A 57671-nucleotide genomic window follows, 5' to 3' on the forward strand; every position below is an offset into this window, starting at 1 on the left:
TTTGCATGTACATCGTCTTGCCATGGAAGTGTTCGCGACAGGCGGCAGGAACCGCCATACGAAACCACCAAGTCTGCCCCCTTAGATCCAGCAACCGCTTGGACCCTTTGCTGCTCTTTCCCGCCATTCTGACCAATCATTCTGACCAACTTCACGCGCTGTTTAGCAAGGAAAAACAGTATTTTCAACGGCGTTATGTCCTAAATCGTCGATCCCGCTTAGCTCCACCAAATTCTCAGCAATGCATTTCGATCCCATTAGATAGAGTACGCCTCATTTGGCACAACTGTGAGCGCCATCGCTTCGATTTCTCTTGCTATTCAGTCGCAAAGAGCGGCAGTTTCTTCTTTTGAAGAGGAGATTCCAATGGCTAAGGGTCAAGTGAGAAGCAACAAGGAAATCCGCAAACCGAAGAAGGACAAGGCGCCACCGGCTGCGGCTCCTACTTTGGGAGCGAAGGCCGTTGAGGCCAGCAAGCAGAAGAAGCCGCAATAAATCTTCGCTTTCTCTGTCTGCGACGCGGGCCTTCGAGGATCTTGGGGACCCGCTACGCGACCGTGAGTGTAAAGCTGACGATCAATGGAAACCACCGTCTCGCTCCTGGTGCAGTTCCAAATAGAGTCAAATCCCCATTGGGATTGAAGACGAGGTGTGAATGCAGAAAGGGATAATGAAGGGGCGGATGGGTTTCGTCCTCATATTCCTCATTTGCGCAGCGATAGCCTTCATGATTAACCTGCTCAACACCGTAAGCTTGCTTCCCAGTGGCGAGCGGGCGCAGGGAGCGTATCCGGAAAGAACGCAGGCTGAGCAATCTGACTTGAATGAAAGGCTGCGCATAGCGAAAGAAGAGGCGCGCAGGGCTGCCGCCGGAGCCCTTCAGGCCATGGAAGGCAATGCACGCGAACCGACCGCAGAAAAAAAGCAGTAGTCCAATTTGAGGGACCAGCCGGCTCCTCTCGATTTATTCCGTAGTCACCTGGACTATGTCTGACGTCCGGGAGACTGTGACTAACGCGACATCTTACAGGCGCGGAAACTCACTCCTCTTCTCCATCATCCCCCGAAAGATGATTGCGCGTCGACTGCTTCACTTGCCCTACATGTGTAATCAGCCCGGAGATCACGATAGGATCCACGTCAGCCATCATATCCTTCAACCAGCCGTCATGCGCCTTGGCCATCGCATCGAAGGTCTTGCGGCCCTTGTCGGTGAGGTAAGCGACGATGACGCGGCGGTCGTCCGGGAGACGCTCGCGGATGACGAGGCCGTCGGCCTCTAAGCGCTCGACCAAGCCGGTAATGTTGCCGTTTGTCACCATGGTGCGCTTTGAGAGTTCGCCAAGGCGCAGGCCGTCGGTCTCGCGGTAGAGCTGCGAGAGGAGATCGAACTGCGGCAGCGTGGCGCCGAATTCGCGGCGCAGGCGACGGCGGATTTCCTGGGAGATGAGTTTGGTGGTGGACAGCAGGCGAAGCCACAGGCGCAGTTCCTGTTTCTTGCCATCCTGCGTATCGCTTATGATCGCTTCCAGATCGATAGCCGCCATTACCCGTCCCTTGTCTCAAAGTTTGCCGTGGCCTCTGAAGTTCGTGGCCCGCCCTTCAAGTTTCTTGCTTTAACCCATACCCTGGCGGCAAAACCTTTGCCTGCTTTTCCCACGACATGCTCTTATCGGTAGTCTAGAACACCATTCGTGATGCGCGGTCAACATTCTCAAAGCTTCAAGCAATAGTCTGGCGCCGGTCGACGCGGGATTGCCAACCTCAGATTTCTTCAGCTCGGCTGATTTCGTCATGCGTTTGGCCTCCAATATATGCGTGTACAGATTTCTGACTGCTGGAGGTTCTAGCGGATTTCATCGGGCACGGTCTGGCGCGGACGCTATGTCCCTCGCTACATTCACTTTGAGATCATATCGCTGCGCTTAAACCGCCTTTGAAAAACAATTGAAGCTTAAACAAAATTCTTGCATATCCATATTTTTGGTCATAGGTTTTCCCATTATCGCATCTGCTTCTTCAGCAGCGCTGACGAAGCAGGAACAGACGGTTCAAAATAAGGGGAACTTGAATGACCGATGCTTCGATGATTGCAGGACTTGCCAGCGGGTTGCTTTCCGGCAAGGTGAAGGTTGTGGATTTGACGGCGCCGCTTGGGCCGGACACGCCGGTTCTCTATCTGCCGCCGCAGTTCGGCAAGAACACGCCCAATGTGAAGGTCCACACCATTTCCGCCTATGACCAGGATGGCCCTTTCTGGGCTTGGAACTGGCTGGAGCTTGGCGAACATACCGGCACGCATTTCGATGCGCCCTGCCACTGGATTACCGGCAAAGACAATGCCGAAAACACGACAGATACCATTCCCCCGCAGAATTTCGTCGCACCGGTCAACGTCATCGATCGTTCGAAGGAAGCCGCTGAGAACCCGGATTATCTGCTGACGGTCGAAAGCATCCAGCAATGGGAAGCCGAACATGGCGAGATCGAAGCCGGCACCTGGGTTCTGCTGCGCACCGACTGGTATAAGCGCAATGGCTCTACGGAAACCTTCCTGAATGCCGATGAAAATGGCCCCCATTCCCCTGGTCCGACGGCAGAAGCCATCGAATATCTTCTCTCCAAGGGTATTATCGGCTGGGGCCAGGAAACCATCGGCACGGATGCAGGCTCGGCAGGTGGCATGAACCCGCCCTTCCCTGCCCATAATCTGATGCATAAGGCCAACAAGTATGGTCTTGCCAGCCTCTGCCATCTCGACCAGTTGCCGGCCAAGGGCGCAATCCTGATCGCAGCACCGCTGAAGCTGGTCAAGGGAACCGGCTCGCCGGTACGCGCGCTGGCGCTCGTGATCTAGGCCAAAGCCCGCAGCAGTCTCATCTGTCGGTCGGAGGTGAACTCAGTGACTCCGGCCCTTTCCACCCATCGCGATGCCGCCTCTTGCGTCTGTGGAGTTTCCCCATGGCTGATCCTGATTACATCATCGTCGGAAGCGGCATCAACGCGCTGGTCGCCGCAGCTCTCTTAGGCAAGAAGGGCAAACGTGTCCTGCTGCTCGAAAGAAACGACCGCATTGGCGGCTGCCTGCGCACAGAAGAAATCACACTTCCGGGCTACCGGCACGATGTCATGGCAACGACCATGGTCCTGTTCCTCACGTCGCCTGCCTTCGCGGCTCTGGGCAAGGATCTGGAGGCCCGAGGGCTGGAGTTCTGCCACACATCAACGCCAACCGGCGTGCTGCGGACAGATGGCACGCATGCCATTCTCTCGACGGATCGCGCACGCAACATCGCCCGTTTCGATGGCATCGCCGATGGGGATGGCAAAGCCTTCGACCGTGAAATGGCGCGTTTCGCGAGCAATGCCGGTTTCGTCTTCGGCCTGCTTGGCGGTAATCTCTGGTCCACAGCGACAGCCAAGCTGCTGGGCCGCGAAGTCTGGAAACGGGGACTGAAGGGCCTCACTGCATTTTTCGGCGAGGCTCTGTCGCCTGCGCGAGGCTATCTCGAAACCACCTACCGCTCCGAGGAACTGCGCGGGCTTTTTGCGCCCTGGGCACTGCATTGCGGCCTTGGGCCGGAAAGCGCCTATTCCGCCGAGATGACGCGCGTTATCGGCTTTGCCATTGAGGCGGCCGGTTGCCCGATCGTTAAAGGCGGGGCGGACAATCTGCTCGCAGCTTTCGAGCGGCTGATCACGGATCAGGGTGGCAGCATCATGCGTAGCGCCGATGTCGAGCGGGTCGATGTCGATGCGTCCGGCAAGGCCGTCGGCGTCACGCTTGCCGACGGGAAACAATTGCGAGCAGCCAAAGGCGTCATCGCCTCCGTCACGCCCCATCAGCTTTACCAGCGCCTTTTGAGCGCCTCGTCCACCAAGCTGCCACAACCAGTGCAGGAGGGCCTTGCCAGCTACCGATATGGCAAGGGCAATATGCAAATCCATTATGCGCTTCAAGCAGCGCCTCGCTGGCGCGCGGGCGAAGAGCTGAGCAAGGTGGCGCTCTTGCATCTAACCCCCGGTCTCGATGGAGTCTCTCGTTCCGCCAACGAGGCCGAACGTGGGCTTCTGCCGGCAGAGCCGACGGTCTGCGTCGGCCAGCCGACAGCGCTCGATCCCAGCCGTGCGCCGGATGGCGCTGCCGTTTTATGGCTGCAGGTGCCGGATACGCCACGCCACATCAAAGGCGATGCGGCGAATGAATTGGCATGCCCGGTTGACGGGCGCTGGACGGAGGCGCTGCGCGAGGCCTTTGCCGATCGCATCGAGGGAATCCTGCGCGCACAGATCGAGAATTTCGACGAGATCGTCCTGAAGCGCCGCGCTTACGCGCCGACAGACCTCGAGGCAATGAACATGAACCTCGTGGGCGGAGATCCTTACGGCGGCTTCTGCGGGCTCGACCAATTCTTTCTCTGGCGTCCGTTCAAAAGCTCGGTTAACCACAAGACCCATGTTGCGGGTCTTTACCATATCGGGGCGTCCACGCATCCTGGGCCGGGCCTTGCAGGCGGGTCCGGTTTCCTGCTCGCCTCGTCTTTGCGCTGATGAAGGGATGAAAGCACATGGATAATGGCTTTTCCGTCGAATTTCTCGGAAATCCCGACGACCAGACCAAACGCATTCCCAGCCTCGGCGAGATCGGGCTCAATAATTTTGCGCCCTATATCATGAACCGCATCATGGCGCGGTGGAATGCCAACCTTGCCGAAGACATGAAGGCACGCGACGTTACCACCGTGAAGATGCGCGCTCTTGCGGTGCTGAACGTCTCCTCGTCGCTGACCATCAACGAGCTTTCCGTCTTCGCCGTGACCGAGCAATCGACCATGAGCCGCACGCTGGATTCGCTGGAGGAGCAGGGCCTTGTCCGGCGCGTCCCGCGTGCCGACGACATGCGCGTGCGCGATGTGACCATCACCGATGAAGGCCGCGCCGTGTTCGAGGATGTCTGGCCGATCATGTACAACGACATGTGCCGGATGTTCAAAGACATCGACGATGAGGAATATCGCGCCTTCGTGACGACCTTGCACAAGATTCTGCGCAACATTCGTCGCCACGAAATCTGAAGCATCCTCCCAAGAACATCGTCCCCTCCCCGGCACTGGCAACCCTTCGACGAACTTCAAGCCTCCATCGGCGTTCATTCAACACCGCTAACATTGCTAAGGATGAAACGATGAAGGTCGACCACTTTACCCTGCCGTCCAGCGACTGGGTTCCCAATCACCCTACGCTCCCCGTTCTCGTCTACAGCCATATCCGAAGCGATCTCGATTCATCGGCTTTGGAGGACATGTTCCACGATCATGGCTGGACGGGCGTCTGGCGAAACGGCGTCTTTGCCTTTCATCATTATCACAGCGGCGCCCATGAGGTGCTCGGCGTCGGTCGTGGCAATGCCAGGCTCCAGATCGGTGGGCCGGATGGGAAGATACTCGATGTGAAACAAGGGGATTGCCTGCTTCTGCCAGCAGGAACCGGGCACAAGCGACTGGAAAGTTCGAGCGATTTTCAAGTCGTGGGTGCCTATCCGCCCGGTCAGGGGGCGGATATCCAGCGCGAAGCTGCAACGAGAGAAATGCTGGCGTTGATCCGCTCTCTTCCCGTCCCCGCAACCGACCCCGTGTTGAAAACGTCTGGCGGCTTGATCGAGCTTTGGCGCTCCGCGTGACGGGTTAAAGTGTGAAGGCCCCGTCACGGGAATGACGAGGCCTCCTTTTGCATCAGGAAATCAATGGCACGAGCGCGCTGACGCTCTGCTTCGCGTCGCCGTAGAACATTCGGGTGTTTTCCTTGAAGAACAGCGGGTTCTCGATGCCGGAATAACCGGTGCCCTGACCGCGCTTGGACACAAAGACCTGCTTTGCCTTCCACACCTCCAGCACCGGCATGCCGGCGATTGGAGAGTTCGGATCCTCCTGTGCCGCCGGGTTGACGATGTCGTTGGAGCCGATAACGATCACGACATCCGTGCTCGGGAAGTCATCGTTGATCTCGTCCATTTCCAGCACGATATCGTAAGGCACCTTCGCCTCCGCCAGAAGTACGTTCATATGGCCCGGCAGACGGCCTGCGACCGGATGAATGGCGAAACGCACCGTCTTGCCCGCCGCGCGCAGCTTGCGGGTCAGTTCAGAAACCGCGGCCTGTGCTTGCGCCACCGCCATGCCATAACCCGGCACGATCACGACGCTATCGGCTTCGTTGAGGGCTGCAGCCACGCCATCGGCATCGATCTCCACCTGCTCGCCATTGATCTCCATGGCCGGACCCTTGGAGCCACCAAAGCCACCAAGGATGACGGAAATGAAGGAGCGGTTCATGGCCTTGCACATGATGTAGGAGAGGATCGCGCCCGACGAGCCAACCAGCGCGCCGGTGACGATCAGGAGATCGTTGCCGAGGGTGAAGCCGATCGCGGCTGCCGCCCAACCGGAATAGCTGTTCAGCATCGAGACGACCACCGGCATATCAGCACCGCCAATGCCCATGATCAGGTGATAGCCGATGAAAAAGGCAAGCAACGTCATCAGCACCAGCGTCCAGGCACCCGCGCCATTGCAGTATAGGATCAGCAGCAGGATGGAGAGTGCCGCGGCCCCCGCGTTGAGGAGGTGCCCGCCCGGCAGCTTCTTTGCCTTGCCATCGACCTTGCCGGCCAGCTTGCCGAAGGCAACCACCGAGCCAGTGAAGGTAACCGCACCGATAAAGACGCCGAGGAACACCTCGACCTTCATGATCGCCAGTTCCACCGGCGTCTTGTGTGCCAGAAGGGCGGCAAAACCGGTGAGAGCCGAGCGCGAGGCCTCATCCAGAGAGGCGACATGCGCCTCTTCAATATGGGCGTTGAAGCCGATAAAGACGGCGGCGAGACCGACGAAAGAGTGAAGTGCGGCAACGAGCTGCGGCATCTCCGTCATCTGCACGCGGTTCGCGACGAAATAACCGAGAACGGATCCGCCGGCCAGCATCACCAGCACGATGAACCAGTTGCCGACATCCGGTCCAAAGACAGTCGCAATGATGGCGAGAGCCATACCGGTGATGCCGTACCACACGGCACGCTTGGCGCTTTCCTGACCGGAAAGACCGCCGAGTGAGAGAATGAAAAGAGCCGCTGCGGCAACATGGGCCGCTGAAACAATACCAAGTGTCATGATAATCCCCTCCCCCGGCTCAAGACTTCTGGAACATGGCGAGCATGCGCCGTGTCACGAGGAAGCCGCCCACAATGTTGATCGTCGCGATCAACACTGAGAGTGCTGCCAGAATGACGACCAGCCAGTTGCTGGAACCGATCTGCAGCAACGCGCCCAGTATGACGATGCCCGATACGGCATTCGTCACCGCCATCAACGGCGTGTGGAGGGAATGGCTGACATTCCAGATGACCTGGAAGCCGATGAAGCAAGCCAGGACGAAGACGATGAAATGGCTCATGAAGCTTGCGGGCGCATAAGTGCCGACGAGAAGCAGAACGGCCGTGCCGATGGCCAGAAGGCCGACCTGATTGACGGTCTGCTTCTTGAAGGCCTTGATTTCCTGGGTCCGTTTTTCCACAGGCGTCAGTTCCTTGGCTTTCTCCTTTGGCTTTTGGGCGGCAATCGCCTGGATTTTAGGCGGCGGTGGCGGATAGGTAATCTCGCCCTTGTAAGTGACTGTCGCACCACGGATGACATCGTCCTCCATGTTGTGAACCACCTGCCCATCTTTGGCGGGCGTCAGATCGGTCACCATGTGGCGGATGTTGGTGGCGTATAGCGTCGAGGCCTGCGCCGCCATCCGGCTCGGGAAATCCGTATAGCCGATGACAATGACGCCATTGTCGGAAACGATACGCTGGTCAGGAACGGTCAGGTCACAATTGCCGCCACGTTCCGCGGCAAGATCGACAATCACGGAGCCGGGCTTCATCGCGGCCACCATATCGGCGAGCCACAGCTTCGGCGCATCGCGACCGGGGATCAGTGCAGTGGTGATGACGATATCGATCTGCGGCGCGAGCTCGCGGAATTTCGCTAGCTGCTTTTCACGGAATTCGGGCGAGGATGGAGCGGCATAACCGCCGGTCGCCGCGCCGTCCTGCTGATCGGCGAAATCGAGATAGACGAATTCAGCGCCCATGGACTCGATCTGCTCAGCCACTTCCGGGCGCACATCGAAAGCATAGGTGATGGCACCGAGCGATGTGGCGGTGCCAATGGCCGCAAGACCTGCAACGCCTGCGCCGATGATCAGCACCTTGGCGGGTGGCACCTTGCCGGCGGCGGTCACCTGCCCGGTGAAGAAGCGACCGAAATTGTTGCCGGCCTCGATGACGGCGCGATAGCCGGCAATGTTGGCCATTGAAGAGAGGGCATCCATCTTCTGGGCGCGCGAAATGCGCGGCACCATGTCCATGGCAAGGACGGTAGCACCCTTTTCCTTTGCCTGCTGCAGCAGCGCCTGGTTCTGTGCCGGATAAAAGAAGGAAATCAGCGTATTGTCCACAGACAGCCGGTCGATCTCGGAAGCCTCCGGCGGGCGAACCTTGGCGATGATGTCGGAACCAGCGTAAAGCCCCTCCGCGGTATCGACGACCGTCACGCCAGCGGCCCGGTAAGCATCATCGGAGAAACCGGCAGATTTGCCGGCCCCGGTCTCGATCAGGCATTCGTAGCCCAGTTTCTGCAAGGCTTGAGCACTGTCCGGCGTCATCGCGACGCGCGCTTCGCTCTCATAGATTTCCTTAGGTGTACCTAGTCTCAAAAGTCCCTCCCTTAAACTCGAAACACTGCAATCACTTCGTCTCATATCGACCAATGGATGACGGTATTAACACAGTGGCAAGAGCCGCCAAGGCCGCTACCGCCGCAAAAATGTAAAAGTTCCATTCGGGAGCAAGATTCGTGCTGGCGATCCAGCCGCCAAGGAGTGGCCCTGTCAGAGCGCCGATCCGCGAAAAGCTGAGCGCAAAGCCCGTGCCAGCGGAGCGGATTGTCGGATCAAGCCGCTGCGCAAGAAAGCCGGTCAAGATGAGCGAAGCTGAGACCGTACCGAAACCAGCAATGGCGACGAAGACGTAGTTCAGCACAATCGAGCTCTTGAAGGTCAGCGCCGCAATGCCGATGGCACCAACCAGATAGGAGAGCGCGACGGTCCGCTTGATGCCAAATCTGTCTGCCCACGTGCCGAGCACGATACCGCCAATCGCAGAACTTAGGCTGAAAACGGCGAGGAAGAGGAGGCTGTCGCCCAAATCGTAACCGTTCTTGCGCATGATCTGCGGCAGCCACTGTGCCAATCCGTAGACTAGCAGAAGCCCGAGAAACAGACCGACCCAGAAGCAAATCGTCTCGAACGCCTTGTCGCGCGCGAAGATGGTTTTGAGAACGGCGGACCAGCCCGGCCCCTTCGCGTTTCTCTGAACCGTCTTCGGTAAAGCAACACCCATGCGTTTCGCCGTTTCAGCCGCTTGCTTGTGCTTGCCGCGCAGAACGAGGCTTTCAACGGATTCGGGCAACAGGAAATAGAAGACCGGCACAATCAACAGCGGCGCGGCACCGAAAAGCACGATCACGCGCCAGCCGTAGTCTGCCAGAAAGCCGCGACTGCAAAGTGCCGCTGCCAGGATGCCGAGCGAGTATCCCGAATACATCAGGCCGTAATTGAAGCTTTTGCGGTTTTTGGGCGAGTACTCCACCGTCAGCGCCGCAGCAACAGGAATGATACCGCCAAGACCAAGACCGGCGATGAAGCGGCTGACGCCGAACCAGAATGGGGTCGGAGCCATGGACGTCAGGATCATGCAGGCGGCAAACAGGCTGAGGCAGCCCATGAACAGCGGCTTGCGGCCATAGATTTCGCTGAGCGTTCCAATTACAATGCCACCGATCAACATGCCGATCACGGTATAGCTGCCCAAGGCACCCAGTTCGAGGGGCGTGAGCTTCCAGATAGGATCTACCGAAAGGGCAGGAAGGATGGCGCCGAGGACACCCACATCATAGCCTTCGGCAAAAATCGCGAACCAGCACAGCGCCACCACCAGCAGGCTTTTGCTTGAGGATATCTCTGCTGGCTTCATCGCCGCATAGGACGAAATTTCAATAGGTTGCGTCATGATAAAGTTCCCCTTTTGCGCAGAGCAGAAGCCCTGAACATTCGACACGGATAGGCATGGTGATGATGAGGACGGTCGCCGCGGTCACGGCGCCGTCTTTCTTATAGTTGTTGTACGGCTGACGCGGTCAGAGCGTCGCGACGGTCTTCAAGGCGCCGTCCAGCGCAATACCCTGTTCGTCCAGAAGAGCAGCCTGGCGAAGGCGACGCATCCAAGCTGCGCCATCCGCGCGATCTCTGAGCAAGGGCAGAGCGGACATGACACGGTCGAACTTGGAGAGACCACGGCTGTGGGTGTCGGAATAACCCTTCACCAGCCGACGATTGCCGAGAACCTCCACGGCCAGATCGTAATTGGCAGCCAGGACCTCTTCCGCCTTTTGCAGCCAGGCATCGCGATGCGTGACTTCGATATGATGCCGCAGGCTGCCCCGGCGGAAACGGCGCAAGGCGGAGGTAACGTAAAGGCAGAGGAACCAGAACAATGTGCCGGTCTTCACCCGCCGACCCTTGTCGATACGGCGATTGAGGAATGCGAAGAGTTTCGGACTATTCTCGATGCACCGGCCAAGCCCGCGCGGAAGCGTGCCGCACACCTCCTCCATGCGCGGATGCATGTATTCCGTCGTGTAGAGCAGTTGGTCACCCTTGACGCCGACTTCCTTGCGCACGCGCTCGAAGCGAGCCGAACGCGTTTTCAGGTCTGCAACGCGAATGACATCGTCATAGGCCATGGCGACGGCCAGATATTTTGCTGCCTGTGCGGTGAAGGCATAATCCTTCTCAGCGCCGCCATTGGCGGCATCTGCCTTGTGAAGGGAAGCGACCCGCGTCAGGTACTCATCCGCATAAGCCGGATCCTGGAATTCGGTCAGCTTCTTCACACCGGCATAGAGCATGGAGTGCGCATTTTGAGGAAACTCGGTCCGGATGCGGGCAATCAGCCTATCCAGCGCGGGATGACCGGCGGATGTGGGCAACTCTTCCAGCTTCTTGACGGGCGTTGCGGACAGCTTGTCGTTTTCCCCCTTGGTCGTCCGCTCGTAGGCGGCGTTGAAGGCCCGAAGGCTGGCCTCGATGCCTTTGCCGCCCGACTTGATGGTAGCTTCGAAGATTTCCTTGGAGAAAGGCAATGCCTTGGACGCGGCCAGCGCACCGAAGAGCGCCGAAGACACCACGCTGCCATTCTTGACAGCCAGCGTATCCATGTCGAAGGCAATGGTTTTCTTGGCGGCGAAATCCGTCGCATCGGCCACGACAGTGGGGTTGCCGATGCCATCGCCCGGCTTTTCCTTTTCACCGACCGCATAGGAACGATGGGTGGAGGCGATCAGCAGCGTCTTGTCCGGCGTGACGAGGCCGCGAATGACCGAGCGCCCGGCTTCCATCAGTTCCGCTGCAATGACGATATCGACGTCGCCGGGTGTCGGCATGAGGGACAGGATCGGCTTTTCGCCCTCCCGTGCCTTCAGCAATTCAAGATAATAGATCGTCGCGCCCGTGCGCTGAGCGACTCCTGGAACTGAAGTTGTCTGCGCAACCCAACCCTGGCCTTCGGCAAGCGAGATGATCCAGTCTGCCAGAACGCCGCCGCCCTGCCCGCCCATGGCAAGGATGGCGATGGAAAGCGGCTTGTCGGCGGAAAGAACGGACGAAAACTGCGATTGAAGACTATCCATGATGATCTCTCCTCCTCAAGCCGGAAACAGAACGCGCGACGCGTTTCTGCGCTTTTGCAGCCATTCGATCACCGCAGAGCGCAGGCGATAGAGAAACCTGTCTGTTTTCGTCGGATTGTGAATGACATCGGCCCGATAGAAGGAGGGGCAGAGAACCGCCGCTTCCGAGACTTCGCCGCAGTTGCCGCAACCCACACAGGAATTGTCGATCGCCGCGACCGGATCGTCCTTCAGCGGATCGTCCGTATGCTTGACCGAAAGCGACGGACAGCCGGACAGGCGAATGCAAGCGTGATCGCCGGTGCAGACATCCTCATCCACCCCGAAGCGTTCCTTCACCATGCGCTTGCCATTCTTCACCGCCTTGGCGAATTGCGGCTTTACGCGACGCTGCTTGTTCAGCATGCATTCCGATGAGGCGACAATGATCTTCGGGCCTTTTTCATCGGTCGTCAGCGCCTCTTTAAGCGTGTCACGCATTTTCGCCACATCATAGGTGCGGTCGATCTGCTTGACCCAGGTGGCACCGATGCCCTTCACCGCCTTGACGATCGAATTGTTAGTCTTTCGGTTGGGGTTGTCGGCTCGCGACGACAGGACATCCTGCCCGCCGGTGGCAGAGGCATAGAAATTGTCGACGATGATGGTGACACCGTCCTGCTTGTTAAAGACGGCATTGCCGACGGATGTGGCAAGGCCGTTATGCCAAAAGCCGCCATCGCCCATCACCGCAATCGAACGCTTGTCCGCATCCACGTTGAAGGCGGAGGCAGAAGCCGGGCCAAGCCCGTAACCCATCGTCGTGCCGCCAATATTGAAGGGCGGCAGGATGGAGAACAGGTGACAGCCAATATCGGCAGATACATGATGGGGCCCGAGCTCCTTTTCCACCAGCTTCATGGCGGCAAAGATCGGACGCTCGGGACAGCCGGTGCAGAAACCCGCCGGACGCGCCGGCACGACTTCAGCCAGTGCTTTCACCTTCGGGTCGCTCAACACGGCAGATGGATCGGGAACTGGCGGACGATTGCCGAGAAGCTGCGGGGCATTGACCTCAAGGAAACCGGTCAGGCCCTTGATCAGCACCGGCGTGGTATATTCGCCGCCCATGGGCAGCAGATCCTTGCCGGAAATCTTTGTCTGGATATCGCGGCGGCGCATCAACGTATGAAGGGCCTGTTCGATATATTCCGGCGCGCCCTCTTCTACCATCAGCACCGCCTTCTTGCCCGCGGCAAATGCGACGATCTCGTCGTCGATCAGCGGGTAGGAGACATTCATGACGTAGAGCGGAATGCGGCTATTGCCATAGACATCGGCAAGGCCAAGATGCTGTAGCGCTCGCATGGTGCTGTTATAGAGGCCGCCCTGGAGGATGAGACCAACCTCGCCTTCGGACGGGCCGAAGAACTCGTTCAACTTATTTGTTTTGACAAACTCGACGGCTGCCGGCCAGCGGCGTTCCAGCTTGTCCTTCTCATGTTGGAAGGATGCCGGCGGTAGAACGATGCGGTTGAGATCGCGCACCGGATTTTCCAGCGCCTGTTTCAGTGTGTAGGCCGGGCGCTTGTTGTCCTTGGCGACAAATTGCCCATGAACGTGGCAGCTGCGAATGCCGACCTGCAGCATGACGGGGGTGCTGGATGCTTCGGAAAGCTCGAAACCCTTTTCCACCGCATCGACGATGGAGGTCAGATTTGGACGCGGGGTCAAAAGCCACATCTGCGATTTCATCGCAAAGGCATGGCTGCGCTCCTGCATAATCGAAGAGCCCTCGCCGTAATCCTCACCGATGATGACCAGCGCCCCGCCGGTCACACCACCGGAAGACAGATTGGAGAGCGCATCCGAGGCGACATTGGTACCCGCGGTCGATTTCCATGTCACGGCGCCGCGCACCGGATACATGACGGAGGCGGACAGCATCGCGGCAGCGGCTGCTTCAGAGGCCGAGGATTCGAAGTGGACACCGAGCTCCTGCATCACATCCTTGGCATCGGCCAGGACATCCATGAGGTGGGAAATCGGCGAGCCCTGATAACCACCAACATAAGATACGCCGGATTGCAGCAGCGCTTTGGTAATGGCGAGAATACCCTCGCCGCTGAAGATTTCGCCTTCACCCAGCTTGAGGTCTTCAACCTCGCGCGCAAATGACCGTTCGGCCATGATGGTTCCCCTTATGACTATTGCGCCTTTTATATGCAAAATCATATTTCTACTTTTGAGTAGATGTCAACCGAGAAAGATTTAAACCTAAAATAATTGTGCAGAGTGAAATTAGGACCGTTAAACTGCATATTTTTGCATATCGGAGAGGACAGATCTGTATGCACATGCACATTTCTTGCGCAAGAAACCATTCGGGCGCAACTTTTCCATACCGGAGGACCGCCGAGGCACGTCAACACCCCAGCGTATGTTTAGGCTTAAAGTATTTGCGCCGATGGGGGAAAGGTGATGCATATCACATCGCAGTTCCCGCGGCTGTCTGTGCGTGGGAAACACCATCCATCAGGCGGCTCAGCCCCTTCGGTATAACCTCAAGACCATCCTCTGCTTTGTCGCAGTGTCTGAGAGGGCGTTTCGCCATACCGCTCTCTGTAAGCAAAGGCGGCACGACCGAGATGGCCGAGACCCGACGCGAAGACGGCATCGGCGACGCTGATATCGCCGGACGGCGTCAACAGGGTCTTACGCAAGAGCTCAAGGCGTACGTCCTGCACCGCCTCCATCAATGTCCGTCCCCTTGCTTTCCGGTAGCTATCCTGAAGCGTGCGCAGTGGAACGCCCGATGCCTCGGCGATATCGGCTGCCGTGATCGGCTGTTCGGCATTCGTCCTGATATAATCTTCCGCACGCTGCACCGGCACGGGACCGGCACCCTGGCTTGACCGCTGGAGGCGACCACTGCGGTTATGCGATAGCCCATGCAGGAGCAGATTGACCAGACCGTCCCGAAGCATGATCCGGTAGGCTTCCGGAAAATGGCCGATGCCTTTGGCAGCGCCTGACATCAGCATGCTGTGCTGAAATATCCCTTGGCCGATGCCATGGGTCAGATCAATCGCCGGTTCGAACTCGATACGATCGGATCGCTCATGCGCCAGGGTCTCGAAGTGGCTTTCCACGAGCTCGCGCTCCAAAAGTACGATCAGTTTCTCACACCCTTCCGCCCAGCGCATGCGGGTCGCGAGCGTTGGGGACAATAGCGTTGCCGTACGGCCTTCTGCGACATGGGTTTCCTTGCCGCCGCACCGAACGACCGCACGACCCTTTACGGGCAGTTGCAGTAGAAAGAAGCGAGATAGTTCGCCGGGGTCGATTTCCACCGCGGATCCGTAAGACACGACATTGATGGAGTGACCCGGCTCCTCAACCACATCATGAACCGCGTGAAAGCCGCTTTTCCAAGCTCCATCGACCAGCAGGAAATGCGGGCAGAAAATCCGTCCGATCGCCTCTCGCGCCTCGTCCACGTCGTGGGTGTCCACTACCGGGCGGGCATCTGGTTGCTGCTTGCCGATATCGATCATCAGTCACTCGCCGAAATGACAAAAGTGAAGTTTCAGACCGCCTGTTGCCGAAACTGGATAAATCCCTGCGCAATCTGGATTGCCGATTGGATCTCTTAGCCGGAACATCATCGAAAGTTTAAACATAAAACGAATGCGAAATCTATTCGCAAAGGGAACAAAAACATGAGCAGCGAGGAATTCCGCGTCGGCATGCGCAAGCTGACCGGCGGTGTCACCATCATCACTTCCATGGATGCAGAGGGCAACCGCTGCGGGCTAACGGCCACGGCCGTCTGTTCGCTTTCGACCGAGCCCCCGTCGCTTCTGGCTTGCGTCAACCGTTCAAGCTCGGTTGCGGCCGTGGTGGAGTCGAGCGGCGTCTTTGCCGTCAACGTTTTATCTCTCGATCAGCAGCCGGTGGCCGAAGTCTTCGCCGGACGGGCGGGCCTAGTACGTGAAGAACGCTTTACCGCAGGCGAATGGATCAAGGGCATCATGACCGGCGCGCCGGTTCTGTCTGAGACATGCGTCTCCTTCGAATGCGAGATCGCCGAGGTGAAGGAATTCGGCACGCATCTGATCCTGATCGGCAAGGTCGCCAAGACCCATTGCGCTCCAGAAGACGACAATCCGCTGATCTACGGAAACGGTGCGTTTCTAACTGCGGCAGCCCGGCCGCAAGCCGCGGCCTGACATCCACGACACATTTCTGCTGACATTTGCAAGGAGACGACGATGCGCGGACTTCAAGGGAAAACTGTAATCATTTCCGGCGGCGCGACACTGATTGGCGAGGGCATTGCCAAAGTGCTGGCTGGCTACGGCCTATCGGTGGTGATTGCCGATATCAACGAAGAAGCCGGAAAAGCTGCGGCTGAGCGAGCCGGGCACAAAGTCCAGTTTATCCGTACAGACATCACCAGCGATGCCGATATCGGCACACTCGTCGACAAAACGGTTGAGGCCACCGGTCGTCTGGATTTTCTTGTCAATGTCGCCTGTACCTATCTCGACAATGGCGTCGAGACGACTCGCGCCGACTGGCTGAAGGCTTTCGACATCAATGTCGTCGGCTCGATCGCGCTGATGCAGGCGGCGCACAAGCACCTTGCCAAGAACAACGGCGCCATCGTCAATTTCGGCTCGATCTCGTCACGCATCGCCCAGACCGGACGGTGGGTCTATCCGGTCTCCAAGGCCGCCATCCTGCAATTGACGCGCAACCAGGCGATGGATCTGGCGCCTGACGGCATTCGCGTCAACGCCGTCTCTCCCGGTTGGACCTGGAGCAATGTCATGGTCGAGCTGACCACGAACACCCGCGAAAAGGCAGACAGTGTCGCCAAGGACTTCCACCTGCTTGGACGCACGGGAAGCCCGGAAGAAGTCGCAGAGGCGGTCGCCTTCCTCCTCTCCGACAATGCAAGCTTCATTACCGGAACCGATATTCGCGTCGATGGCGGCTACACTGCCATGGGACCGGAGCGCAACGAGCCAGCAATACCACGCCTCATGAATTGAGCCGCCTCGAAGATCAACAAACGGGAACGTCACAGCGGAACTTGAGAACAGGGAGAATGAAAATGACGAAGAAGCGCAGCTTTACCATCGTCGGCGGCGGCCAATCCGGTCTGCAACTGGCCTGCGGCCTGCTGGATGCCGGTCACTCGGTGCACATCGTACAAAACCGAACAGCCGAAGAAATCGCCTCGGGGCGAGTTCTGTCCAGCCAGTGCATGTTCGATCAAGCCTTGCAAAACGAGCGGGAGCTCGGCCTCAACTTCTGGGGCGACAGTTGCCCAACCGTCGACTCCATCAACTTCGTGGTGCCCGCTCCAGATGGCGGCAAGGCCATCGAGTGGAACGGCAAGCTGGACAGCAAGGCCCAGAGCGTCGATCAGCGCGTCAAGATCCCACGCTGGCTGACCGAGTTCGAGCATCGCGGCGGTCAGTTGACCATACATGATGCCGGAATCGAAGATCTCGAAACCTATACCCGGGAAAGCGATCTGGTCATTGTCGCCGCTGGCAAGGGCGATATCGCCAAGATGTTCGAGCGCGACCCGCAGCGCTCGCCCTACGACAAGCCGCAGCGCGCTCTGGCTTTGACCTATGTAAAAGGCATGGCGCCACGGCCCGGCCACTCGGCGGTCAACTTCAACCTCATTCCCGGTGTAGGCGAGTACTTCACTTTCCCAGCGCTGACGACCACCGGCGCTTGCGACATCATGGTGTTCGAAGGCCTTCCTGGCGGTCCGGTGGATTGCTGGAAGAATGTGAACTCGCCGGACGCGCATCTCGAAAAGTCGAAGTGGATCCTCGACACCTTCCTGCCTTGGGAAGCGGAGCGCTGCACCGATGTCTCCCTGACCGATGACAATGGACGTCTGGCAGGAGCCTTCGCGCCTACGGTACGAAAGCCGATCGGCAAGCTGCCATCGGGTGCGACCGTTCTTGGTCTGGCGGATGCCGTCTGCCTCAACGACCCGATCACCGGCCAAGGCTCCAACAACGCATCGAAAGCCGCCAAATACTATATGGACGCCATCCTGACCCATGGCGACAGGCCATTCGACGACGCCTTCAAACAGGCGACCTTCGAAGCCTATTGGAACTACGCGCAATATGTGGTGGGCTGGACCAATGCGCTGCTCGCACCTCCGCCGCCGCATGTGCTCAATATCATGGGCTCGGCTCAGGCCTTCCCCGCTTTGGCAAAGCGCATCGCCAACGGCTTCAACGATCCGCGCGATTTCTTCCCATGGTTCGCCGTGCCGGAAGAAGCGGACGCCTATCTCACAAAGCTTGCAGCCTAACGCCTTTCACGACTTGGGAGGCCGCGCATCCGTGCGGCCTGTCATTCTTCCAGAGGCTCTTTCGGTAAGCGACGGTGGGTTGCGGCGCTCAGCGCCGCATGCTCGTAGATGCCGGTCATCAGATCGAGCGTCGTGGTGGCGTCTTCGAGACGGTGGCGCAACTCCGGCACCGATTGAACCGCCTTTGCCAGCAGCGAGGCGCGCACATCCGCGTAGCGCTCGGTAACGAGCTTGCCCTTCTCCGTCACGCTGTAGACGACGCCCGACCTCCCGCTACCACTCTTTTGCACCAGACCGGCACCGATCAGCTTGCGCAGGCTGTATTGCATATTGGGAATGTCGTCCCGGTTTGCCAGCCGCGCGAGGTCCTTGATCGATTTGGGACGTTCATTCATGCGGATGATATGCAGCATGGCGTTTTCCGTACCGCTCACGGCAAGGTCGACGACCGAACCCAAACACTCCGCCTGCCAGCGTCCGAAGGCTTCAAAGGCGCGCATGAGCGCGAACTCGGCCTCTGCCAAATCGACCTCCACAGGCGTTCGCGCCAGATGCCAACGCCGGTCCAATGCTTCATCATTGTCGGGATTGTGGTGCTCGTCGCCGTTTTTCTGCTTGCTCATCGGTGTCGTTGCTCTGCTCGCATTTCCGCTTTTGTGATCTCTCGATTGCCCATAGACAAGCTTGAAGTTTAAAATAGACTTTCTATTGTAAATTCTATTAAAAAATGGGGAACCAACTATGACGGAGAACTCAATGTTCGCCGCCGGGCAGTTTTTGCTTGGCACTTTCGCATCCAATTGTTCGGGCGGCATGTCTGTCACCAAAGTGCCGGAGCGTTGGACGAACAGCTGGGACAACAATCTAAAACTCGCGCGCCTGCTGGATGACGCCGGCATCGACTTCATGCTGCCGATCGCACGCTGGATCGGTTATGGCGGCGAGACAAATTTTCACGGCAACGTGCTGGAGACGATGACCTGGGCTGCCGGATTGCTGGCCAGCACACGCAACATCAACGTCTTCGCCACCATTCATACCGCCGCCAATCATCCGGCTGTCGTGGCAAAGCAGATCGCCACCATCGACCAGATCAGCAATGGCCGCATCGGACTAAACATCGTCGCCGGGTGGAATCAGCCGGAATACGAGGCACTGGGGCTTAATCTTCCCGCCGATCATGAGAGCCGCTACGCCTACGCCGACGAATGGTTCGATCTGGTCAAATCACTTTGGCAGAAAGAAGTGGCGTTCGATTACGACGGCACTTTCTTCCACCTGAAGAACATCCTTGGCGATCCCCGCCCTTCCCGCAAGGTGCCGATCCTCAATGCCGCAGGCTCTGGCCAGGGCCGCGACTTTGCTCTTCGGAATGCTGATTTTCTCTTCACCCCAGCAATCGATCTCAGCCGCTCGGAGGTGGAGATTGCCGAGCTTAAGGCAAAGGGTGCGGAAGCAAGTCGCAACACGGGTGTGCTCACCTTCTCGCATGTCGTCTGCCGACCGACGGAAAAGGAAGCGACGGATTATCTGCAGCATTTCGGCAAGGACAATGCCGATTGCGACGCTGTCGACAATCTTGTGAAGCTGCAATTTGCCCATGCTCATTCCTTCCCACACGATCTCCTGGCGCTCATCAAAGATCGGATGGCAGCTGGCCATGGTGGCTTCCCGCTGGTCGGAACGCCGCCACAGGTGGCAGACGGCCTGATCTCGCTGCACAAGGCTGGCTTTGCCGGAACGACTCTTTCCTTCGTCGATTACGTCGAGGAATTCCCATACTTCCGGGATACCGTGCTGCCGCTATTGGAGCAGGCGGGCATTCGAGTGCCTGTCGTGCGACAGCGGGCCGCTCTTGCTAGCTGAGGATATCATGGCCTGCAGCCTCTTATATTGAAAACAAAGCGTTAGCGTGCCTGCGGCGAAAGCTTTTGGCACACGAACCCTAATTTCCAACGGTCGCAGGCTCCACCCCTGTGACCAATTATTTTAAGCCTAAAATAAATTCCGATATATGCATCTGCATACTTGACAGCATCAACATCCAAAATTAGTTTAATCTTCAAATAAGAGCTCGTGAAGGTGCTCTCAAAGCCACGGAGGGTTACATGCGTATCGTTTGTATCGGTGGAGGCCCGGCAGGGCTCTATTTCAGCCTGCTGATGAAGAAACTGCACCCAGAGCATCACATCCGCGTCGTCGAGCGAAACCGTCCCTATGACACGTTCGGCTGGGGCGTCGTCTTCTCCGACCAGACAATGGCGTCCATGCAAAAGTGGGACAAGGAGAGCGCTGACGAAATCCAGCAGGCTTTCAACCACTGGGACGATATCGAAGTTCTGTTCAAGGGGACGCGCCAGCGCACCACCGGCCACGGCTTCGTCGGCATCGGGCGCAAGAAGCTCCTCAACATTCTCCAGAGCCGCTGCGAAGCGCTCGGCGTTGAACTGGTCTTCGAAACCGACGCCGGCGGCGACCAGGACTTCCCCGATGCCGATCTGGTCATCGCATCGGATGGCTTCAACTCAAAGGTTCGCAACCGTTACCCGGACGTGTTCCAACCGGACCTCGTCAAACGCCCGAACCGCTACATCTGGCTCGGCACCAACAAGCTGTTCGACGCCTTCACCTTCGATTTCCGCAAGACCGATCACGGCTGGTTCCAGGCGCATATCTACAAGTTCGATGAGAACACCTCGACCTTCATCGTCGAAACGACCGAAAAGGCTTATGAAGAGCATGGCCTCGGCCAAATGAGCCAGCAGGAATCGATCGATTTCTGCCAGAACCTCTTCGCCGAAACCCTCGAAGGCGCGGAGTTGATGACCAATGCGCGGCACATGGTCGGTTCTGCCTGGCTGAACTTCAACCGGTTGATCTGCGGCAAGTGGAGCCATTTCAACGGCAATTCCCATGTGGTGCTGATGGGCGACGCCGCCCACACGGCTCACTTCGCCATCGGCTCAGGCACGAAGCTTGCCATCGATGACGCGATCGAGCTTGCCAATCAGTTCAACAAGGCTGGCCACGGCAAGGAGAGCATTGCCGATGTGCTGAAGACCTATGAAGACATCCGCCGCGTTGATGTGGCACGCATCCAGAATGCCGCCCGTAACGCCATGGAATGGTTCGAAGTCGTTGGCGATCGCTATGCCGATACGCTGCCAGCCGAACAGTTCATGTACTCGATGCTGACACGCTCGCAGCGCATCAGCCACGAAAACCTGCGTCTGCGCGACAAGGAATGGCTCGAAGGTTACGAGCACTGGTTCGCCCGCCATTCCGGTCTTGCCGTCAAGGAAAACGAACGCTGCCTGCCACCGATGTTCACGCCCTATACGGCCCGCGGCACGACGCTGCCGAACCGCATCGTCGTCTCGCCAATGGCGATGTATTCGGCGACCGACGGTCTGCTTGATGATTTCCACATGGTTCATCTCGGCGCCCGCGCGCTTGGTGGTGCCGGTCTGATCTTTGCCGAAATGACCTGCGTCTCTCCCGACGCCCGCATCACCCCCGGTTGCCTCGGCCTGTGGAACGACGAGCAGACGAAGGGCTGGAAGCGCTTTGTCGATTTCGTCCACTCCAACAGCGCCGCCAAGGTCGGCATTCAGCTCGGTCATGCCGGACGCAAGGGCGCGACCAAGCGAGCATGGGATGGTATAGACCAGCCGCTGGAAGAAGGCGGATGGCCGCTTCTCTCTGCCTCGGCGATCCCTTACCTGAAACACAGCACCGTTCCCAAGGCGATGGACCGCGCCGATATGGACCGGGTGAAGGCCGATTTCGTGGCAGCCACCCGTCGCGCAGCGGAAGCCGGCGCCGACTGGCTGGAGTTCCACGCAGCTCACGGCTACCTGATCTCCTCCTTCCTCTCGCCGCTGACCAACCGGCGCGAGGATGAGTACGGCGGATCTTACGAAAACCGTGCTCGCTACCCGCTGGAAGTTTTCGCCGCCGTGCGTGAAGCCTGGCCGGAAGACAAGCCGATCTCGGTTCGCCTGTCCTGCCATGACTGGACGGAAGGCGGCAACAAGCCGGAAGATGCCGCGATCTTCGCCAGGATGTTCAAGGACGCAGGCGCAGACTTGATCGACTGCTCGTCGGGTCAGGTGTGGAAAGAAGAAAAGCCAGTCTATGGTCGCCTGTTCCAGACGCCCTTCTCCGACAAGATCCGCAACGAAATCGGCATTCCCACAATCGCGGTCGGCGCGATTTCGGAGGCGGACCACGCCAATTCGATCATCTCGGCGGGTCGTGCGGACCTTTGCGCCGTGGCGCGGCCTCATCTGGCGGATCCTGCCTGGGCCTTGCACGAGGCGGCAAAGATCGGGCTGAAGAACGTGCCATGGCCAAAGCAGTATATGTCTGGCAAGTTCCAGTATGAGGCCAATCTCGAACGCGCCAGCGCGACCAAGTGAGAGCGGCATGTCCAACGCTCTCACCCTTGAAGGACGGCATGCGCTCGTCACCGGTGCCGGAAGCGGAATCGGCGCTGCTATTGCCCACACCCTGGCAAAGGCGGGGGCGAATGTGACGCTTGCCGGTCGTCGCCGCGAGCCGCTTGATGCGGTTGCGGCAGAAATTGGCACTCAGACCTTCGTGCTCGACGGCTTCGATGTGACAAAGACAGAAGCTATCTCGACCGGGCTTGAAAGAGCCCGTCAGGCCTTTGGTGCGGTTACCATTCTCGTCAACAATGCCGGTGAAGCGCCAAGTGCGTCCTTTGAGAAGACCTCGTCTGACATGTGGAGCCATGTCCTCTCAGTCGATTTGACGGGGGTGTTCAACGTCACCCAGACCGTGCTGCCGGACTTGAAGGGACATGGCGAAGGCGCGCGTATCATCAACATCGCGTCCACGGCGGGACTGACGGGCTACGCCTATGTCTCGGCCTATTGCGCGGCCAAGCATGGCGTTATCGGCCTGACGAGATCCTTGGCGCTGGAGCTGGCGAAGAAGGGTGTCACGGTCAACGCCGTCTGCCCCGGCTTCACCGATACGCCGATCATCCAGCAATCGCTTGAAACCATCATGCAGAAGACCGGGCGCAGCCGCGAAGAGGCGCTTTCGGAATTCACGAAGTCCAACCCGCAAGGCCGGTTGATCAGGCCGCAGGAAGTGGCGGATGCAACGCTGTGGCTTGCCTCGCCGTCGGCGGGTTCGGTGACCGGCCAGGCAATTGCGATTGCTGGCGGCGAGGTCATGACAGGCTAAACGGAGATAGAGAATAAAATGCCCTTCACCCAATCCAAACCCATGCGCTTCGGCGACTGCGACCTGACGGGGATTGCCTATCATCCGGCCTATCTCTCGATGCTCGTCGACGTCAACGAAGCGATGTTCGCCTCCTTCGGCGTCACCTGGAAGGAACTGATGTTCGAGCGCAAGCTTGGCCTGCCGACGGTGACGATGAACCTCGAATTCAAGAAGCCTGCCGTCTATGGCGATACGCTCGATTTTGCCGTGCATGTGCGCTCGATCGGCCGGGCTTCGCTCGATCTCGAAACCATCGTCACCGTCCGTGGCGACATCATCTGGTCGGTCAAGCAGAGGATCGTGATGACCTCGCTCGAAGACCACAAATCCCATCCCTGGCCTGACGACGTGCGCGCAGGTCTCACACGTTATCTGGAGCCAAGACATGATGCATGAAATCATCCAGCCGGACGGCTGGGCAAAGCCGATCGGTTACTCAAACGGGATCAGCGCGCGCGGTCGCATCGTACAGGTCGGCGGTCAGATCGGTTGGGACGAGCATTGCCAGTTCCATTCGGACGACTTCGTCGAACAGGTGCGCCAGACGCTAATCAACATCGTCAGCGTGCTGAAGGCCGCGGATGCAAAGCCTGAGCATCTGATCCAGATGACCTGGTACTTCACCGATCGCGTTTCCTACAAATCCCGCATGAAGGAAATCGGCGCGATCTACCGCGAGATCATCGGTCGTCACTTCCCACCCATGGCGGCAGTCCAGGTGGTGTCCTTGATGGAAGACCGCGCCAAGATCGAAATCCAGGCGCTGGCCGTCGTTCCCGATTGATTGAAATCTGCAGAGGAGGAGAGATTCCATGACCAGCACCATCAGACCCTTCATCACCCGCAAGGGCCAGGAAGACACCGGCACCGGCCAGTCCGGCGGTTGCGTGCGTATCTCGGGTGTCAGCCCGCAGCACACGCCAGCCACCAAGATCTGGTTCGGCAAAGTCTCCAACGAGCCGGGCTATCGCTCCTATCCGCATCACCATGGCGAAGCGGAAACTGGCGGATATGTGCTGAAGGGCAAGGCGCGCATCTATTTCGGCGAGGACTGGAAAGAGTATCTCGACATGGAAGAAGGCGACTTCATCTTCGTGCCGCCGAACTGGCCGCATATCGAGGTCAACATGTCGACGACGGAAGAGCTGGTGTGGCTCACCACCCGCACACCGGACAACATCGTCGTCAACCTGCCGGATGTGGATGATTCCGTACTCGAAGGTTTCAGGAGAGCCTGATGAAGCTGTTGCGATACGGCCCCGCAGGCGCCGAGAAGCCCGCCCTTGTGGCAAAGGACGGCTCGATCCGTGATCTTTCCGGCGTCATTGCCGACTTCAACGGCGACGCCCTCTCCAACGCCGGTCTCGCGCGGCTTGCTGCAATCGACCCTGCAACGCTACCAGAGGTCTCACTCGAGCGAATTGGTTCCTGCGTGCCACGTCCGAGCAAGTTCATATGCGTCGGTCTCAACTATGCCGACCATGCGAAGGAAACCGGCAAGGCACCGCCGGACGAACCGATCCTGTTCATGAAGGCGACCTCGGCAGTTGTCGGTCCGAACGACGATGTCGAAATCCCGCGCGGATCGCAAAAGGCCGACTGGGAGGTCGAGCTTGGCGTCGTCATCGGCACGCGGGCGAAATATGTGAGCAAGGCCGATGCACTGAACCATGTCGCTGGCTATTGCGTGGTCAATGATGTGTCCGAGCGCGCTTTCCAATCCGAGCGCGGCGGTCAGTGGACCAAGGGCAAGAGCCACGACACGTTTGGCCCGACAGGCCCGTGGCTCGTCACACGCGACGAGGTGGCGGACCCGCAGAACCTCGCCCTGTGGCTGGATGTGGACGGTATCCGCCGCCAGACAGGCAATACGAACACGATGATCTTCGGCGTCGCGCATCTGGTCAGCTATATCAGCCAGTTCATGACGCTGGAGCCCGGTGATGTGATCGCCACCGGCACTCCACCAGGTGTGGGCATGGGCATCAAGCCGGACCCTGTCTTCCTGAAGACTGGCCAGGTCATGACGCTCGGCATCGAGGGTCTGGGCGAGCAGCGGCAGCAAACGGTAGAAGCGAGGGACTGAGCATGACCGATCTTTCAGGGCGTCTCGCCATCATCACCGGCGGCGCGCGCGGCCAGGGAGAGGCCGAAGCCCGCCTGTTTGCCTCCAAAGGTGCCGCCGTCATCATCGCCGACGTACTGGACGAGGAAGGCCGGGCGCTGGCGGAAAGCCTGCAGAGTGAAGGCCGCGAAGCCCGCTTCATCTATCTCGACGTGACCGATCCAGCGAGCTGGGCAGGTGTTGTGGCGCTTGCCACCGAATGGAAGGGCCGCATCGATATCCTCGTCAACAATGCCGGCATCATCAACCGCACCATCGTCGAAACCACCAGTCTTGAGGCATGGGAGCGGGTGTTGAAGGTGAACTTGACCGGTGCCTTCCTTGGCATTCAGGCGGTGACGGAATTGATGGGCAAGACCGGCGGCGGCTCGATCATCAACATCTCCTCCAATAGCGGCTTCTCCGGCCATTACGACCCGGCCTATACGGCCAGCAAATGGGGCTTGCGTGGCCTGACCCGCAGTGCGGCGATGGAACTGACGCCAAAGGCCATCCGCGTCAACGCCGTCTGCCCAGGTCTTGTCGTGACGGGCTTGAACGCCAACAGCCCGCACCTGAAGCCGATGATCGACATGACGCCGATGAAGCGCAGCGGCAAGCCGGAAGAGATCGCCGAACTGGTCCTGTTCCTCGCCTCTGACGCATCAAGCTTTATTACCGGCGAAGACTTCGTCATCGATGGCGGCTTCACGGCTGGTGCGGCCTATCGCAAGGTCGCGTCGCAGACAGGCATCTTCGATCAATAGATTTGTGCATTCCAGTCATCAATTTGCATCGCCGGCATGGGTAACCCCCAATGCCGGCGATGCTGTATTTGCTCATCAGCGGGAAAATATTTTATTCTGAACTTTAACAAAATAAGGAATTGATAATTCCCGCAGCTTTTGCCAATGTGAAATCCGTAGAAGGGCGTAGCGCGTTTTTCCTTCGCATTATAGGGTTTTCCTGCGGAGAATATGTGGTGATCAAGCCGGAGAGGCACAGCGACGACAAGCTCATCGTCTTCGATGTCGGCGGCGTCTTTATCGAATTGAATGTCGAAAAGCGCAAGGCCGCATTCGCAGCGGGCGGGCGATGGTCTTCGACTGACCAGGCAAACACAAACCTGCTTCACCTCAACATGCAGTTTCGCCTCGGCCAGATCGACGAAGATACCTATCTGCATCGCGCGTCCGAGATGTATGGGCTGACCGCTGAGCAGATATTGCAAGCGGAAACCGCTCTCCTTGAGGGCGTCTTTAACGGCATGGTGGATTACGTCCGTACACTGAAATCCAGCCATCGCGTCGTCTGCCTGTCGAACACCCAGTCCATTCACTGGCGCCACATCATCGAAACCATGCTCGGCGCCGAACTGTTCGATGCGTGCTACCTTTCCCATGAGATGGGAATGGAAAAGCCGGGCGAAGAGATTTATCTCGCGGTTCAGAACCGCGAACAGGTCTCGCCAGAGCGGATCGTTTTCATCGACGACACGCTGGAAAACATCGCAACATCGCGCCGGCTCGGCTGGCACAGCATTCATCATGTTGATGCTGCGAAGACAATCGCGGCGATAGACGAAGCGATCTCAAGCACGCCGCAGAGCGGCACGTCCTGAGCGAAATGGAGTTCTGACCTTGGCTCAACTGTCACTGCGCGGCATCAAGAAGCGTTTCAAGGCTGTCGAGGTTCTTCATGGCATCGATCTCGATGTGAATGACCGGGAACTGATCGTCTTCGTCGGACCATCCGGCTGCGGAAAATCCACACTTCTTAGGCTGATCGCCGGTCTCGATCCGATCACCGATGGCGAATTCCGGCTGAACGATAAGCGCATGAACGAGATCGCGCCATCACGACGCGGCATCGCCATGGTATTCCAGTCCTATGCGCTTTATCCGCATATGAACGTCTATGAGAACATGGCCTTCGGTGCGCGGCTGATGGGTCTCAGCAAGCCTGAGGTCGAAGCGCGGATCGGTGAAGCTGCTCGCATGTTGCGGCTGGAGGCCCTTTTGGAGCGAAAGCCCCGCGAATTGTCCGGCGGGCAGCGTCAGCGCGTCGCAATCGGCCGGGCGCTGGTGCGCAAGCCGCAGCTTCTTTTGCTGGACGAACCTCTTTCCAACCTCGATGCTGCACTTCGCTCCGAGGTGCGACTTGAGATTGCTCGTCTGCACCGGGAGATTGGCGGAACCACGATCTACGTCACCCATGACCAGGTGGAAGCCATGACGCTGGCCGACCGGATCGTTGTGATGAATGGCGGTCGGATCGAGCAGTTCGGGTCGCCGCGCGAGCTTTACGAAACACCAGCCAATGTTTTCGTCGCCAACTTCATCGGCTCTCCACGCATGGCGATGCTGAATGTGGAGCGAGACGGCAACCGGCTCATCGCCCCCGGCATTGGCCAGATCTCGCTGCCACGCCTGCCGTCATCGCCGGAGCGCGCGTTGTTGATGGGTGTGAGACCGGACGCCATGTCGATCTCGTCGGATACGAGCCAGGAGGGCTTTGCTGCACAGGTGGTCTACACCGAATATCTCGGCGATAGCGCCTACGTCTATGTGCGGATGGGTGATGGCGCACCCGTCTCGGTACGTTGCGGGCCGGATACGCAATATGCACCTGACACACCGGTGACGATCAGCGTCGAGCCTGAGAAGGTCCATTACTTCAGCCGTGAAACATCGCAGCGACTTGCGGTGTAATCGGGTAATTCGCATCAACCAAAAAAGAAGGAGAGGAACAGATGAAACGATTTCTAATTGGAGCGGCCATTGCCTGCAGCACCATGCTTTCGGCCAGCGCAACCTTTGCCGCAGACCTGACCTTCTGGACATGGCGCCAGGAAGATAAGGCCGAATATGAAAAGTTCTTCGCCGATTTCAATAAAGCGAACCCGGACATTACGGTAAAGTTCGAGGCCTTCGAGGCAACCAGCTACAATACCGTCCTTTCCACCGCGCTTGCCGGTGGCAAGGGGCCGGATTTGATGATGACCCGTACCTATGGCGGCATTGAAAGCCTGGCGGGAGCTGGCTACCTGATGCCGCTGGACGATACGAAGATCCCAGCACTGAAGGGCTTCTCGGAACCGGCTCTTGCCTCCGCAACGATGCGCTCAGACAAGACGCTCTATGCCGTTCCCGCCGCAAGCCAGACCATGCTCGTCATCTACAACACCGAGATCTTCGAGAAGAACGGCATTATCGAGCCCAAGAGCTGGGACGAGTTCATCGCTGCTTGCGAGAAACTGAAGGCAGCGGGCGTGATGCCTTTTGCCAATGGCACGGCAACCGGCTGGCAGAATGAGACCATCGTTTCCGCACTCACGTCCTCCATCATGGGCAAGGCTTTCTATGCCGACCTTATGGCCGGCAAGACCGACTTCAACGACAAGCGCTATGTCGAAGCGCTGACCAAGCTCAAGGAAATCTCGCAGTATTTTCCGGATGGCTTTGTCGGTCTGGACTATGCGTCCGCGCAGCAATTGTTCACCTCCGGCATGGCCGGCATGTTCGCTGGCGGCTCCTTCGAGCTTGCTAACTTCGCTAAACAGAACCCGGAGTTGAAGATGGGTGTCTTCGCCGCCCCCGGCCTGAAGGCGGAAGATGAGAAACTGGTTGGCCTCTTCTATGATTCCGGCTTCGGCGGCAACGCCAAACCGAAGGACCCGGAGGCCGTGCTGAAGTTCCTGAACTACGTTTCCAGCAAGGACTTCGGACAGGCCTTCGCCAACGGTCTGAACAACGTTTCAGCCGTTCCCGGCGTTACCTTCGACAACCCTCTGCTCGCCGAGGTTGCCGAGCTCAACAAAGATTCGATCCCCTACATGACGCTCGTCAACTTCCGCTACGGCGAACCGACGGGTTCGAACCTTATCCAAGCGGGCGTTTCGAAGATGCTGAACGGGCAGGCTACACCGGCCGAAGTCGGCAAGTCGATGACCGATGGTCTCTCTGCCTGGTATGCTCCGTTCAAGAAGTGATCGGACTTTAGCCGGGCTTTCCAAAAGTTCAGCCTCTCACGTTTCGCAAAGCTCGAGAGCACTGCCGGTGAACCGCCTTCACTGACGATGCTCTCACAGGTCGCTCCTTAACCGGAGCGGCCCACTCCACCGATCGATGGCCGTTGGGATAGTGTCGATGATGTCCAGCAAGTTGACAGGCAGAAGACTTTGGATTGCGGCCCTTGTGGTCCCGCCGATCGCCTTCATGTGCCTGTTTCTCGTATATCCGATCCTCTCGGCTTTCGCTTACGCCTTCTATGAATGGAGAGGGCTTGTCCGCGGCGACTTCGTCTGGTTCGATAATTTTTACCGCGTGCTGTTCGAGTATCCGTTCTCTGAGCGCACCATCAACGCCTTCAAGCACAATATCTTCGTCTTCTTCGCCCTGATGGTGCTTCAAAACGGCGTTGGCTTCATCCTCGCCTATTGCCTGTGGCGCGACCTGTGGGGCGCGCGCTTCCACCGCATCGCCGTCTTTTTGCCAGTGGTGCTTTCCACCGTCATCGTTGGCCTTCTGTGGAAGCTCTTCTATCACCCGCTCTTCGGCGCAGTGAACGCGAGTCTCAGGGCCGTCGGGCTTGGCAGCCTGGCACAGCCCTGGCTGGGCCAGGATTCAACCGCCTTGATGGCGATTATCGTTGCCAATGCCTGGCACATGGTCGGCTTCCCGACGCTGGTCTTCCTCGCCGGGATGCAGCGCATCCCGTCGGAGATTCTCGATGCCGTGCGCATGGAGACCGAAAGCGAATGGGTGAAGATGAGCAAGATCGTCTGGCCACTGGTGGCTCCTTCAGCAACAGTTGTGTTCACCCTGCTCTTCGTCGGTGCCTTCAACTGGTTTGAGCTGCCCTTCATCATGGCCGGTGTGGACGGCAATCCGCACGAGGCTACGGATGTGCTCGGGCTTTACTTCTACCGCACCGCCTTCGGCAGCATGTCCGCGTCCGCTGAGAACTTCGGGCCCGGCAGCGCGCTTGCGGTGCTGATCTTCCTGTTCATCGCCGTGGTCTCCAGCGTCATTACAGTCAGACTGCGCAGACGGGAGATCCAGCTATGAGGAAGGGGATCGACCGCGGCAGCTTCCGCACCTATGGCTGGGATGGGCTGATCCAGATTCTGCTGATCGGCAACAGCATCGTCATGCTGACACCCATCGTCATCATGTTCTTTTCCGCCTTCAAAACCAATGCGCAAATCTTCCAGTCCCCTTTCTCCATTCCCGATTTCACCAATGTCAAAAGTCTTCTTCGCGTGTGGAACGAGACGGACTTCCTGCTCTATATGAGCAATTCGCTCATCGTCACGGCGAGTTCCATCGCGCTGATCCTGATCCTCGGCACCATGGCGGCATACGCCATCGCGCGTTACGAGTTTCGCGGTTCAGGCTTCATACTGCTGTTTTTCCTGGCAGGGCTTACCCTACCGCTGAAACTCGCCATCATTCCGCTCTTCATTCAGATGCGTGATTTTGGCCTGATCGACTCACGGCTGTCGCTGATCTTCATCTATGTCGCAACCGGCCTGCCGACGACGGTGTTCATCCTGACCGGCTTCATCCGCAGCCTGCCGAACGAGCTTGAGGATGCCGCCCGCATGGATGGCGCCAATGAAGCGCGGATCATGTGGTCGATCATGCTGCCGTTGGTCCGACCTGCCATGGTGATCGCGGCAATCCAGAATGTCGTGCCGATCTGGAACGACTTCTTCTTCCCACTGATCTTCATCCAGAACAACAATCTGAAAACCCTGCCGCAAGGACTGACCGCCTTCATGGGCGAGTTCGGCACCGATTGGGGCGTGCTGTTTTCCGGTCTGACGCTTTCGGCCCTGCCGATCATCATCCTCTACATCGCGCTGTCGCGACAGTTCATCAACGGCATGACGGCGGGCGCCATCAAGTAGAACGACTCAGGATTTGAGAACCGAGACCGCCGCCTCGCTGGCATGAATGGCCTCATTGGCGCCGGGGATCTTGGCGATAAGCAGCAGGAACACCAAGTCGCAGATCCCAAGCTGGGCATCACGCGAGGTGATGGCAGAGGACCGTACGCGCTCCTCGTCCGCAACGGTGTGGAGAGTGATATCGGCAATCTGGCTGAGCTTGTTGCCGTGCAGGCCTGTCAGCGTCACCACCGTCGCACCGCCCTTTTTCGCCAGTTCCGCAAGCCGGATGGTCTCGTTGGTGGAGCCGGATTGGGAAATCGCGAACAGAACGTCGCGGTGGTTGAGCGAAGCGGCATTCGCCATCTGCACATGCGGATCGCGGTCCATCAAAGCGACAAGCCCGAGCTTCAGAAGCTTGTAGGAAAAGTCACGTGCCACCAGCGAGGACGCGCCAATGCCGGCGAGATGGATGCGCCTTGCCGACGCGATAGCCGAGACCGCCGCGGTGACCGCGTCTTCGGCATTCACCTCCATCGTCTGCTGCATGGCGGAAACCTTGCTCGCCACCAGCTTCTGCTGGATGGTGACGAAGTTGTCGCCCGCATCGATCGTGCCGTGGATCATCCCGGATGGCACGCGCCATTCTTGCGCTTTTGCTTTCGTTACGGCCAGTTTCAGCTGCTGATAGCCGTCATAGCCGATCTTCTGCGAAAATTTCACCACGCTGGACTGGCTGCGACCGGTTGCTGCAGCCAATTCGGCGGAAGAAAGCTGCACCATGCGATCGGGATCGTCGACGATGAACTGGCCGATCTGACGCTCCGCATCCGTCATGAATTCCAACTTCGCCTGGATGACCTTCAACACGGACATCGCGTTCCTCCGACCGGAATAAGATATTCGTAAATCAAAAATTCTCTGGAATATTATAGCGCTTATCTTATGATTGGCTATCCAGATTTCAGCATCAGTTTTGACCCGGAAGGTCTTTTATGGATGAGCTGCATATCACCGGCGGAACGAGGCTTGATGGCGCGGTTCCGATTGCGGGCGCCAAGAACGCGGCACTGCCGCAAATTGCCGCCGCCCTTCTCTCCCCGCATCCCCTTGAACTGACGAACCTGCCGAAGGTGTCGGATGTCGACAACATGCTGCGCATCATTTCACTTTATGGTGCCGGGGTCGAAAGACATGCGGGCGGCACCCTCATCAATGCGCAAAACGTGACGCCGGGCGAAGTCGATTATGAGACCGTTCGCAAGATGCGCGCTTCTATCCTCGTGCTTGGACCACTGCTGGCCCGTTTCGGTTCTGCGCGGGTGTCGTTGCCCGGCGGCTGCGCCATTGGCGCACGACCCGTCGACATGCACTTGAAAGTTCTTTCGTCCCTTGGCGCGACGATTGCGGTGGAAGGTGGCTATATCGTTGCTTCGGCATCGAATGGACTTAAAGGTGCCCGTGTCGTCCTGCCCGGCCCTTCCGTCGGTGCCAGCGAAACGGCATTGATGGCGGCCTGTTGCACCACCGGCGAAACCGAAATCCTCAATGCGGCGCGTGAACCGGAAGTCGTCGATCTTGCCGCCTGTCTCTCTGCCATGGGTGCGGAGATCGAGGGCGCTGGCACGCATCGGCTTCTGGTCAAGGGAAGCACGCGCTGGCGAGCGGCAAGCCATCACGCCATTCCGGATCGCGTCGAGGCCGGAACCTATGCGGCAGCGGCGATGATAACGGGCGGTCGCATCGAGCTTGTCAACGCACGCATGGAGCATCTCTCATCGGTCCTGCAGGTTCTGGAAGGTATGGGCGCTACCATCTGGCCCGGTGATCGTGGCGTCGTGGTCGAAGGCGGTGAGCGCATCAAGCCTGCTGATTTCACCACCGAGCCTTACCCAGGCTTCCCGACGGACTTGCAGGCGCAGTTCATGGCAATGGCCTCGATTGCCGATGGTGCCAGCGTCATCCGCGAAACCATCTTCGAAAACCGCTTCATGCATGTGCCGGAATTGTCCCGGCTGGGCGCGAACATTGCGCTCAATGGCTCCGTCGCGACGGTTCGTGGACAGCAATCCCTGAAGGGCGCGCCGGTGATGGCAACCGATCTGCGCGCTTCGGTTTGCCTCGTGCTTGCGGCACTTGCCGCGCAGGGTGAGACTAACATCAAGCGCGTCTATCACCTCGATCGCGGTTATGAGCAGCTTGACCGAAAGCTCGCCCAATGCGGCGCCAATATTCGTCGCGTGTCCCTATGACTGAGCCGAGGAGCGATCAGAGACTTTATCTCGGCGTCGATGGAGGCGGCACCGGCTGCCGGGCGAGGATCGTTGACGAAGGTGGTCACATCATCGGGCAAGGATTGTCAGGCCCGGCTACGACGCGTCTTGGCGTATCCAACGCATGGGCCTCCGTACTTCGCGCCTGGACGGGTGCGGCCGAAGAGGCAGGGCTTGATCCTTCCAGCGCGCCGAATGTCATGGCTGGCATCGGTATTGCTGGCCTGACGCGTGCGGGCTCCCGCGAACAATTGCAAGCCCTACCCCATCCCTTTGCCGACATATGCTTCACCTCCGATGGTGCTGCCGCATGCCTTGGCGCTCATTCGGGTCGTGATGGCGGGATTGTCATTGCAGGGACCGGCTCCATTGGGCTCGCACTGGTCGGAGGCGAAGAAAAACGGGCAGGTGGATACGGCTTCCCGATCTCCGACGAAGGCAGTGGGGCCGACATGGGGTTGAAGGCGATCCAGTCCGCGCTCATGGCCTTTGATGGGCGGCGCGACAAGACGGCGCTTCTCTCCGAAGTTTTGAACCGCTTCGATAACCTCCCCGCGAATATCGTTGGCTGGATGGATAAGGCAACCGCGACAGATTACGCGACCCTCGCGCCCCTTGTCCTGCGTCACGCCGATCATGGAGACCCGGCAGCCCGGCAGATCGTTCAATCCGGGGCTGGACATATAGACGGGCTCGTGCGCCGCCTCATCGAGTATGGCGCACCAGCCGTCACCCTGCTTGGTGGCCTCTCAGGGCCACTGGAGCCGTGGCTTGCTCCCGACGTGCGCAAGCGGCTGAAACCAGCAGATGGCGACGCCGTTTCCGGTGCCATAATCCTGGCAAAACGCCTGTCATCCTGAACGCAATCCCGGTGAATCTCTCGCCGCTTTGAATGGAATAATATATTCCAGCATTGATTGACATGTGGAATATACGATCGTAATCTGTTAAAAAATCGAGTGAGGATCCATGTCGCACCTGCACCTGATGGCGGAACTTGAGCAGCTGGTTTCTGAAGCTCGCAATCCAAATTCCATGTCGATCGATCTGCTTCCAACGGAAGAAATCCTGAAGGTGATGAACCGTGACGATGCGCTGGTTCCAGCGGCGGTCGCTCGCGTCATTCCTCAGATTGCTGAAGCCGTCGAAGAGATCGTTCGCGCCTTTCGCAACGGTGGACGGCTGATCTATATCGGCGCCGGCACCAGCGCGCGCCTTGGCGTGCTTGACGCATCCGAATGCCCTCCCACCTTTTCCGTGCCGGAAGGTATGGTTGTCGGCCTGATTGCCGGTGGCCCACGCGCCATTCTGCATGCGGTCGAAGGCGCAGAGGACGACGTGGAGGAAGGCAAGCGCAATCTAGCGGAGATCGATCTTTCTGCAAAGGACGTGGTCGTCGGCATCGCCGTCAGTGGGCGCACCCCTTACGTCGTGGGCGCGCTGACCTATGCGCAATCCATCGGCGCAAAGACCGTGTCGCTCACCTGCAACCCGCATTCGACGCTGGCGGACATGGCCGATATCGCCATAGCGCCCGTCGTCGGGCCGGAGGTTGTGAGCGGATCGACTCGGCTGAAATCCGGCACGGCGCAGAAGCTCGTCTTGAACATGCTGACGACCGCCAGCATGATCCGCATCGGCAAGACTTACGAGAACCTGATGGTCGATCTGACCATCAGCAATCAGAAGCTGCGCGCCCGCGCGATCCGTATCATCATGGAGGCAACGGGGTGCTCGGCGGACATTGCGGAAGATCAACTGACGGTCAGCGGCAACAATGTGAAGCTCGCAATCCTGATGATTCTGAGCGGATTAAATCGGGAAGAGGCCGAAGCCGCGCTGGTTCGCAATGACGGATTTTTGCGCAAGGCGCTGACTGAATCAACCAATTGAACGCAAGACGTGCTGCATACCCGGCGTTTGAAAAGGACGGGATCGGCCAACCAGAGGGAGAATAAGCATGACGATGATCGCTCGAAAATGGCTGGCTTGTGCGGCAATCGCCGGGAGCCTTCTGACAGCCACCGCCGCACCCGGATTTGCCGCCACCTTGAAAATGGCATGGGCACAGGATGCGACAGGCCTCGACCCGCACAAGCAGACGGCCTTTTCCTCCATCCGCCTGCTGGAACTGATTTACGAACCCCTTGTCCGCCTGGATGGCGATCTCAAGGTGGTGCCGGCGCTCGCCAAGGAATGGACATTTTCTCCCGACGCCAAGACGCTGACATTCAAGCTCGATCCAGCAGCCAAGTTTCACAATGGCGCAGCCGTGACCTCGGCAGACGTAAAAGCCTCTTTTGAGCGCATCCTCGATCAGGCGACGGGTGCATCCGCACGCGCCAACTATCTCTCGATTGCCAGCATCGATACGCCGGATGCTGCGACGGTCGTCTTCAATCTGTCGCAGCCGGATGTGCCGTTGCTCACCGCTATGGGCAGCGTCAATGCGGCCATCGTTCCGGCTTCCGAAATTACCGCTGGCAAGATCGGTACGGCTGCCATCGGCAGCGGTCCGTTCAAGCTGGAAAAGTGGGAACCGAACCAGAAGGAAGTGCTGAAAGCCAATGCCGAATGGGCCGGCGGCAAGGTGGGCGTCGAGGGCATCGACATCAGCGTGCTGCCGGATGAAAACGCCATTCTTGCGGCGCTACGCGCCAAGAAGGTGGATTTCGCCCTGTTGAACGACCCGCTGGTTGCGACCCTCGTGCCGAAAGTTTCCGGGCTGACGCTGAACCGCAAGCCGGTTCTCTCGTACCACGCACTGCAGCTCAACCCTTCGCGTAAGCCGATGACAGAGCTTGCCGTGCGCCAGGCGATTTCCTGCGCCATCGATCGTAAGGACGTTCTCGATACGGCTCTGCTTGGCGAAGGCGAAGTCACCGGGCCGCTGACGATGCCGCTCTATCGCTCCGATCCAAACAGCCTCTTCTGTTACAAGAAGGATCTGGAAAAGGCGAAGAAGCTGATGGCCGATGCCGGGCTGAAGGACGGCTTTTCCGCAACCGTGATTGCCGCCACTGGTGAACCGCCGACCGCAGCTGCCGAAGCTCAGGTCATCCAGTCGCAATTGAAGGAAATCGGCATCAATCTCGACATCAAGATGATGGAGCTCAACGTCTATGTCGACACGTGGCTGAAGGGTGATTTCGACATGGCGGTGGCGCTGAATGGCGGCCGGGCCGACCCCTACACCATGTATAACCGCTACTGGACCAAGGCCGGAAACCTTCAGAAGGTCGCGAACTATATCGACGACACGCTGGATGATCTGATGCAAAAAGGCCGTGTCGAAACCGATATTGCCAAGCGCAAGGAAATCTTCGCCGCCTTCGACAAGCACCTCGCCGAAGTCTCGCCATGGATCTGGCTCTACACCGGCTATTCCTACATGGCCCAGCAGCAGAATGTCGAAAACTTCGTGGCGACACCGGACGGTTCGCTCTTCGGCCTTGCCAAGGTCACCCTGAAGTAATGCGTGCATGAGGCGGATGACGAAATGACCTACTTGCTAAGACGTCTCGTGACATTCCCGCTGGTGATGCTGGGTGTCTCCGTTCTGGTCTTCGTCGCCATCCGCCTCGTCCCCGGCGATTCCATCACTGCCATGCTCGGCACGGAAGCCGGGCTTCTGACACCGGAGCAGAAGCAGGCACTGTCCGCCTATTTCGGCCTCGATCAGGGCTGGCTCGTGCAATATGGCCGCTGGCTCTCTGGCGTCGTCTCAGGCAATCTCGGCCTCTCGGTCACCTATGGCAAGCCGGTACTCGACGTTATCCTCCAGCGTTTCCCTCTGACGCTGGAACTCGCCTGCCTTTCGGTAGCGATTGCGCTTGTCCTTGGCCTACCGCTCGGCGTCTTTGCCGCCACTCGCAATGGCCGGGGCTCGGATCTCAGCGTGCGCATCTTCGCCATGATCGGCCAATCGACCCCGAGCTTCGTCTTTGGCCTCGGCATCATCTACATCCTCTCGGCAGGCTTCGGCATTCTGCCAGCCATGGGCGATTATGTGCCCTTCACGCAGGATCCGATCGCCAATCTCTCACAATTGTTTTTCCCGGCGCTGACACTTGGGCTGTCCTTCACTGCCTCCGTCACGCGCATTTCCCGTTCGGCCATGCTTGATGTGCTGAGCGACGATTATGTGCGTACCGCCCGCAGCAAGGGTGTGGCACGTCGCAACGTCATCTGGCGGCACGCCCTGCCGAACGCGCTGATCCCGGTCATCACGCTCTGCGGTGTCGAGTTCGGTTATCTCCTGGGCGGCGCAGTGTTGGTCGAGCAGATTTTTGCGCTGCCCGGTCTTGGACGCATGACGCTCGAGGCCATTCTTCAGCGTGACTATGCGCTGGTTCAGGGTGCGGTGCTGTTCACCGCGCTCAACTTCATGATCGTCAACCTCCTCGTCGATCTCGCCTATGTGGCGCTCGATCCCCGCATTCGCCTGGGGAGCCGGTCATGACATCATTGATCTCCCGCCTCCTTCGCCACCCGAGCGGCTGCGTCGGCGCGGCCATCGTCCTCATCTACCTGTTGCTGGCATTTGCCGCATGGCTTGGGCTGACGCCCTACGATCCGCTGCAACAGTTTCGAATCGACCGCCTGCAAGGCCCAAGTGCCGCGCACTGGATGGGAACCGACATGTTCGGGCGTGACGTACTCAGCCGGTTGATGATCGGCATCGGCCAGTCCTTCCTCGTCGCTTTTTCCTCCGTCGGCATCGCCGCCGTCATCGGCACCGTTCTGGGGCTGACTGCCGCATGGGTCGGGCGTCTGTGGGATGGTGTGGTCATGCGGCTGATGGATGTTCTGCTTGCCTTCCCGGCGATCCTGCTGGCGCTGCTCTTCATCACCGTCGTCGGCCCCGGAACCTTCACCAGTATCCTCGCCATTGCCTTTGTCTATACGCCGATCTTCACCCGCGTGGTGCGCGGGCCGGCGCTGTCGATCAAGGCGCGCGATTTTGTGGATGCGGCGCGCACCTTCGGCAGTTCCACATCCTATATCCTCACCCGGCACCTGATGCTCAATCTGGTCGCGCCGCTGACTGTGCAGGTGACGCTGGCACTGGCATGGTCGCTCCTCACGGAATCGGGCTTGAGCTTTCTCGGCCTTGGCACGCAGCCGCCGGACTCCTCGCTCGGCCTGATGCTGGCCGATAGCATCAACCTGATGGAGATGGCGCCCTGGCTGCTGATCTTCCCCGGTCTCGCCGTCATGCTCGGCATTCTCGGCTTCAACCTTCTGGGCGATGCGCTTCGCGACCTGCTCGATCCCCGCATGCGACGGGTGGCCTCATGACACAACTTCTTTCGGTTCAAAACCTCAGCGTCGGCTTCGGTCGCGGCAATGCCATCAAGCCCATCGTCGAAGGCGTCAGCTTCACTCTCGATGCAGGCGAAACACTTGCCATCGTCGGCGAAAGCGGCTCCGGCAAATCCGTCACCGCGCTCTCGATCAACCGACTCATCGACTACAGCGGCGGCAGGATCACCAGTGGTCGGATCGATCTGTCGCTCGCAGATGGAAAGACGCTAGATCTCGCCACTCTGGACACTGGGCGCATGGAGCGCATCCGAGGGTCGGAGATCGGCATGATCTTTCAGGAGCCGATGACCTCGCTCAATCCGGTTCTCACCATCGGCAAGCAGATCGAGGAAGTCTTTCGCCTGCAAGGCAGGGGCGGGACAGAAGCGCGTGCCGAGACACTTCGCGCGCTCGACCGGATGCGCATTCCCGATGCGGCGAGACGCCTTGGTTACTATCCGCACCAGCTTTCGGGCGGAATGCTGCAGCGGGTGATGATCGCGATGGCGCTCGCAGCCTCCCCTCGCCTTCTCATCGCCGACGAGCCGACGACCGCGCTGGATGTTTCGGTCCAAGCACAGATCATGGCGCTTCTCGCCGAGCTTCAACGCGAGACCGGCACCGGCCTGATCTTTATCACCCATGATCTCGGGCTGGTTGCCGGTATTGCCGATCGCGTGCTCGTCATGCAATCGGGCAAGGTGGTCGAGCAGGGAAAGACGGACAACATTCTCGACCGTCCGCAGCACAGCTACACGCGGCATCTGCTGAACGCCGTCCCGCATTTTGCCAACGGCCAGCATGTCCGCACCGACTCGCCGCGATTGAAACACGCCGATCAGCCTGCAGCACTCGCGGTCAAGGAGTTGACCGTTCGCTTCCCGACAACCACCGGGCTCTTACGCCGCCCCGCAGGCGCCATCCATGCGGTGGAAGCGGTGGATTTCGAAATATGCCGGGGTGAAACGCTGGCGGTCGTCGGTGAAAGCGGATCGGGCAAATCCACCACTGCCCGCGCCCTGCTGGGTCTGGTCAAGCCCATCCGCGGATCGTTCAGCGCGAATTCGGTTAAACCCACCGAAGCACAAAAGCCGATGCAGATGGTTTTCCAGAACCCCTATGCGTCGCTCAATCCGCGCCTCGATGTGCAAAGCCTGCTGGCCGAGCCGGTTATCGCCGCAGGAATGCGGATCGACCGTAACCTCACGTCGCACATGACAGCGCTTCTCGATCGCGTCGGTCTTCCCGCCGATAGTCTTACCCGCTACCCAAATGAGTTTTCCGGCGGCCAGCGCCAGCGCCTGTGCATCGCCCGCGCCCTGATGCTCGATCCATCCATTCTGGTGCTGGATGAGGCGGTCTCAGCCCTCGACGTCTCGGTTCAAGCCCGCGTGCTCGATCTGCTGATCGATCTGCAGAAGGAGCGCGATCTCGCCTATCTCTTCGTTTCCCACGACATGGCCGTGGTGGAACGCATCGCCCACCGCGTTGCTGTTCTGTATGCGGGCCAGATCGTCGAAATCGGCGACGCCCGCTCCGTCTTGTCGAATCCTCAACACAGCTATACCAAGAAGCTGATTGCAGCGGTGCCGACCATGGAACGGCGGCGCGAGAGGTTTGAACTCAATACCGAGGCCGTGCCGACATTGCTGCGTCCTAAAGGGTATGAGCCTCAGCCATCGCGTTGGCAATATTTTGGCGAAGACCATCGCGTGAAGCTCGAAACGGCGGCAACGAACTGATGAGGAAGCATTCATGGTCGACCCATCCTCACCACTCCTGAGCCCTTTCGACGCTGGTTTTGACCTGCTGAAAGAGGCCGTCGATGCGGGCCGTATTCCGGGCGGCGTCTTCGGCATGATCGACCATAACGGCCACCGCCTGACAAGGGCGATCGGCCATGCGCAAAAGGTCGGTGGCGAACGTCCGATGACGCTCGATACCTGGTTCGACCTTGCCTCTTTGACCAAGGTCATCTTCACCACCCGCAAGATCCTCGAACTGGCCGTCGCCGGCATCATCGATCTCGACAGCCCCATCACCACGCTCATTCCCGATTTCCGCCAATACGCGCCCGATTGCTGGGAACGAAAGGTCACCTTCCGCCAGTGCCTGGGCCATCAGACACCGTTTCCGGCGGTCGAACCGATCTACACCTATGGCGACGATCCGGATCGCCTGCGCGCCTTCGTCCTTCAGCGCGAATGGCGCGATAGTGAGCCCGCCTATTCGGACATAAATTACATCCTACTCGGCATCGCTCTGGAACGGCTGACGGGCCAGCGCATCCGCGAGATGGATGCCGGGCCTGGCTTTGCCTTTCACGGCGACCCCGCACAAACCGCCGCCACTGAGTTCTGCGCCTGGCGCAACCGGATGATCTGCGGCGAGGTGCATGACGAGAATTGTTACGCGCTGCAAGGCTCTGGCCATGCCGGTCTGTTCGGCACGGTGGACGCTGTTCTCGACTATGCAAAATCGCTGTTGGACGGTAATAAAGCTGGCGATCCCGTCGTCCAGCTGATGCGGCAACCGCTTTCGGCAAAGCGCACCCATGGCTGGGAACGCCCCTATGATGGCTGGTCGGGTGGTGCGCTTTGCAATGACAGCGTCATCGGCCATACCGGCTTTACCGGCACCGGGCTCTGGGTCGATTTCGACAGGGGCGACGCCTGGACCCTTCTTACCAACCGGGTGCATCCAAGCAGACATGTCGACAGCGGTATTTTTGCCCTGCGGGCTGCCATCGGCGATATGATCAACACGCATTGAGGAGAGACGACATGGAACCGATCTGGGCCGTTGGCTTGATGACAGGAACCGTTCTGGACGGAAACATCGATGTCGCGCTTCTGAAAACCGATGGAGAGCGTGTCGAGCGCTTCGGTGCCTTTACGCTGGCGCCTTACGACCAGTCCGTCCGCGAGCTTCTGGAGCAAACGCTGGCTGAAGCGCGCAAATGGAATTTCGACGGCCCGGAGCCGGAGATCTTCGGTCGAGCCGAGGAAGCGCTGACCCGCGCCCAGTCCGCAGCCGTTGCCAATCTCGTGGCAGAAGCCGGGCTTTCCCTAGCCGATATCGGCGTCGTCGGTTTTCACGGCCAAACGGTGCTGCACCGCGCGCCGCAGCCTGGGCGCCTCGGCGCCACCCGTCAACTGGGTGACGGGGAATTGATGGCAAAGCTTCTCGGCACCAAGGTGGCTTATGATTTCCGCAGCGCAGACGTTCGCGCCGGTGGCCAAGGCGCACCGCTTGCCGCCGCCTACCACTCGGCACTGCTGAAAGGCGTTGCACAGGATGGGAAGGCCGCGATCCTCAATCTCGGTGGCGTTGCCAACGTCACCTGGAGCGATGGCAAAGGCCATGTGGTCGCTTTCGATACCGGCCCTGCCAATGCGCCGATCAATGACTGGATCAAGCAGCATGGACGTGGCGATATGGACCGTGACGGCCTGATCGCTGCATCGGGCCAAGTCAACGAAGAGCGCCTCTCAAAGCTTCTACAGCATCCCTATCTCACTGCAAAATTCCCGAAATCGCTGGATCGCTTCGACTTCGGCGCGAGCATGGCCGACGGCCTCTCGCTGGAAGATGGCGCGGCGATGCTGACGGCCTTCACCGCCTCTGCCGTCGGCAAGGCGCTCGATCTCCTTCCGCAGCGGCCGGAACGGCTGTTCGTCAGCGGTGGCGGGCGCCACAACCCGACGTTGATGAGGATGCTGGCGGAGCGCGCCCGTGTGGACGCACAACCTGCCGAAACGCTGGGCTGGCGGGGCGATGCTGTCGAAGCGGAATGCTTCGCCTTTCTGGCGGTACGGGTGCTGCGCAACATGCCGATCAGCTTCCCGACGACCACGGGGGCGCCCGAGCCGATGACCGGCGGGCGACTGGCCGCCTGAGTAAGCTTCATTCGAAGCTGATCAAAGCCGCTTTTTCAAAAACTTCCGGGTGCGCCCGATGGGAAAATCCGGAAGTTCTCCGAACACCTCATAACCATGACGGGTGTAGGCCTTTTCCGCCACCGGGTTGAAGGTATCGATCCAGGCGGAATGACAACCACGCGCCTGCGCCTCCTCTTCCGCCGCCACCAACATGCGGCCCGCCATCTGCTGGCCGCGAAGGCTTTCGTCAACCCAGAGCCACTGCACATAAAGCCAGCCCCAAGCGGTGTATCCATTAATCCCGGCGAGCAACGCGCCGTTCTCGCCACGAACGATGACGGCAAGCGGCACCCTGCCGGCCGGGCCAACATCGGCATCGTTGAACGCAGAAAGGTGAGCGCCAATTGCTGCGATGTCTTCAGCCCTTGGACTATTGGTAACCGTCAGAGCAGGGATGACGCTGGTGCTCACAACTCAATCTCCTGAAACAAAAGCGGATCGGCAGCTTTAAAATAAACTACCTTGATTGCCGGGATCACCGGCGACTGGCTTGACCGGTTTCCTTCGCAGCTGGGCCGCTGCCACCTCGGTTGAACGCGGGGCATCTGCACCTGCAACGGCCGAAACCTCGCCGTCGGCAAATTCGACCGAAATTACCGCACCGGGCGTTACAGAGGCCGCGCGGGTGAGCGGCCGGTTTTCCTCATCTCGAATGACGGCGTAGCCGCGTTTGAGGACATTCTTGTAAGACAGCGATTGCAGAATGCGCTCATGTGCCGCAAGCCCTGATCTGCTCTGTGCCATCCGGTGCAGAACGGCGGTATCGGCCCGCCGCACGGAAGCCAGCAACCGTTCTTTCTGCCGCTCGAGCTGGCCGGAGAGGCGCATTGGCAGGGCGCGCAGGGCAGAGTCCGATGACGACACCCGCGACTTTGCCTGCAAAAGGCGTCTTTCGACCAGAGCTTCCGCACGCTGCATACGCTCGTTGACCCGCTGCCTTTGCTGGCGCAATCCGTGCGTGAGAACATCGGGACGCAGACCGGATGAAGCACGCTCGAAGCTGCGACGCTTGTTCATCGTGTTGAGCTCAAGCCCTCTACCAAGTCCCGCAGAAACCTCGTCAAAACGGCGACGCGGAAGCGCCAGCAGCTGATCGAGCGAGGGAAGTGCGCGCACAAGCGCACGAAGTCCCTGGGCGCGATTGTCCATATGCCGGCGCGTGGAACCGGAGAGTCGCGCTGCCAGACCAGCCAGCTGGGCTTCAAGATCGGCCCGAACGGGAACGGCCATTTCCGCGGCTCCTGTTGGCGTTGGCGCGCGAACATCCGCCGCGTAATCGATCAAGGTCGTATCTGTCTCGTGACCGACCGCAGAAATCAGCGGAATGGCACTTTCCGCCGCAGCCCTCACCACGATCTCGTCGTTAAAGCTCCATAGGTCCTCAAGGCTGCCGCCGCCACGCGCCACGATCAGCACATCGGGACGGGGAATGTCGCCGCCCTGCGACAAGGCATTGAAGCCACGGATCGCATTTGCGACCTCCTCGCCAGAGCCATCTCCCTGGACCTTGACCGGCCAGACCAGGACATGAACAGGGAAACGGTCCGAAATACGATGTAGAATATCGCGGATCACGGCGCCCGTCGGCGACGTCACCACGCCGATCACCTGCGGCATATAGGGCAAACGGCGTTTGCGTCCCTGATCGAACAGGCCTTCCGCCGCTAGCCGGCGACGACGCTCCTCGAGCAAAGCCATAAGCGCACCGGCACCAGCCGGCTCAAGACTTTCGATGACGATCTGATACTTGGAGGAACCCGGAAAGGTGGTGATCTTTCCCGTAGCGATCACTTCCATACCCTCTTCCGGGCGGAATTTTAGCTTCGAGAAGCTACCCTTCCAGATGACGGCGTCTATACGGGCGCGATCGTCCTTCAGCGAAAAATAGGCGTGACCGGAGGTATGTTGACCGCGATAGCCGGAAATTTCCCCTCGAACACGAACTTGATCGAAGGCGGTTTCCACTGTCCGTTTGATGGACCCGGAAAGCTCGGAAACTGAAAATTCGGTGAGGTTGCTGAGTGCGGGCTGACTGAAGATATCGCTCATGCCGCATGGTAACCGATGCCCTACGATTCGCAAACCGTAACATTTTCGGGATAATTCGATTAAAACTTTCACACAACTGTAACACTGTGCTAGCCTCCAGAACTGAAAGTGCATGCCTTGGAGGAGACATCGCGGACTTTTGAGGAGAAGTTGCCATGTCTTATCGCTTTGGGAGGAGCGGCATCATGGAATTTATTTTAGGAATTGGCCTCGGCTTAACCGCTTCGGCAACACGTTCTACTCTCGCGATCGCGCTTGTTGGTATTCTTATCATCGCTGTTTTTGCCTATGCCGCCCTGATGGCTGCGCCTGGCGTTTCTATTCTCGGGCTACTTGCAACGTTGGCCGGATTGAATGCTGGCGTGGCCGCCGCCTTTTTTGGGGTGTTGGCGCTTCGCTGAGACACGGCTGACAACAACACGCGATCGATCTATAAGGATGCCGATCATCAGCAAGGTGCGGCGTGGAACTCGGTCGTCTTCTTCTTCTGCAGGTATTCTGCGCGGCACTTGATGCTGGCACCACTTGGCTGTTGTGGTCCCGCATCGACATCTCCGTGGTCCTTGCCAGGATAGCAGGTGCCTGTCTTGCTGCTATCCTGATTGTGCTTTTCTGCCGCAGAGCGCCGGAGTTCCGCGGTATCGGACGCTTTCTCGCGACCAGTATCAGCTTAACATGTCTGCTCGTGAGTTATGGCATATTTGCACTTCTGATGCTCCGCAACCCCGTTTTGCAATGGCCGCTGGCCTTCGCAGCAGCGAGTGGCGCGTCACTCCTGTTATCGTGGATCGGATACTGGCGCGCGCGTCAGGGTCGTGTCCGCGGCTAACCATGTCGCGATCTTTCGCATTGCCTGATACGTATCGGATCAAAAACCGAGCTCCTTTCTCACACATCGATATCTAAATTCAGCCCCCAGTTTTGCGAGGACCATGATTCAAAGAATGCGTCCTGATCGGCTGAGAGTCCCGCCAAGATGGCCAGATATGTCCTCCTTTCGTCTTGGATGGGAGTTTCTTCCTTTTTTCTGAGGCAATAAGTTTGCATCCATTCGACAACTGGAGATACAAAATTGTCCGCTTCTATCGCTCTGATCGTTATCGATGTGCAGGAATCCTTCCGGCATATGCCCTATTTTGAAGACACCGGACTGGCGCGATACCTCTCTGCCCAGCAGGCTTTGATCGATGAGGCCGAGGCAAAAGGCGTTCCCGTCGTCCAGATTTTTCACGTCGATGGAGACAAAGCCTTTTCAGCCGATAGCGGCTTGATTCGTCCATTGGAAGGATTGCGCATCCAGCCTAGCGTCACATTCATAAAGCACCGCCATTCCGCCTTCGTGGGGACAGGACTGGAAGTCTGGCTGACGCAGCATGGCATCAATCACCTCATCATCTCCGGCATCCGCACCGAGCAATGCTGCGAAACCACCGCTCGCCATGCGTCAGATCTGGGTTATAAGGTCGATTACGTTACAGAAGCGACCCTCACCTTCCCTATGACACACGCCTCGGGCGACGTCTTCTCACCTGCCGACATTGCCAAGCGCACCGAACTCGTATTGGCGGGACGATTTGCTCGTATCGCGACAGTGTCAGACGTCCTTGAAAGCCTCCAGCAACGGGCCTGAAACAGAACCGATTGTCACAAAAGCACGATACGTAGATTCGAAAAGATAGAGCAGCCTTTGAGCGTCCAATCGACCTCAGGCTGCTCTAAGAAAGGCCGCCTGATGAATTCGATACCCGGCAACGATTCACAAGTGATACCTGTGTTCGTGGTCATTCCGCCGCAGACACTCTTGCTGGATGTTGCCGGGCCTCTGGAAGTACTGCGCTATGCCAATGAGCAACAGGAGCAGATCCGCTTCGATTGCCATTATGTCGCCGCTCAGACGAACCAGACGACCACCATCGGTCTCGGCCTCTGCGGCCTGGAGGCATTACCCGAATCACTTCCGTCAGACGCGATGATCCTCGTCTCGGGCAGCTCGTTTGCATCCCCTCGCCAGCAGGAAAATGCCCAAGAACGGAAAATTCTGTCCGATTGGCTGCGCCGGACCGCGCGCAGCGATACCACCATCGTCAGCATCTGTTCCGGCGCGTTAATTGCAGCAGAGGCCGGTTTGTTCGATGGATACCAGTGTACGACCCATGCGGACTGTATCGCGGATCTCAGACGCATCGCTCCCCTTGCGAAGGTGCAGGAAAATCGGTTGTTTGTGGAGGATGGGCGACGTGTCTCGAGTGCTGGTATTTCCACCGGCATCGACCTTACTCTTCACCTTGTTGCAAAGCTGGTTTCCCCCGGGATCGCCGCCCGCATCGCGCAGATCATGGTCGTTTATTTGCGCCGCACGGCAAATGACCCGCAGATCTCGCCCTGGCTTTCCGGGCGCAACCATATTCACCCGTCCATTCACCGTGCGCAGGACGCTATCGTCGCTAATCCCGCTTTGGACTGGACCCTATCCCGACTGGCGGACTACGCCAACCTCAGCGCTCGGCATCTGTCCCGTCTGTTTCGCGAATATACGGGCGTGAGCGTGGTGGATTACGTCAATCTGATCCGGGTCAACTTGGCGAAAGACATGATCTCCCACTCACGGCTCGATCTGGAGACCGTTGCGGAACGCTCTGGATTTGCCTCTGCGCGCCATCTGCGCCGCATATGGATGCAGCATTTTGAAAGACCGCCAAGCGCATTTCGAAACCACTCTCCGTGACGGGCGTTTGCTTCGATTGCGAGATGCTTTGATCACGGAAATTCAATAGTCATCCGGACAATGCAGCGCTAAATCATCGGTACGAGAAAGACTAAAAGGAGCATATCCATGCAGAACCGCACGCTCGGCCGCACCGGCCTGTCCATCGCCCCAATCGTTTTTGGTGGCAATGTCTTCGGCTGGACCGCGGATGAGAAAACGTCATTTCAGCTTCTGGATTCTTTCTTCGATTCCGGTTTCAACGCCATCGATACGGCAGATGTCTATTCGGCATGGGTACCAGGGCATGAGGGCGGCGAGTCCGAGACAATCATCGGAAAGTGGTTGAAACATAGCGCCGTCAAGCGCGAGGATGCCATCATCATCACCAAAGTTGGCTTCGATAATAATGAGCGCAAGACGGGTCTCAGCGCCAAATGGATCGCCGAAGCGGTGGAGAACTCGTTGCGCCGTCTCCAGACCGACCACATCGATCTTTATCTCGCTCATAAGCCGGATGATGCGGTACCTCTCGAAGAAACACTCGGAGCCTTCGCTCGATTGAAGGAAGAGGGAAAGGTCAGAGCGATCGGCTGCTCCAACTACAACGCCGACCAGCTTCAGGCTTCACTCGAGGTGGCAGCGCAGACGGGACTTGGACGCTTCGACGTTCTTCAACCGGAATACAATCTTTACACCCGCTCCAAATTCGAGGGGCCGCTTGCCGAGCTTTGCACCAAGGAAGAGATCGGCGTCATCAACTACTACAGTCTCGCGGCGGGCTTCCTGACTGGCAAGTATCGGACGAAGGCCGATACCGAAGGCGTGGCTCGATCCTACCGCGTTGGCAATTATCTCGACCCGCGCGGCCTTGCCATTCTTGGGGCAATGGATACCATCTCGGCGGAAACGGGTGCCCGGCACGCGGATATCGCTCTTGCGTGGCTGCTCGCAAAGAAATCCGTAACCGCACCGATTGCGAGCGCGACCAGCCTTTCACAGCTTGAGAGTTTCAAACGTGCTATCGACCTGACGCTGAGCGACGAGATGATGCAACTCCTCGACGACGCGGGTGCGGGCGAATGACAGCGGCTGGGGCGCTCACCATCAGGGCTGCGACGACCGGCGACCGTGACGCTTGGTTGCCCCTGTGGAGCGCCTACCTCGCTTTCTATAAGGTCGATCTGCCAGCCGACGTGACCGAACGAACCTGGGAAAGGGTTGTGGACCCGGCATCGCGCCTTTCCATGCGCCTTGCGGTTCTGCAGGACAGGCCGGTCGGCTTCGCCATTCATCATTTCCACGAATCCACCTGGACGAAGACGCCAGACTGTTATCTTGAAGACCTGTTCATCGACGAGGAGATCCGCGGCAAAGGTATCGGGCGCGCCTTGATCGATGATCTGATCGGCATCTGCCGGGACAACGGATGGTCCAGACTTTACTGGCATACAGATGACGGCAATCAGCGCGCGCGTGCGCTCTATGACAGCTATAGCAAGAGCGACGGCCATGTCCGCTACCGGCTCAAAATCTAAAGCATGGTCCACGCAAAACTGTGCGAAGGTTTTGCGATCAAAAGATGCGACAAAATGAGGGACTCAAGCGTCGGGAGTGGATGTGGAAGATACCCGACATTTTAGAGACTATTGCGCAAGCCTGCCGAGCAGATTTGCGCGGATCTTGGCCAACGCGCCCTGCATGCATCTACTGACCGGTCAATTGTCCTGCTGGAATGTAACCAGATCTGCCTCGACATTGCAGATGAGACCGGTCGGTTCATAGAGAACAGTAACCTTGCTGCAGGACGCACCGGAAATACCGGCTTTGATCAGGCGTGACCCAGCCCCCACACGCTCCGGCGCGCTTACTGGCGGACCGCTTTTTTCTTCCCAACGAAACTCGAAGAACTCTCGATCGCGAGGAATGACACGCCACGAAATCTCGATGGTGCCATCGCTCGATGAAAGAGCACCATATTTCACCGCGTTGGTAGCCAGTTCATGCAGAATGAGCGAGAGAGACAAGGCCGGACGCGAACCCACCTGAATGTCCGGTCCTCTCACCACGAAGCGTGGCTCATTCGGATCATCATGCACCGCCAGCATCTGACCGACGAGATTGCGCACTGTAGAGGAGCCGAGGCCACCCTGAATCACGGTGTCATGAGCACGGCTTAAGATATTGATGCGCTCGGCGAGCGTCTGGCGCGCTATATTCACATCGGGGGCCGAACGTAGCGTCTGAGACGCGATGGCCTGCACCATGGCCAGCTGGTTCTTGAGACGATGCCCAAGCTCATGCGCCACCATCTCCTTGTGGCGCTCTTCCGCAAGACGCTCGGTCACATCCTGCGCTTGAACAAGGATACCGGAAATCATGCCCGTGGGATCGCGCATCGGCTGATAGACGAGGTCGATCAACCTGTTCTGTTTCTCACCGGCAGGTCCACGATTGAGTTCGATCGGCTGCCCCCTCGCAACAAAAGGCTCCCCGGTTCTGTAGACTTCGTCTATCTTCTCGATATGGCCTTGGCGCACCACCTCCGGAAGCGCCTCGGCAAGTGGTCTTCCAATAATATCGCGACCAGCGCCGATGATCGAATAACACTCCTCATTGGCAAATTCGAAAACGTGGCCGGGACCGACAAGCGTGGCAATCCCGCCCGGCGAAAGCTGGAACACCTGCCGCAAGCGCTCCTGCTGCAGCTTCTGTTCGCGCCGCATCAAAACCTCGCCGGTAATTTCGGAGCAGGCACAGAACATCCCGAGCACTTCGCCAGAATGGTTACGCACGGGCGTGTACGAGAACGAAAAATGCGTTTCTTCCGGATATCCCTTGCGATGCATGGTAAATTCGATGTCATCCATCGAGGTGCCCTGGCCCGCATAGGCAGCGCTGATGATGGGCTCGACCTTATCCCAGATATCGAACCAGAGTTCCTTGAAGGATCGGCCAAACGCCTGAGGATGCCGATTGCCGCACATAAGCGCGTAACCGTCATTATAAAGAGTGGTTTGCTGCGGCCCCCAAACGATCAGCATCGGCTGCAAAGAGCCAAGCATGACGCTGACGAGAACTTTCAGCTCTACCGGCCAGTCGTCCTTGCACCCGAGAGGGCTCGCGCCCCAGTCAAAATCACGAAAAATCCGTCCGCATTCGCCCCCACTCACATAGTGCAAAGAAATCCCCTCGGAATAAGCTCGGCGAAACGTCGCCATTTGCAGCGCGGAATTGCGGACAGGGCAACGTCGCCACACGCGCTGAACCCTGTTGAAGACAGGCAACATAGCGAAAGAACAACAGACGTGCCAGATAGCTGTTGATACCCAAGGAATAACATAACCTTAAGGGCTAAATCTGCAAGAAAGCCCTTCCTCATAACAGACTTTCTGCAGACATCGCTCCCTCGGTGTGCACGGGCGTCAGACCAATCAATCGCAGAATGGTCCGAATCGCCCTCCCCTTACGCCTCGTCGAAAAGGTCTCAGCCAACGCATCCCGAAACATACCACCTCGATTGGCAAGGTTTTCAAGACAAAACAGAATTTTGCACTTGCATGGTGACAGACGTGTGGCTATGAACGGCCCGCTTACCACAGCACGCCGGAGAGGTGGCAGAGTGGTCGAATGCACCGCACTCGAAATGCGGCATACCTGCAAGGGTATCGTGGGTTCGAATCCCACCCTCTCCGCCATATTCTCACGTCCTCTCCACCAACCCCGCCTAACCTCTTGGGATTCCAACGGATGTTCAGCCAATAGCTCGTCAAGGAAAGAGCTTTGGCATGAAAGTAACAGACCGTGTAACCGGCGCTGATGGTGAACAACAGTCTCCTCGTGGTCTTAAAAAACGGAAAGGCTTGCGTTATATAACCCGCTCAGGGACGGCGTACGTCTTCCAGATGCGGCTGCCGAAGCATTTCAGCCAAGGCAGGAGTGTCGTGATGCGTTTGAGTTTAGGCCCGCGTTCTCACAGCCAAGCTCGTTACATCACTGAACATCGTTTTCGAAAATCGCATACTCGCCAAGGCTTGGCTGATCGCAAAGTGGCTGCGTCAACAAGGGCGACGAGACCGCCGTCTCGACAAGCTCTGCCTGATAGGACTTGGTGATCACCTGATTGGCAAAGAAAATCCGATAGATCAACGGCGCAAAGACCATGTCGACAAGCCGGTCGGGAGAGGGCACGGGCTCACCGCGAGACGCACAGCGATCGGTGAGATAGCGAAAATTCATGTAGACATAACCGGCGGCGACCTCGGAAATCTTGCGATTGACCAAGCGCTCTCCGAGAAGCGCTCTCATTGGCGCAGACGACAGATCATCCACCGTCTGCTCGATCCAGACCGCGAGATCGCCCCTGAAACTTCCAGTATCGGGCGGCACGGCGTCAGGCAGAAAACGCTGATTGGCCACATCGAGCAACAGTTGATCGAGCGTCACCCATCGACGGTAGATCGTCGACGGCGGCACTTCTGCCCGGGCAGCGATGAGCGCTATGGTGACGTTCTCTGCCGGGATTTCCGAAATCAGTTCTTTGACCGCCTTATGAACGGCAACCTGAATACGCTCGCTGCGTCCGCCCGGCCTTATCAGTGTCCGCGCCATCTGACGTTTCCCCTCAACTCAGGATTCCCTACCACGTTTCAAGACGTGATGATCCGGTTTAATTAGGTTGATGTTTCGGGCAGGTGAATACACTTCGCACCCACGCGGGCAAAATCGCCGCCGCGCCAGGCCGGCAGCATGAGCTCGCGATCCAGATTAGCCAGATCGACGAGGTGAGCTTTCTCATCAAGGCATTCAGCGGGGCTCGAGCGGGCTCGTTGAGCTGGAAGATCTTTGAATCGATGGGTCACTCACTATTGCTGCGAACCCGGCTCAGAGAGCGGATAACGCAAGGCGACTGCCGGACCCGGAATCGCCTTGCTGCGTTCGTCTCTATGCATCCAGCCCTATTTCACAAGCGAAGACGTCTTGCGGGTAACATATTTGCCGCGGACCTCGCCTTGAGCCATCGCGGCGTCTTCAACAATGGACTTGCCACGCAGGAGTAGCCGTATCGGCCAGCCCCGCACCTCAAGACCTTCATAAGGCGTGTAATCAGATCCATGCGCCAGCAGATCATTGGTGATGGTCACCCGCTTGTCTGGATCCCAGAGCGCCAGATCGGCGTCCGATCCAACCGCAATCGTGCCCTTCTGCGGATAGAGCCCGTAGAGTTTGGCGTGATTGGTCGAGGTTTGGGCGACGAACTGGTTGAGAGAGATGCGCCCTTTCATCACACCTTCGGAAAACAGGATCGGCAGCCGGGTGGCAACTCCTGGAATGCCATTCGGGATCCAGCGGAAGTGCCGTTTGCCCCTCTCGTTCAGCTTGCCTTCGCGGTCATCATAGCGAAACGGGCAGTGATCGGATGAGAAGAGATCGAAGACGTTCTGCTCCAGGCCCTCCCAGCACGCGTCCTGGCTTTGTCTGTCACGCGGCGGAGGAGAGCAGACATATTTTGCGCCCTCCAACGCATCCTGATCCAGATCGGCCGCTGTCAGCATCAGATATTGCGGGCAGGTTTCGCCGGCAATTTTCTGTCCACGCATCCGTGCCCTGCGAATTTCCTCCATGGCCTCGCGATTGGAGACATGAACGATGACGATTGGGACGTCCACAATCTCTGCAAGCGACAAGGCCCGATGCGTTGCTTCGCGCTCTGCTGCAATCGGCCGTGTCGTGGCATGGTATTTGGGGGCAAGCTTTCCTTCGTCTTCGTGGCGACCGATCAGATAGCGGATCGCATCTTCATTCTCGCAATGGACCATGACGAGCGCGCCGGTGCGACGCGCCGCATCGAGCGTGTCCAGTATCTGATCGTCCCGCAATCGAAGCCCTTCATAGGTCATGAAAACCTTGAGAGACGTATAGCCCGCCTCTACCAGCGCTGGCAGCTCCTGCCCCAGGACCTCAGGTGTTGGATCGGTAATGACCAGATGGAAAGCAACATCCGTGTAGCACTTGTCTTCGGCCTTGGCGTGATAGACCTTGAGGGCCTCGCGCAATGTCTGCCCTTTCTCCTGCATGCAGAAGGTCAGCACCATGCTGTTTCCGCCGATGGCCGCCGAGCGCGTTCCGCTTTCGAAGTCATCCGCCATGACAATGCCTTCCCCAGACGGCTGATCAAGGTGGACGTGGCTGTCTATTCCTCCCGGCAGCACGAAAAGGCCGGTGGCGTCGATGATCTCCGCTGCATCGTCAAGTCCGCTTGAAAGTGTCGCGATCTTTCCGTCCAGGATCCCGATGTCGCAGACAAAGGTGTCGCTTGCCGTGGCCACGGTCCCATTCCGGATGATTGTGTCGAAGCGCATCAAGGCCGTCCTTTCGTCAGCTTGCTTTTGCAAACCCTGTTTCGCCGGAGAGAATGTGGTCGAGAGCCTGCGTGAAGCGATCGACTTCTTCCAGAGTGTTGTAGTGAACCATCGATACTCTGAGCATACCGCCATGGTCTGTCAGGCCTAAATATTCGGCCAAGCGACGCGAATGGAAGTCGCCGAACCGCATGGCGATGTGATGCTGATCCATTGCCTTGCAGATCTCCGCAGCGTCTCGGCCATCCAGGCGGAATGCAATGGTGGGAACGCGGGAACTGTTCCCATTCTGGCTCTTGCCGACGATCTGGCAATCGTTTCGCGAACGCAGATAGGACAACAGTCGCTCGGTTAGCGCGTCTTCCTGTGCGGTAATCGCCCTGAAGGCGGTTACAATGCGGCTGCGAATACTTCCCGCATCGCCCGCTTGTTCTCCGAGCGTCGTCAGGTAATCAACGATGCCGCAAGTCGAATAGGCAAGCTCGTAATTCGGGTTACCCGGCTCCAGCTTGCCCGGCACTTTATCCTTGCCGTAGAAATAGTGGTAAAGCGTGTCGAGCTCGAGAAGATGGTCATACTTGCCATACATCAACGCGTAATGGGGGCCGTAGGTCTTGTAGAGGCTGAAAACGTAGTAATCCACGTCGAAGGCCTGGACGTCGACAAGACGATGGGGAGCGTAGGCCACGGCATCCACACATATCCGGGCGCCACGCGCATGAACGAAGTCGGCAATCTCGCGCACCGGATTGATGCAGCCGAGAATGTTGGACACGTGCGTTACGCAAACAAGCCGCGTGCGCTCTGACATCAAGGGCTCTAGATCAGCCAGATCGAGCGTCAAAGTTTCCTTGTTGAGTGGCCAGAACTTGATTGTCACGCCTGCCGATTTCAGACGATCCCAAGGGCCGATGTTGGATTCATGATCGCTCACGGTCACGATGATCTCATCGCCGGGCTTAAGCTGGCTTTCCATGGCGCGCGCCAGGTTCTGCAAAAGCGCAGTGGTCGAGTTGCCAAAGACGATTTCTTCCGGCCGTCCAGCATTGACAAGATGCATGGCAGCGGTGCGGGCCTCATAGAGCGCCTCAGCAGCCTTTTGCGAGACCTCATAGGAGCCACCAATCTGGACGTTTCGCTCGATCAGAAAGGTGTTGATGCGATCGATCGCACCTTGGAGAATTTGTGAGCCGCCGGCATTGTCGAAGAAGGTCCAACCTCTTCCCAAACCCGGAAATTGGCTTCGCACAAAGTCCAGATCAAGCGATGGGTGATCGTTCACGGGTGTGTCCTCCACAGACATAATTCAATGATTGAGTACGGCGCGCAGGAAGCTGCGCGTTCTTTCTTCTTGGGGGGTGTCGAATATTTGCTGAGGGGTCCCCATCTCGACCAGCTTTCCGCCATCCATGAAGATGACCCGGTCGGCCACCTGCTTGGCAAAGCCCATCTCATGCGTCACGACAATCATCGTCACGCCGGTGCCCGCCAGGCGTCGCATGACGTCCAGCACCTCTCCCACCATTTCCGGATCGAGAGCCGATGTCGGTTCATCGAACAGAAGAACCTTCGGCTCCATGGCCAAAGCGCGCGCGATTGCCACGCGCTGCTGCTGACCGCCGGAGAGTTGGCCGGGAAACTTGTCCGCCTGCTCGGAAATGCCAACACGGGCGAGCAAATCTCTAGCCCGGACAGCGGCTTCGGCTTCGCTCAGCCCGCGCACCCGCATGGGCGCCAGCATGACATTTTTAAGTACTGTCATATGCGGAAAGAGATTGAAGGATTGGAAGACCATGCCAACTTCGGCGCGCACTTTCGCCAGTTCCTTGCCTGGACGCACCCTCGTTCCGTCAACGGTGATGGTACTGTCAGTCGAGAAAGACTCAAGGTGATTGATGCAGCGGATCAGCGTCGATTTGCCGGAGCCGGACGGACCGATGATGCAGACGACTTCGCCTTCGGCGATCTGCAGATCGATGCCGTGAAGAACGGTGTATGTGCCGTAGGCCTTGAACAGCTTTTCGACGTGGATGATGTTTCTGCTGAGAGCGGTCATCTGCGTCTCCCTGCGCCGAAGCGGATTTCCAGCCGGGATACGACCGCCACCATCGGCCAGAGGAGCAGAACGTAAATCACTGCGGCTCCTATCAAGGGTGTGGGGTTTGCGCTCAAGGCCTGCGCCTGTGTTGCCTGCTTCAGAAGGTCGGGCATCGCCACCACCGACGCCAATGCCGTGTCCTTGAGAACGTTAATGGAATTGTTGGTGAGTGGTGGGATCACGATGCGGATCGCCTGGGGGAGAATGATGTCGGCCATGGTATGGCGATTGGAAAGACCAAGAGCTGCAGAGGCCTCGAATTGCCCGGTCGGTATGGCGTCGATCCCCGCCCGGAATATCTCGGCAGTGTAAGCTGCAGAGACAAGCGAAAGCGCCGCAACCGCCGACAGGAATGGCGAAAGCCTGATGCCGACAAAAGGTAGCGCGTAGTAGATGACGATGAGAAGAACGAGCAGCGGAATGGACCGGAAGACATCCACGTAGATGCGGATGAGCAGCACGATTGCTCGTGGCGCGTAAAGCCTGGCGACGGCCAGGACAAGCCCACCGACGAGACCCGCGACGATGCTGACGATGCCAATCTGAAGCGTCACGACCAAGCCCCACAAGAGTTGTGGAAGGCTCTGAACGAAGACATCGTAATTGAAGAAGGTGTTGACGAGATTCATGCCGCAAAGGCTCCCTTTAGAGCGCGACGCGTCCTCTAGGATGCATCAGAACGCTCTAACTTTTGTGAGTCTCAGCATCGCGCTTTCCAAAAATCGGTTCCGATTCCCGGATCGATGCCGTCGCCAGCGGATAAGAACTCCGCTGGCGGCTGTGGCGCTATCAGATCTTTGGCATATCCAAGACCATCACCGTCGAGGTCTTCTCTTCGGCAGGGGCTCCGAACCAGGTCTGGTGCAGCTTGGCAAGGTAACCATCCTTCTTCATCTCGGTGATGACGCCGTTGACCTGCGCTGCGAGAGGATCGCCCTTGTTGAACATGATCGAGTATTTCTCGCCCGTTGGGATGCGAGCCACCACCTTCAGTTCGGGCTTGTCTTTGACGTAATAAAGAAGGGCTGGAATGTCGCTGATGTAGCCATCGATGCGGCCAGCGACGAGATCGAGCATGGCGGGCGACAGGCCCTCAAAACGGCGAATGTCTGAAAATTTGTATTCCGCCTTGTTCTTTTCCGCCCACATATCGCCGGTCGAGCCAGTGTCGACGCCGACCACCTTGTCAGCCATCTCCTTCAATCCGGTGATGCCGGATTTTGCAGTGACGGTCAGCGACTGGTCGCTGTCGTAATAAGGCTGGGCGAAGGACACCGATTCAAGACGCTTCGGTGTAATGGTAATCGATGAGATCGCCATGTTGATGCGGCCCGACTGGACCGCGGAAAACAGGCCGTTGAACGGGGTGTTCACAAACTCGACGGATTTACCCAGGCGCTTCGCCACCTCGTTGACGAGATCGACCTCAAAGCCAACCACCTTGCCGGAAGCATCCTGAAACTCCCACGGCACATTGCCGATGTTCGCGCCAACCATCAGATCGGCTGCCTGGGCCGCTTGCATGCTCATAAATGCGATGCCTGCTGCAAGCGAGGCG

55 protein-coding genes and 1 tRNA gene (2 of these 56 cut by a window edge) are annotated in these 57671 nt (G+C 58.4%); 37 read left to right on the forward strand and 19 right to left on the reverse strand.

Translation table 11 applies throughout. The annotated features are described in order from the left end of the window. Positions 1-127, reverse strand: the 5' portion of a protein-coding gene (locus QZ862_RS01355; protein ID WP_363315892.1) for a DUF6538 domain-containing protein. Its footprint begins 1253 nt before the window's first position; 127 of the gene's 1380 nt are visible here — the first part of the coding sequence; the start codon lies at positions 125-127; its stop codon lies beyond the left edge, outside the window. Between the two features lie 239 nt (positions 128-366). Here QZ862_RS01355 and QZ862_RS01360 point away from each other — a divergent pair, with 239 nt between their 5' ends. Both QZ862_RS01360 and QZ862_RS01365 read left to right on the forward strand, forming a co-directional pair. Next, positions 367-495 (forward strand): hypothetical protein, encoded by a 129-nt coding sequence (locus QZ862_RS01360; RefSeq protein WP_296035784.1) that lies wholly within the window; start codon positions 367-369, stop codon positions 493-495. A 187-nt stretch (positions 496-682) separates the two neighbouring features. Then, positions 683-931 carry a hypothetical protein gene (locus tag QZ862_RS01365; protein WP_296096993.1) on the forward strand — a complete coding sequence of 83 codons (249 nt, stop codon included), beginning with the start codon at positions 683-685 and terminating at the stop codon, positions 929-931. A 109-nt stretch (positions 932-1040) separates the two neighbouring features. Here QZ862_RS01365 and QZ862_RS01370 read toward each other — a convergent pair whose 3' ends face one another. Then, positions 1041-1547 carry a MarR family transcriptional regulator gene (locus tag QZ862_RS01370; RefSeq protein ID WP_296084557.1) on the reverse strand — a complete coding sequence of 169 codons (507 nt, stop codon included), beginning with the start codon at positions 1545-1547 and terminating at the stop codon, positions 1041-1043. A 524-nt stretch (positions 1548-2071) separates the two neighbouring features. Here QZ862_RS01370 and QZ862_RS01375 point away from each other — a divergent pair. From QZ862_RS01375 to QZ862_RS01390, 4 genes are all read left to right on the forward strand, one after another. After that, complete coding sequence (locus QZ862_RS01375; RefSeq protein WP_296035793.1) at positions 2072-2857, forward strand: cyclase family protein; 786 nt, start codon at positions 2072-2074, stop codon at positions 2855-2857. A 104-nt stretch (positions 2858-2961) separates the two neighbouring features. Beyond that, entirely contained in the window at positions 2962-4551 is a 1590-nt protein-coding gene (locus QZ862_RS01380; protein WP_296096996.1) for an NAD(P)/FAD-dependent oxidoreductase, read from the forward strand. A 17-nt stretch (positions 4552-4568) separates the two neighbouring features. Then, positions 4569-5075 (forward strand): MarR family transcriptional regulator, encoded by a 507-nt coding sequence (locus QZ862_RS01385; protein ID WP_296022296.1) that lies wholly within the window; start codon positions 4569-4571, stop codon positions 5073-5075. Between the two features lie 110 nt (positions 5076-5185). After that, positions 5186-5680 (forward strand): cupin, encoded by a 495-nt coding sequence (locus tag QZ862_RS01390; protein WP_296096998.1) that lies wholly within the window; start codon positions 5186-5188, stop codon positions 5678-5680. A 52-nt stretch (positions 5681-5732) separates the two neighbouring features. On the opposite strand, the gene QZ862_RS01395 is transcribed toward QZ862_RS01390, so the two are convergent. The 6 genes from QZ862_RS01395 to QZ862_RS01420 all read right to left on the reverse strand — a co-directional run bounded on the left by QZ862_RS01395 (position 5733) and on the right by QZ862_RS01420 (position 15325). Further along, positions 5733-7166: an NAD(P)(+) transhydrogenase (Re/Si-specific) subunit beta gene (locus tag QZ862_RS01395; protein ID WP_296097000.1), complete on the reverse strand. Its 1434-nt coding sequence runs from the start codon at positions 7164-7166 to the stop codon at positions 5733-5735. Between the two features lie 19 nt (positions 7167-7185). After that, positions 7186-8757: a Re/Si-specific NAD(P)(+) transhydrogenase subunit alpha gene (locus QZ862_RS01400; protein WP_296097003.1), complete on the reverse strand. Its 1572-nt coding sequence runs from the start codon at positions 8755-8757 to the stop codon at positions 7186-7188. A 31-nt stretch (positions 8758-8788) separates the two neighbouring features. Next, complete coding sequence (locus tag QZ862_RS01405; RefSeq protein WP_296097005.1) at positions 8789-10111, reverse strand: MFS transporter; 1323 nt, start codon at positions 10109-10111, stop codon at positions 8789-8791. Positions 10112-10238: 127 nt separating this feature from the next. Further along, complete coding sequence (locus tag QZ862_RS01410) at positions 10239-11789, reverse strand: indolepyruvate oxidoreductase subunit beta family protein (RefSeq protein ID WP_296097008.1); 1551 nt, start codon at positions 11787-11789, stop codon at positions 10239-10241. A 15-nt stretch (positions 11790-11804) separates the two neighbouring features. Then, on the reverse strand, positions 11805-13958 hold the full coding sequence (locus tag QZ862_RS01415) for an indolepyruvate ferredoxin oxidoreductase subunit alpha (RefSeq protein WP_296097010.1): 2154 nt from the start codon (positions 13956-13958) through the stop codon (positions 11805-11807). 374 nt (positions 13959-14332) lie between these two features. Next, a complete protein-coding gene (locus QZ862_RS01420) occupies positions 14333-15325 on the reverse strand; it encodes an AraC family transcriptional regulator (RefSeq protein ID WP_296097013.1) in 993 nt (330 codons plus the stop codon). Between the two features lie 165 nt (positions 15326-15490). On the opposite strand from QZ862_RS01420, the gene QZ862_RS01425 reads away from it, so the two are divergent. From QZ862_RS01425 to QZ862_RS01435, 3 genes are all read left to right on the forward strand, one after another. Beyond that, positions 15491-16000, forward strand: a complete 510-nt coding sequence (locus QZ862_RS01425; protein WP_296097016.1) for a flavin reductase family protein — start codon at positions 15491-15493, stop codon at positions 15998-16000. A gap of 42 nt (positions 16001-16042) precedes the next feature. Further along, on the forward strand, positions 16043-16828 hold the full coding sequence (locus QZ862_RS01430) for an SDR family oxidoreductase (RefSeq protein WP_296097020.1): 786 nt from the start codon (positions 16043-16045) through the stop codon (positions 16826-16828). A 62-nt stretch (positions 16829-16890) separates the two neighbouring features. Continuing rightward, a complete protein-coding gene (locus tag QZ862_RS01435) occupies positions 16891-18123 on the forward strand; it encodes a styrene monooxygenase/indole monooxygenase family protein (protein WP_296097023.1) in 1233 nt (410 codons plus the stop codon). Between the two features lie 41 nt (positions 18124-18164). Here QZ862_RS01435 and QZ862_RS01440 read toward each other — a convergent pair whose 3' ends face one another. Next, the gene (locus tag QZ862_RS01440) at positions 18165-18746 is read right to left on the reverse strand and encodes a winged helix DNA-binding protein (RefSeq protein ID WP_296097025.1); all 582 of its coding nucleotides are present in this window, start codon (positions 18744-18746) and stop codon (positions 18165-18167) included. 118 nt (positions 18747-18864) lie between these two features. Here QZ862_RS01440 and QZ862_RS01445 point away from each other — a divergent pair, with 118 nt between their 5' ends. The 13 genes from QZ862_RS01445 (at position 18865) to QZ862_RS01505 (ending at position 31400) form a co-directional block, all read left to right on the forward strand. Continuing rightward, a complete protein-coding gene (locus tag QZ862_RS01445) occupies positions 18865-19989 on the forward strand; it encodes an LLM class flavin-dependent oxidoreductase (RefSeq protein WP_296097028.1) in 1125 nt (374 codons plus the stop codon). A 242-nt stretch (positions 19990-20231) separates the two neighbouring features. Continuing rightward, on the forward strand, positions 20232-22544 hold the full coding sequence (locus QZ862_RS01450) for a bifunctional salicylyl-CoA 5-hydroxylase/oxidoreductase (RefSeq protein ID WP_296097030.1): 2313 nt from the start codon (positions 20232-20234) through the stop codon (positions 22542-22544). 7 nt (positions 22545-22551) lie between these two features. Then, a complete protein-coding gene (locus tag QZ862_RS01455) occupies positions 22552-23340 on the forward strand; it encodes an SDR family NAD(P)-dependent oxidoreductase (RefSeq protein ID WP_296097032.1) in 789 nt (262 codons plus the stop codon). 18 nt (positions 23341-23358) lie between these two features. Continuing rightward, positions 23359-23778, forward strand: coding sequence for a thioesterase family protein (locus QZ862_RS01460; RefSeq protein ID WP_279872979.1), 420 nt, complete (start codon positions 23359-23361; stop codon positions 23776-23778). Next, complete coding sequence (locus QZ862_RS01465) at positions 23771-24166, forward strand: RidA family protein (protein WP_162723217.1); 396 nt, start codon at positions 23771-23773, stop codon at positions 24164-24166. The genes QZ862_RS01460 and QZ862_RS01465 overlap by 8 nt, the downstream gene beginning before the upstream one ends. A 28-nt stretch (positions 24167-24194) precedes the next feature. Continuing rightward, complete coding sequence (locus tag QZ862_RS01470) at positions 24195-24620, forward strand: cupin domain-containing protein (protein ID WP_296097040.1); 426 nt, start codon at positions 24195-24197, stop codon at positions 24618-24620. Beyond that, the gene (locus tag QZ862_RS01475) at positions 24620-25468 is read left to right on the forward strand and encodes a fumarylacetoacetate hydrolase family protein (protein WP_296097043.1); all 849 of its coding nucleotides are present in this window, start codon (positions 24620-24622) and stop codon (positions 25466-25468) included. Before QZ862_RS01470 ends, QZ862_RS01475 begins: the two co-directional genes overlap by 1 nt. Positions 25469-25470: 2 nt before the next feature. After that, positions 25471-26253 carry a glucose 1-dehydrogenase gene (locus QZ862_RS01480; protein WP_296097047.1) on the forward strand — a complete coding sequence of 261 codons (783 nt, stop codon included), beginning with the start codon at positions 25471-25473 and terminating at the stop codon, positions 26251-26253. A 215-nt stretch (positions 26254-26468) separates the two neighbouring features. Then, positions 26469-27107 (forward strand): HAD family phosphatase, encoded by a 639-nt coding sequence (locus QZ862_RS01485; protein ID WP_363315893.1) that lies wholly within the window; start codon positions 26469-26471, stop codon positions 27105-27107. Positions 27108-27126: 19 nt separating this feature from the next. Then, the gene (ugpC, locus tag QZ862_RS01490; protein WP_279872986.1) at positions 27127-28197 is read left to right on the forward strand and encodes a sn-glycerol-3-phosphate ABC transporter ATP-binding protein UgpC; all 1071 of its coding nucleotides are present in this window, start codon (positions 27127-27129) and stop codon (positions 28195-28197) included. Positions 28198-28238: 41 nt separating this feature from the next. Beyond that, positions 28239-29477, forward strand: a complete 1239-nt coding sequence (locus QZ862_RS01495) for an extracellular solute-binding protein (protein ID WP_296097055.1) — start codon at positions 28239-28241, stop codon at positions 29475-29477. A gap of 157 nt (positions 29478-29634) precedes the next feature. After that, the gene (locus tag QZ862_RS01500) at positions 29635-30555 is read left to right on the forward strand and encodes a sugar ABC transporter permease (protein ID WP_279872988.1); all 921 of its coding nucleotides are present in this window, start codon (positions 29635-29637) and stop codon (positions 30553-30555) included. Next, on the forward strand, positions 30552-31400 hold the full coding sequence (locus QZ862_RS01505; RefSeq protein WP_062445176.1) for a carbohydrate ABC transporter permease: 849 nt from the start codon (positions 30552-30554) through the stop codon (positions 31398-31400). The genes QZ862_RS01500 and QZ862_RS01505 overlap by 4 nt, the downstream gene beginning before the upstream one ends. Positions 31401-31406: 6 nt before the next feature. Here the strand turns inward: QZ862_RS01505 and QZ862_RS01510 are convergent, their stop codons facing one another. Further along, positions 31407-32255, reverse strand: a complete 849-nt coding sequence (locus QZ862_RS01510) for a MurR/RpiR family transcriptional regulator (RefSeq protein WP_296097057.1) — start codon at positions 32253-32255, stop codon at positions 31407-31409. Positions 32256-32374: 119 nt separating this feature from the next. Here QZ862_RS01510 and murA point away from each other — a divergent pair, with 119 nt between their 5' ends. The 9 genes from murA to QZ862_RS01555 all read left to right on the forward strand — a co-directional run bounded on the left by murA (position 32375) and on the right by QZ862_RS01555 (position 42858). Next, complete coding sequence (gene murA, locus QZ862_RS01515; RefSeq protein ID WP_296097060.1) at positions 32375-33631, forward strand: UDP-N-acetylglucosamine 1-carboxyvinyltransferase; 1257 nt, start codon at positions 32375-32377, stop codon at positions 33629-33631. Next, positions 33628-34512 (forward strand): N-acetylglucosamine kinase, encoded by an 885-nt coding sequence (locus tag QZ862_RS01520; protein ID WP_296097063.1) that lies wholly within the window; start codon positions 33628-33630, stop codon positions 34510-34512. Before murA ends, QZ862_RS01520 begins: the two co-directional genes overlap by 4 nt. Before the next feature lie 109 nt (positions 34513-34621). Then, the gene (murQ, locus tag QZ862_RS01525; protein ID WP_296097066.1) at positions 34622-35545 is read left to right on the forward strand and encodes an N-acetylmuramic acid 6-phosphate etherase; all 924 of its coding nucleotides are present in this window, start codon (positions 34622-34624) and stop codon (positions 35543-35545) included. Positions 35546-35618: 73 nt separating this feature from the next. Further along, the gene (locus QZ862_RS01530) at positions 35619-37127 is read left to right on the forward strand and encodes an ABC transporter substrate-binding protein (RefSeq protein WP_296097116.1); all 1509 of its coding nucleotides are present in this window, start codon (positions 35619-35621) and stop codon (positions 37125-37127) included. A 24-nt stretch (positions 37128-37151) separates the two neighbouring features. Next, the gene (locus QZ862_RS01535) at positions 37152-38114 is read left to right on the forward strand and encodes an ABC transporter permease (protein WP_296097070.1); all 963 of its coding nucleotides are present in this window, start codon (positions 37152-37154) and stop codon (positions 38112-38114) included. Next, entirely contained in the window at positions 38111-38953 is an 843-nt protein-coding gene (locus QZ862_RS01540) for an ABC transporter permease (protein ID WP_296037531.1), read from the forward strand. Before QZ862_RS01535 ends, QZ862_RS01540 begins: the two co-directional genes overlap by 4 nt. Beyond that, on the forward strand, positions 38950-40701 hold the full coding sequence (locus QZ862_RS01545; protein WP_296097073.1) for an ABC transporter ATP-binding protein: 1752 nt from the start codon (positions 38950-38952) through the stop codon (positions 40699-40701). The genes QZ862_RS01540 and QZ862_RS01545 overlap by 4 nt, the downstream gene beginning before the upstream one ends. 13 nt (positions 40702-40714) lie before the next feature. Continuing rightward, positions 40715-41731, forward strand: a complete 1017-nt coding sequence (locus QZ862_RS01550) for a serine hydrolase (protein WP_296097076.1) — start codon at positions 40715-40717, stop codon at positions 41729-41731. A gap of 11 nt (positions 41732-41742) precedes the next feature. Continuing rightward, on the forward strand, positions 41743-42858 hold the full coding sequence (locus QZ862_RS01555; protein WP_296097079.1) for an anhydro-N-acetylmuramic acid kinase: 1116 nt from the start codon (positions 41743-41745) through the stop codon (positions 42856-42858). Between the two features lie 21 nt (positions 42859-42879). On the opposite strand, the gene QZ862_RS01560 is transcribed toward QZ862_RS01555, so the two are convergent. Both QZ862_RS01560 and xseA read right to left on the reverse strand, forming a co-directional pair. Beyond that, positions 42880-43311 carry a GNAT family N-acetyltransferase gene (locus tag QZ862_RS01560; protein ID WP_296097082.1) on the reverse strand — a complete coding sequence of 144 codons (432 nt, stop codon included), beginning with the start codon at positions 43309-43311 and terminating at the stop codon, positions 42880-42882. A 36-nt stretch (positions 43312-43347) separates the two neighbouring features. Then, positions 43348-44949 (reverse strand): exodeoxyribonuclease VII large subunit, encoded by a 1602-nt coding sequence (xseA, locus tag QZ862_RS01565; protein WP_296097086.1) that lies wholly within the window; start codon positions 44947-44949, stop codon positions 43348-43350. Between the two features lie 185 nt (positions 44950-45134). Between xseA and QZ862_RS01570 the strand changes: the two genes are divergently transcribed. The 5 genes from QZ862_RS01570 (at position 45135) to QZ862_RS01590 (ending at position 49191) form a co-directional block, all read left to right on the forward strand. Further along, complete coding sequence (locus QZ862_RS01570) at positions 45135-45350, forward strand: hypothetical protein (RefSeq protein ID WP_296097089.1); 216 nt, start codon at positions 45135-45137, stop codon at positions 45348-45350. A 671-nt stretch (positions 45351-46021) separates the two neighbouring features. Further along, complete coding sequence (locus QZ862_RS01575) at positions 46022-46579, forward strand: isochorismatase family protein (protein ID WP_296037546.1); 558 nt, start codon at positions 46022-46024, stop codon at positions 46577-46579. Between the two features lie 102 nt (positions 46580-46681). Next, positions 46682-47674, forward strand: a complete 993-nt coding sequence (locus QZ862_RS01580) for a GlxA family transcriptional regulator (protein ID WP_296097092.1) — start codon at positions 46682-46684, stop codon at positions 47672-47674. A 108-nt stretch (positions 47675-47782) separates the two neighbouring features. Continuing rightward, positions 47783-48739: an aldo/keto reductase gene (locus QZ862_RS01585; protein ID WP_296097094.1), complete on the forward strand. Its 957-nt coding sequence runs from the start codon at positions 47783-47785 to the stop codon at positions 48737-48739. Then, positions 48736-49191 carry a GNAT family N-acetyltransferase gene (locus tag QZ862_RS01590; RefSeq protein WP_296097097.1) on the forward strand — a complete coding sequence of 152 codons (456 nt, stop codon included), beginning with the start codon at positions 48736-48738 and terminating at the stop codon, positions 49189-49191. Before QZ862_RS01585 ends, QZ862_RS01590 begins: the two co-directional genes overlap by 4 nt. A gap of 180 nt (positions 49192-49371) precedes the next feature. On the opposite strand, the gene QZ862_RS01595 is transcribed toward QZ862_RS01590, so the two are convergent. Further along, positions 49372-50826, reverse strand: a complete 1455-nt coding sequence (locus QZ862_RS01595) for a PAS domain-containing sensor histidine kinase (protein WP_296097119.1) — start codon at positions 50824-50826, stop codon at positions 49372-49374. Between the two features lie 435 nt (positions 50827-51261). Between QZ862_RS01595 and QZ862_RS01600 the strand changes: the two genes are divergently transcribed. Then, a tRNA-Ser gene (locus QZ862_RS01600) sits at positions 51262-51351 on the forward strand. A 295-nt stretch (positions 51352-51646) separates the two neighbouring features. On the opposite strand, the gene QZ862_RS01605 is transcribed toward QZ862_RS01600, so the two are convergent. The 6 genes from QZ862_RS01605 to QZ862_RS01630 all read right to left on the reverse strand — a co-directional run. Then, the gene (locus tag QZ862_RS01605; RefSeq protein ID WP_296097099.1) at positions 51647-52264 is read right to left on the reverse strand and encodes a TetR/AcrR family transcriptional regulator; all 618 of its coding nucleotides are present in this window, start codon (positions 52262-52264) and stop codon (positions 51647-51649) included. A 347-nt stretch (positions 52265-52611) separates the two neighbouring features. Continuing rightward, positions 52612-54015, reverse strand: coding sequence for a dihydropyrimidinase (gene hydA, locus QZ862_RS01610; protein ID WP_296097103.1), 1404 nt, complete (start codon positions 54013-54015; stop codon positions 52612-52614). A gap of 16 nt (positions 54016-54031) precedes the next feature. Next, positions 54032-55297, reverse strand: coding sequence for a cysteine desulfurase-like protein (locus QZ862_RS01615; RefSeq protein ID WP_296097105.1), 1266 nt, complete (start codon positions 55295-55297; stop codon positions 54032-54034). Between the two features lie 24 nt (positions 55298-55321). Then, positions 55322-56071 (reverse strand): amino acid ABC transporter ATP-binding protein, encoded by a 750-nt coding sequence (locus QZ862_RS01620; RefSeq protein WP_296097107.1) that lies wholly within the window; start codon positions 56069-56071, stop codon positions 55322-55324. Further along, on the reverse strand, positions 56068-56742 hold the full coding sequence (locus QZ862_RS01625; protein WP_296097109.1) for an amino acid ABC transporter permease: 675 nt from the start codon (positions 56740-56742) through the stop codon (positions 56068-56070). Before QZ862_RS01625 ends, QZ862_RS01620 begins: the two co-directional genes overlap by 4 nt. 160 nt (positions 56743-56902) lie before the next feature. Further along, positions 56903-57671, reverse strand: the 3' portion of a protein-coding gene (locus QZ862_RS01630; RefSeq protein ID WP_296097121.1) for a transporter substrate-binding domain-containing protein. 20 nt of this gene lie beyond the right edge of the window; only the last 769 of its 789 coding nucleotides appear in the window; its start codon lies beyond the right edge, outside the window; it ends in the stop codon at positions 56903-56905.

Source organism: uncultured Agrobacterium sp. (genome assembly GCA_913777615.1).
In the GTDB taxonomy this organism is placed as follows: domain Bacteria; phylum Pseudomonadota; class Alphaproteobacteria; order Rhizobiales; family Rhizobiaceae; genus Agrobacterium.

Bases quoted from the DNA above. Each gene is read 5' to 3' on its own strand.
- QZ862_RS01465 (WP_162723217.1), top strand. From the start codon at position 23,771: ATGCATGAAATCATCCAGCCGGACGGCTGGGCAAAGCCGATCGGTTAC.
- QZ862_RS01495 (WP_296097055.1), top strand. From the start codon at position 28,239: ATGAAACGATTTCTAATTGGAGCGGCCATTGCCTGCAGCACCATGCTT.
- QZ862_RS01550 (WP_296097076.1), top strand. From the start codon at position 40,715: ATGGTCGACCCATCCTCACCACTCCTGAGCCCTTTCGACGCTGGTTTT.
- QZ862_RS01620 (WP_296097107.1), bottom strand. From the start codon at position 56,071: ATGACCGCTCTCAGCAGAAACATCATCCACGTCGAAAAGCTGTTCAAG.
- QZ862_RS01625 (WP_296097109.1), bottom strand. From the start codon at position 56,742: ATGAATCTCGTCAACACCTTCTTCAATTACGATGTCTTCGTTCAGAGC.
- xseA (WP_296097086.1), bottom strand. From the start codon at position 44,949: ATGAGCGATATCTTCAGTCAGCCCGCACTCAGCAACCTCACCGAATTT.
- hydA (WP_296097103.1), bottom strand. From the start codon at position 54,015: ATGCGCTTCGACACAATCATCCGGAATGGGACCGTGGCCACGGCAAGC.
- QZ862_RS01425 (WP_296097016.1), top strand. From the start codon at position 15,491: ATGAGCAGCGAGGAATTCCGCGTCGGCATGCGCAAGCTGACCGGCGGT.
- QZ862_RS01520 (WP_296097063.1), top strand. From the start codon at position 33,628: ATGACTGAGCCGAGGAGCGATCAGAGACTTTATCTCGGCGTCGATGGA.
- QZ862_RS01405 (WP_296097005.1), bottom strand. From the start codon at position 10,111: ATGACGCAACCTATTGAAATTTCGTCCTATGCGGCGATGAAGCCAGCA.
- QZ862_RS01530 (WP_296097116.1), top strand. From the start codon at position 35,619: ATGATCGCTCGAAAATGGCTGGCTTGTGCGGCAATCGCCGGGAGCCTT.
- murA (WP_296097060.1), top strand. From the start codon at position 32,375: ATGGATGAGCTGCATATCACCGGCGGAACGAGGCTTGATGGCGCGGTT.
- QZ862_RS01470 (WP_296097040.1), top strand. From the start codon at position 24,195: ATGACCAGCACCATCAGACCCTTCATCACCCGCAAGGGCCAGGAAGAC.
- QZ862_RS01440 (WP_296097025.1), bottom strand. From the start codon at position 18,746: ATGAGCAAGCAGAAAAACGGCGACGAGCACCACAATCCCGACAATGAT.
- QZ862_RS01380 (WP_296096996.1), top strand. From the start codon at position 2,962: ATGGCTGATCCTGATTACATCATCGTCGGAAGCGGCATCAACGCGCTG.
- QZ862_RS01590 (WP_296097097.1), top strand. From the start codon at position 48,736: ATGACAGCGGCTGGGGCGCTCACCATCAGGGCTGCGACGACCGGCGAC.
- QZ862_RS01385 (WP_296022296.1), top strand. From the start codon at position 4,569: ATGGATAATGGCTTTTCCGTCGAATTTCTCGGAAATCCCGACGACCAG.
- QZ862_RS01605 (WP_296097099.1), bottom strand. From the start codon at position 52,264: ATGGCGCGGACACTGATAAGGCCGGGCGGACGCAGCGAGCGTATTCAG.
- QZ862_RS01535 (WP_296097070.1), top strand. From the start codon at position 37,152: ATGACCTACTTGCTAAGACGTCTCGTGACATTCCCGCTGGTGATGCTG.
- QZ862_RS01435 (WP_296097023.1), top strand. From the start codon at position 16,891: ATGACGAAGAAGCGCAGCTTTACCATCGTCGGCGGCGGCCAATCCGGT.
- QZ862_RS01580 (WP_296097092.1), top strand. From the start codon at position 46,682: ATGAATTCGATACCCGGCAACGATTCACAAGTGATACCTGTGTTCGTG.
- QZ862_RS01455 (WP_296097032.1), top strand. From the start codon at position 22,552: ATGTCCAACGCTCTCACCCTTGAAGGACGGCATGCGCTCGTCACCGGT.
- QZ862_RS01370 (WP_296084557.1), bottom strand. From the start codon at position 1,547: ATGGCGGCTATCGATCTGGAAGCGATCATAAGCGATACGCAGGATGGC.
- QZ862_RS01365 (WP_296096993.1), top strand. From the start codon at position 683: ATGGGTTTCGTCCTCATATTCCTCATTTGCGCAGCGATAGCCTTCATG.
- murQ (WP_296097066.1), top strand. From the start codon at position 34,622: ATGTCGCACCTGCACCTGATGGCGGAACTTGAGCAGCTGGTTTCTGAA.
- QZ862_RS01570 (WP_296097089.1), top strand. From the start codon at position 45,135: ATGGAATTTATTTTAGGAATTGGCCTCGGCTTAACCGCTTCGGCAACA.
- QZ862_RS01585 (WP_296097094.1), top strand. From the start codon at position 47,783: ATGCAGAACCGCACGCTCGGCCGCACCGGCCTGTCCATCGCCCCAATC.
- QZ862_RS01360 (WP_296035784.1), top strand. From the start codon at position 367: ATGGCTAAGGGTCAAGTGAGAAGCAACAAGGAAATCCGCAAACCGAAG.
- QZ862_RS01460 (WP_279872979.1), top strand. From the start codon at position 23,359: ATGCCCTTCACCCAATCCAAACCCATGCGCTTCGGCGACTGCGACCTG.
- QZ862_RS01375 (WP_296035793.1), top strand. From the start codon at position 2,072: ATGACCGATGCTTCGATGATTGCAGGACTTGCCAGCGGGTTGCTTTCC.
- QZ862_RS01540 (WP_296037531.1), top strand. From the start codon at position 38,111: ATGACATCATTGATCTCCCGCCTCCTTCGCCACCCGAGCGGCTGCGTC.
- QZ862_RS01500 (WP_279872988.1), top strand. From the start codon at position 29,635: ATGATGTCCAGCAAGTTGACAGGCAGAAGACTTTGGATTGCGGCCCTT.
- QZ862_RS01510 (WP_296097057.1), bottom strand. From the start codon at position 32,255: ATGTCCGTGTTGAAGGTCATCCAGGCGAAGTTGGAATTCATGACGGAT.
- QZ862_RS01480 (WP_296097047.1), top strand. From the start codon at position 25,471: ATGACCGATCTTTCAGGGCGTCTCGCCATCATCACCGGCGGCGCGCGC.
- QZ862_RS01395 (WP_296097000.1), bottom strand. From the start codon at position 7,166: ATGACACTTGGTATTGTTTCAGCGGCCCATGTTGCCGCAGCGGCTCTT.
- QZ862_RS01445 (WP_296097028.1), top strand. From the start codon at position 18,865: ATGACGGAGAACTCAATGTTCGCCGCCGGGCAGTTTTTGCTTGGCACT.
- QZ862_RS01545 (WP_296097073.1), top strand. From the start codon at position 38,950: ATGACACAACTTCTTTCGGTTCAAAACCTCAGCGTCGGCTTCGGTCGC.
- QZ862_RS01390 (WP_296096998.1), top strand. From the start codon at position 5,186: ATGAAGGTCGACCACTTTACCCTGCCGTCCAGCGACTGGGTTCCCAAT.
- QZ862_RS01475 (WP_296097043.1), top strand. From the start codon at position 24,620: ATGAAGCTGTTGCGATACGGCCCCGCAGGCGCCGAGAAGCCCGCCCTT.
- QZ862_RS01555 (WP_296097079.1), top strand. From the start codon at position 41,743: ATGGAACCGATCTGGGCCGTTGGCTTGATGACAGGAACCGTTCTGGAC.
- QZ862_RS01430 (WP_296097020.1), top strand. From the start codon at position 16,043: ATGCGCGGACTTCAAGGGAAAACTGTAATCATTTCCGGCGGCGCGACA.
- QZ862_RS01410 (WP_296097008.1), bottom strand. From the start codon at position 11,789: ATGGATAGTCTTCAATCGCAGTTTTCGTCCGTTCTTTCCGCCGACAAG.
- QZ862_RS01420 (WP_296097013.1), bottom strand. From the start codon at position 15,325: ATGATCGATATCGGCAAGCAGCAACCAGATGCCCGCCCGGTAGTGGAC.
- QZ862_RS01505 (WP_062445176.1), top strand. From the start codon at position 30,552: ATGAGGAAGGGGATCGACCGCGGCAGCTTCCGCACCTATGGCTGGGAT.
- QZ862_RS01415 (WP_296097010.1), bottom strand. From the start codon at position 13,958: ATGGCCGAACGGTCATTTGCGCGCGAGGTTGAAGACCTCAAGCTGGGT.
- QZ862_RS01450 (WP_296097030.1), top strand. From the start codon at position 20,232: ATGCGTATCGTTTGTATCGGTGGAGGCCCGGCAGGGCTCTATTTCAGC.